Genomic DNA, 57,671 nt, shown 5'->3' with positions numbered 1-57,671 from the left:
TTCCTTAAGTTGTCAGATTTATGATAGCCCCATTTCTCGTCAACGACTCCGGATTATGGCACCCACTTCCAGCCGTTCAGAATTGTCTAACTTACAGACAAATAAGACAAAACGACTTTACCGTCTACCACCCCGCTTTTATGGTTATCAGCTTTTAATACTGATAGCCCTTGCCGTGCTGTTTACCTGGCTATCCCGCGATGAAACGCTCGACAAATGGATCACCGGTTTATGGTATGACGCGGCTGCTCACCGTTTTCCACTGCAGCAAGACCACCTGCTGGACCTGCTGAACCATCGACTGGCGAAGTACATCGCCATCGCCGCAGGTGCTGTTGCGCTCATTTATGGCGCGTTCAGGCGCAATGCGAGACTGGTCACGGCCGCGCTGCTGATGGGGCTTGGCGCGCTGGTGGTTGGCGTACTGAAAAGCATAAGCCATCACAGCTGCCCGTGGGATCTGGTGGAGTATGGCGGTAAGGCCGTTTCTTATCCGCTGTTCAGTGCCGCTCCCGCTGACAGCGGTCCGGGGCGCTGTTTCCCCGGCGGTCATGCCTCCAGCGGCTTTATGGTGATGGGACTGTTCTTTGCCTTCTGGCGCGAGCGTCCGCGTCTTGCCTGGTGCTTCGTCGTGCTGGGCGTCGTTTTAGGTATGGCGATGGGTTACGGCCAGGTCATGCGCGGGGCGCATTTTTTCTCTCACAACCTGTGGGCTGGGTGGTGGGTCTGGTTTTCCCAGTTGGTGGTCTACGGTCTGGTCTCCACCTGGTTTGCAAAAGAGTGACAACGCTATGTTAGAGAATTTGAATTACCAGCTGTTTTATCTCATCAACGCCACTCCGGCCTCGCCAGAGTGGATGATTGATTTCGCCACCTTCCTGGCAAAAGATCTGATCAGTATCGTGCCGGTACTGGCGGCGATCCTCTGGCTGTGGGGGCCGAGAAGCCAGGTGAAGGCGCAGCGCCAGCTGGTAATTAAGATGGCGATGGCCCTCGGGATCAGCGTGCTGGTCAGCTACATTCTGGGCCTGACGTTCCCGCACGACCGCCCCTTCGTCGACCACGCGGGGTATACTTTCCTGCACCATGCTCCGGATGACTCGTTCCCAAGCGATCACGGGACGGTTATCTTTACCTTCGCGCTGGCCTTCCTGTTCTGGCATCGTCTGTGGTCGGGTGCGGTGCTGATGGTGGTGGCCGGGGCTATCGCCTGGTCTCGCGTTTATCTCGGCGTCCACTGGCCGATGGATATGGTGGGGGGGTTGCTGGTCGGTCTCATCGGCTGCGTCAGCGCAGCGCTCCTGTGGAATCTCTTCGGTGAAGCGCTCTACCGCGGCCTGTCTTATCTTTATCGCACCCTTTTTGCTATCCCGATCCGCAAAGGCTGGGTACGTGACTAACCCCAGTCTGACAGGTTACACTTGAACCCCCGCCCTGCGGGGGTTCACTTTTTTATCCCGAGGAACTATGGAAACACGTCGCGATGACCGCATTGCTCAGCTGATACAGGCGCTGAAGCGCAGTGATAAGCTTCATCTTAAGGAAGCCGCCAGCCTCCTCGGGGTCTCTGAGATGACCATTCGCCGGGATCTGAACAGCGAGAGCGCGCCTGTCGTGCTGCTGGGCGGATACATTGTGCTTGAGCCGCGTAGCGCCAGCCATTATCTGATCAGCGACCAAAAGACGCGCCTGGTGGAAGAGAAACGCAAAGCCGCCCGGCTTGCGGCCTCGCTGGTGCAGCCGCATCAGACGCTGTTTTTTGACTGCGGCACCACCACGCCGTGGATAATCGAAGCGATCGACAGCAGCATCCCGTTTACGGCGGTGTGTTACTCGCTGAATACCTTTCTGGCACTGCAGGAGAAACCCGAGTGCCGGGTGATCCTCTGTGGCGGTGAGTTTCACGCCAGCAATGCCATCTTTAAGCCGCTGAATCTGCAGGATACGCTCAGCAACGTATGTCCGGATATCGCGTTTTATTCCGCAGCGGGGGTCACTGTCCGTCAGGGAGCAACCTGCTTTAACCTGGAAGAGTTGCCGGTCAAGCACTGGGCATTAAGCGCCGCGCAGTACCATGTGCTGGTGGTCGATCACAGCAAGTTTGGCAAGGTTCGTCCGGCAAGAATGGGTGAGCTGTCGCTCTTTGACGCCATCGTCAGCGATTGCCGTCCGGATGAAGAGACCGTGGCCTACGCGAAAGCGCAGCAGGTGAAGTTGATGTACTGAGTCAGGTGCAGAGGTCATGCCGGGTGGCGCGATGCCACCCGACAATGGAGGCTTAACTGAACCAGCTGCCAAACCATCCGTGGAATTTCATCATGACGAAGTCCCACATCCGGCTAAAGAAACCGCCCTCTTCTACCGCTTCCATCACAATCAGCGGACGCTGTTCAATCGATTTGCCATTAAGCTGGAAATCAATCGTCCCGACCACCTGGCCTTTTTTCAGCGGCGCGGTGAGCTGGCTGTCGGTGAGGGTGTAGCTGGCTTTCAGGTTTTTCAGCTGACCACGGGGAATGGTCACCGACCCGCCTTCACCCGCCCCCAGGTTCACTTCACTCTTGTCACCAAACCAGACGCGCTGGCTGATGAACGTGGCATCCGGTTTAATGGGCGTGACGGTTTCATAGAAGCGGAAACCCCAGGTCAGCAATTTTTCTGATTCATTAAAACGAATGCGGTCGGTTTTGGTGCCCAGCACGACCGAGATCAGGCGCATATCGCCCTGAGTTGCGGAAGCGACCAGGTTATAACCCGCGCCAGCCGTGGTGCCGGTCTTCATACCGTCGACGTTGACGTTACTGCTCCACAGCAGACGGTTACGGTTCGGCTGGCGGATTTTGTTGAAGGTAAACTCTTTCTCTTTGTGGATGGCATATTCATCCGGCACGTCGTGGATCAACGCTTTGCCTAACAGCGCCATGTCGCGCGCGGTACTGAACTGACCCGGCGCATCCAGGCCGTGCACGGTTTTAAAGGTGGTATTGGTCAGGCCCAGTTTTTGCGCGTAGCCGTTCATCAGGCCAATAAAGGAGTCCTGACTGCCCGCAACGTAATCGGCCAGCGCAATACAGGCATCGTTACCGGACTGGATAATAACCCCTTTATTCAAATCAGACACTGATACCTGATCGCCGGGTTTGAGGAACATCACCGATGACCCACGCAGCGCCGGGTTGCCGGTCGCCCAGGCGTCCTTCCCGATGGTGACCATATCGTCAAGCTTGATTTTGCCCGCTTTCAGCGCCTGACCCACCACATAGCTGGTCATGATTTTCGTCAGGCTTGCCGGGTCAAGTTTCTCATCCGCATTGCCTTCCGCCAGCACTTTACCACTGGAATAATCCATCAGGATCCAGGCGCGCGCATCCACAGGCGGCGCTTCGGGCGCAGCCTGTTCCGCTGCGTAGAGAGTTGGTACAAACAGGAAAAGGAGCGCAGAGCCTGCCGCCAGGCTGCGCAGAGAAGTCATTTTTCGCGTCATAAATGCCACCCGAGTGTCCATTCAAAAATTACGTCACATCACCGTGTCGCAAGAAGCGATGAGTAATAGCGCACTAAAACGGTTAAAGAAACCTAACCAAGGTAAAGTTATTAAAGTTTATGCAATAACATTCAGATACGCTTTGATTCAGGCGATTTTTTTGTCTTCTGTTGCGTAATTGTTAGGTTTATCTCACCATGGCAAAACGCTGGCGTTGATTCACATCTCAGGTTGTTTGACTATTTCGGGAGTTTCTATGATTACGCTGTGGGGCAGGAACAATTCAACCAACGTTAAGAAAGTCCTCTGGACGCTGGAGGAGCTGGATTTACCGTTTAAGCAGGTGATGGCAGGTTTGCAGTTTGGGGTAAATAAAGATGCCGACTATCTGGCCATGAACCCAAACGGTCTGGTGCCCTTGCTGCGCGACGAAGAGACCGACGTGACGCTGTGGGAGTCCAACACCATCGTGCGTTACCTCGCGGCACAGTATGGTCAGAGCCGCCTGTGGGTGGACAGTCCGGCCCAACGCGCTCAGGGTGAAAAGTGGATGGACTGGGCAAACCAGACGCTCTCCCCCGCACACCGTGTGATCCTGATGGGGCTTGTGAGAACCCCCGAAGCTGACCGCGACTATCCTGCCATTCATGCAGCCCAGGACACCTGTGAAAACCTGTTTGCGATGATGGACGACGAACTGGCGAAGCATCCGTGGTTCTCAGGCGAACGCTTCGGCGTAGGCGATATTGCCGTTGCGCCCTTCATCTGGAACCTGACCAACATTGACGTTACCTGGACGCCGCGCCCGCACCTTGAGCGCTGGCTGAAGCAACTGAGCGAGCGCCCGGCATACCGTCACGTGGTGATGATTCCGGTGACCTGATTACGATCCGGACGGGCTGACTTTCAACAGTTGCCCGTCCGTCTCATCGGTCAGGACATACAGATACCCGTCCGGCCCCACCCGCACATCGCGAATGCGCTGGTCTCTGTCACCTAAAATTCGCCCCTTCTCGGTAACCGTGTTGCCCTCCACGCTCAGCACGATAACGTCTTTCTCCTTCAGCGCCCCGACAAACAGCGTATTTTTCCACTGCGGGAATACGTCACTGTTGTAAAACGCCATCCCGCTCACGGCGGGGGACACTTTCCAGACAAACAGCGGCTTTTCCGTTCCCTCAACGTGCTCGCCCTGGGCTTCCGGGATCTTCAGACCGCTGTAGTTAATACCGTGCGTCGCCAGCGGCCAGCCGTAGTTTTTGCCTTTCTCCGGGATATTGATTTCATCCCCGCCGCGCGGACCGTGCTCGTTAAGCCATAGCGTGTCGCTCCAGGGGTTCATCGCCATCCCCTGCGGATTACGAATGCCGTAAGACCAGATTTCGGGCCGTGCGCCGGGAGTGTTCACAAACGGATTATCGGCAGGCACTTTGCCGTCCTCCGTCAGGCGCACAACTTTGCCCTGCAGTTTATCCAGATCCTGCGCCGTCGGACGCTGGTTGTTCTCGCCCAGACCAATAAACAGATGGCCTTTGCCGTCGAAGACCAGTCGACCACCGAAATGGTTACCGGTGGACAGTTTCGGCATCTGACGGAAGACCACCTGGAAACCTTCAATTCGGGAGAGATCATCGCTTAAGCGGCCATAGCCAACCGCCGTTCCCGCTTTGCCGTCATTCCCCGCCTCGGCATAGCTCAGCCAGACGCGGCGCGATTTTTCAAAATCCGGGGCGAGTGCCACGTCCAGCAATCCGCCCTGGCCGTTTGCCCAGACCTTGGGTACGCCGACGATCGGGTCGGAAAGCCCTTTTCCGGCCTGCCAGTGCTTTAACTGGCCTCCCTTAAGGGTCACCAGCAGCCCTTTATTGTCCGGCAGGAACGCCATCGACCAGGGATGATCGAGCCGGTTTTGCACAACGTCGACTTTTACCGCGTTAGGGGCGGCGAGGAGAGAAATCGGGAATAACAACGCAGGCAGGAAAATCAGCGAGGATCGATGCATAACGCGCTCCTTTATCGGTTTATGGCATAAAGGTTAGCCACTGGGTCCGGGCACGTTATCACTTTTACAAAAGCTTAATCAGAAGGGGGAGTTGCCTCCCCCGGTGTCAGTGTTGTTCAAGCGTCTCGTGCTTGTTCAGACACATGATGCATAGAGAGAGCGTGGTCAGGCAGTTTTCAAGCTTCTCCGCGTTAACAGCGATAAAATTCGGGCAGTCGTGGCGTCCGTTCATCAAACATACCCCTGCAATGGAGAGCACCTCGGCGGCGCGGCGCAGCGCAACGAGTTCGCTTTCGGCGTATTCCGCTTTCAGGACGGGTGCTTTTTCACGCATGAAGTTGCAAAGTTCAAAGAGATTATCACGCAGATGTTCGCTTTCGCTGACTGACATATACCCTTTTGCCTTCCTCAACTGCAGGTACGCGGCAAGGTCGATTCGGGCATTGATCAGCTTGTTAAGCAGATCGCGTTTCAGTCTGTCAACGGACATGCTCTTTCCTCCTCTGTCAGCCATTGTGCACATTCAGAATAAGGTTATTTTTTGTACAGTTTAATGCCTGAGATCAATAATTCTTAACTGATTAACATTATTTACAATGTTACAACCTTCTCGTCGGTCATCCGCCTCGCAAAGAGTGTATAAATCCCCCGCGGAACGCTGTAAAATCCCGCCCTGATAACTCCATAATTGATGAATTTTTAACCTATGAGCAATGTTACGCACCAGCCTAAAATCGGCTTCGTCTCCCTGGGCTGCCCAAAAAACCTGGTGGATTCTGAACGCATCCTGACCGAACTGCGCACCGAGGGCTATGACGTGGTGCCAAGCTACGACAACGCCGACATGGTGATCGTTAACACCTGTGGGTTTATCGACAGCGCGGTTCAGGAGTCACTGGAAGCCATCGGTGAAGCCCTGACGGAAAACGGCAAAGTGATTGTGACCGGCTGTCTGGGCGCGAAAGTGGACCAGATCCGCGAAGTGCACCCGAAAGTGCTGGAGATCACCGGCCCGCATAGCTACGAGCAGGTACTGGAGCATGTTCATCACTATGTCCCTAAACCTAAGCACAATCCGTTCCTGAGCCTGGTGCCAGAACAGGGCGTGAAGCTGACCCCGCGTCACTATGCGTACCTGAAAATTTCCGAAGGCTGCAACCATCGCTGCACCTTCTGCATTATCCCGTCCATGCGTGGCGATTTGGTCAGCCGTCCGATTGGTGAAGTGCTGGCAGAAGCCAAACGTCTGGCAGACGCAGGCGTTAAAGAGCTGCTGGTCATTTCTCAGGATACCTCGGCCTATGGCGTCGACGTGAAGCATCGCTCTGGTTTCCACAACGGCGAGCCGGTGAAAACCAGTATGGTTGGCCTGTGCGAACAGCTTGCCAAACTGGGTATCTGGACACGTCTGCATTACGTCTACCCGTATCCGCACGTTGACGATGTCATCCCGCTGATGGCAGAAGGGAAAATTCTTCCGTATCTGGATATCCCGCTGCAGCACGCCAGCCCGCGTATTCTGAAGCTGATGAAGCGTCCTGGCTCCGTCGATCGCCAGCTGTCACGCATCAAACAGTGGCGTGAAATCTGCCCGGACCTGACCCTGCGTTCCACCTTCATCGTGGGCTTCCCGGGCGAAACCGAAGAAGATTTCCAGATGCTGCTCGACTTCCTGAAAGAAGCACGTCTGGACCGCGTAGGCTGCTTCAAATACAGCCCGGTCGAAGGCGCGACCGCCAACGAACTGGCGGATCAGGTTCCGGAAGAGGTGAAAGAAGAGCGCTGGAACCGCTTCATGCAGCTGCAACAGCAGATCTCTGCTGAACGTCTGCAGGAAAAAGTGGGCCGCGAAATTCTGGTCATCATCGATGAAGTGGACGAAGAAGGCGCAATTGGCCGCAGCATGGCGGACGCCCCTGAAATCGACGGCGCGGTCTACCTGAACGGCGAAACCAGCGTTAAGCCGGGCGATATTGTCCGCGTGAAAGTTGAAAACGCCGACGAGTATGATTTGTGGGGAAGCCGGGTTTAACGGCGTTTTACCCTTCCCTTCACCCTCTCCCGCCGGGAGAGGGTTTCCATCCTACCCCTTAATCCTCGGATCCAGCGCGTCGCGTAACCCGTCACCCAGCAGGTTAAACGCCAGCACGGTCAGGAAAATGGCCAGGCTCGGGAAGATGGCCACGTGCGGTGCAATGACCATGTCCGCTCTTGCTTCATTCAGCATCGCGCCCCACTCCGGTGTAGGCGGTTGCGCACCCAGCCCCAGAAACGACAGGCTGGCCGCCGAGATAATCGACACGCCGATACGCATGGTAAAATAGACCACGATAGACGATACCGTTCCCGGCAGAATATGGCTGAACAGGATAGTGGCATCGCTGGCCCCCATGCTGCGCGCAGACTCAATAAAGGTTTGCTGTTTGAGCACCAGCGTGTTGCCTCGTACCAGACGCGCAAACGCCGGTATTGAGAAGACCGCAACCGCAATAATGACGTTAGCCATACCGCTGCCCATTATCGCCACTACCGCAATCGCCAGCAGAATGCCCGGGAAGGCAAACAACACGTCGCAGATACGCATGATAATGCGGTCCCACCAGCCTTCGTAATATCCGGCGACCAGACCCAGCACGGTGCCGATTGCCGCGCCAATCAGTACCGCAAAAACCCCGGCGGCGAGAGAGATCTGCGCCCCCACCAGCACGCGGCTGAAGATGTCGCGCCCAAGCGAGTCCACGCCGAACCAGTGCAGCATCGACGGTCCATCATTGAGACGGTCGTAATCAAAATAGTTTTCCGCATCAAACGGTGCGACCCACGGCGCAATGACCGCCACCACAATCAGCAGCAGGACAAACAGCCCCGCCGTCATGGCGACCGGCTGACGGCGAAAACGCCGCCAGAATTCAGACCAGGGCGTGCGGATATGGTCCGGCTTTAGCCCCGGCATAGCGTTTAACATGGCCTGACGACGCCAGTTCAACAATCGCATTTTACTTATACCTGATGGCCGGGTTAATGGCGGCGTAGAGCACATCCACCACTAAGTTGATAAGAATAAATTCCAGTGAGAAAAGCAGGACTTCGGCCTGAATAACCGGGTAATCACGCATTTCGACTGAATCCACCAAAAGACGTCCCAGCCCCGGCCAGTTAAAGACCTTCTCCACCACAATCGAGCCGCCCAGCAGGAAACCAAACTGGAGCCCCATCATCGTCACCACCGGGATCATCGCGTTACGAAAGCCGTGTTTGAGGATGACCCATTTCTCGCTGACCCCTTTCGCCCGGGCGGTGCGAATATAATCTTCGCTCAGCACGTCAACGAACGAGGCACGGGTAAAGCGGGCCATCACGGCAGCAACAGCCGCGCCCAGCGTCATTGAGGGCAGAATGTAGTGTTTCCAGGTATCGGCCCCGACCGTCGGCAGCCAGCCCAGCTCCACGGAGAATATCTGCATCAGCAGCATCCCCAGTGCAAATGCCGGGAAGGAAATGCCCGTGACGGCCAGAGCCATACCGAGCTTATCCGGCCAGCGGTTGCGCCAGACGGCAGCGACAATTCCTGCGCCAAGACCAAACAGCACCGCCCAGCTCATGCTGGCAATGGTTAACCAGAACGTGGGCATAAAGCGGCTGGCAATCTCTTCCGAAACCGGACGACGTGACACCATAGAGGTGCCAAAGTCACCCTGCAGAACGTTGCCAATATAATGGAGAAACTGCATATACAAAGGCTGGTCGAGGCCCAGTTGTTTTCGCACCAGCGCGATAACCGTTGCATCCGCATCTGACCCTGCAACCAGACGTGCCGGATCGCCCGGCAGCATATGAACAAACAAAAACACCAGCACCGCCACAATCAGCAGCGTCGGGATAAGCCCCAACAGGCGTTTACAAACATAATTCAGCATGCCTTTCCCTCTCATCCCACAGGCGGTGGCCTGCGGGCATGAGTATTATTTTAAATCTGCTTCATCAAAGCTAAAGCCCGTATCCGGCATGATGTAGAACCCGGTCAGCGCTTTGTTATGCGCGGAAACCAGTTTTTCCACCACCAGCGGTACCCACGGTGACTCTTTCCAGATGATATCCTGCGCCTCTTTATACAGGCGCGCTTTCTCTTCCGGTTTGGTCGTTTTCAGGGCATCCGCCAGGTCTTTATCCACCTTCGGGTTGCTGTAGAAGGCCGTATTGAACAGGGTCGGCGGCCAGTTCTGTGAGGCGAACAGCGGCGACAGCGCCCAGTCCGCTTCACCGGTAGAGGCCGACCAGCCGGTGTAGAACATCCGTACGCCGCTCTCTTTCTGCCCTTTCCCTTCCACTTCAGCCGCACGCTGACCGGCATCCATCGCGGTGACCTGCGCCTTGATACCTACCTGCGCCAGCTGCTGCTGGGTAAATTGCAGCACCTTCTGAGCGGTACTGTGATTATGCGACGACCAGAGCGTGGTGCTAAAGCCGTTCGGGAAGCCCGCCTCTTTTAACAGCTCACGCGCTTTGGCCGGATCGTAAGGCCACGGTTGATAGTTTTGCGAATAGGCGATCGCCGGAGGCAGCACGCCGGTAGCCGGCGTGGCATAGCCAGCAAAGGCGACTTTTACCAGCGCCTGGCGGTTAATGGCGTAGTTGATGGCCTCTCGCACCTTTGGATTATCAAACGGCTTTTGCGTCACGTTCATGCTGATATAGCGCTGCATAATGGACGGGCTGGCGACCAGCTCCAGCTTGCTGTTTTTCTGCAGAATGGCGGCTTGCTCATAGGGGATCGGGAACGCGAACTGCGCCTCGCCGGTCTGCAGCATCGCCGCGCGGGTGTTGTTGTCCACCACCGGACGCCAGGTAATGGTGTCCAGCTTCGGCAGACCCGGCTGCCAGTAACCCGCAAACTTCTTAACCTTCACAAAGTCGGTCTGGTTCCAGGTGAGCAGCTCGTAGGGGCCGGTCCCCACCGGATGGAACCCGATCTCTTTGCCGTATTTTTTCAGCGCGGCAGGCGAAATCATCGCCGTGGCAGGGTGCGCCAGAATATTGATAAACGCCGAGAACGGCTCTTTCAGGGTGATCTTCACCGTCGTCGGGTCGACCACCTCGGTGCTGGCGATGTTTTTATACAGGTTGTAGCGCTTGAGGCTATTTTCCGGGTTGCTGGCGCGATCGAGGTTTATCTTCACCGCCTCCGCGTTGAAATCTGTACCGTCCTGGAACTTCACGCCGGTTCTGAGCTTAATGGTATACACCAGCCCGTCGCTGGAAACGGTATACCCTTCCGCCAGCACATTTTTAAGTTTCATCTCGCTATCCAGGCCAAACAGCCCCTGATAGAACGATTTCGCCACCGCCTGGGAGAGCGTGTCGTTGGCATCATACGGATCCAGCGTGGTGAAATTGGAACCGACGGCGACCACCACATCTTTGGCAGCGAACGCCGGCGCGGCGGCCAGGGCTGCCGTCACGCTCGCGGCGAGTAACCATCTGCGCGCTACAAATTTAACCATTGTGTTCTCCTGCCTGTTTTAAGTTATAACCGCGAGAATGCATTGTCCTGACGCGGAGGGGCCACAAAATGCCCCGGGCCAACCTCGCGCAGCGCCACGCGCTCCACCGCCTCGCCCCGTTTACGAATATTGCTCGGCATTTCGTCCTGCAGCAGCACACGCTGGCCGTGGCGATGCTCAGGGTCGGCAACCGGCACTGCGGCGATAAGCTTGCGTGTGTAAGGGTGCTGTGGATTTTCAAATACCGCCCTGCGCGGTCCTATCTCCACAATTTGTCCCATAAACATCACCGCGACACGGTGGCTGATACGCTCAACCACCGCCATGTCGTGGGAGATAAAGAGGAAGGCAATCCCCATATCCCGCTGCAGGTCGAGCAGTAAATTAATGATTTGCGCCCGGATAGAGACATCCAGCGCCGAGACGGATTCATCTGCAATCACCACTTTCGGGTTAAGTGCCAGCGCGCGGGCAATGCAAATACGCTGCCGCTGACCGCCCGAAAACTCGTGCGGATAACGCCAGGCATGTTCCGGCTTCAGCCCCACGCGTTCAAGCAGCCAGGCCACCCGACGCTGCGCGGCTTCACCATCGAGCAGGTTATGCACCCGCAGCGGCTCCATAAGCGAATACCCCACCGTGTGGCGCGGGTCGAGGGAGGCATACGGATCCTGGAAAATAAACTGGATATCTCGTCTTACCGCCTGCAGTTTGCTGTCCGGAAGGGTATCAATGCGTTCCCCGTTAAAGGTTATGCTGCCCTCCTGGGACTCTACCAGCCTGAGCAGCGCCCGCCCGGTGGTGGATTTGCCGCAGCCTGACTCTCCCACCAGCGCCAGCGTTTCGCCTGGCCATAAATCAAAACTGACGTTTTCAACCGCATGCACCTCGCGCTTCACGCGGTTAAACATTCCGCTGCGCAGGGGAAAACGGGTCACCAGATCGCGCACTTCCAGAATCGGCTTTCCGGGTACCACGGTATCCTGCTCGATTTCATCTTCCTGCTGGCCTGCCGCTTCGAGAGAAATCAACGGGAACCGGCGCGGTAAATCGCTGCCGTTCATCGCCCCCAACCGCGGAACCGCCGCCAGCAGCGCTTTGGTGTAAGGATGAACCGGCGCATGGAAAATCTGCTCAACCGTGCCGGTTTCCACGGCGTTGCCCTTATGCATGACCAGCACGCGATCGGCAATATCGGCGACCACGCCCATATCGTGGGTGATGAAAATCACCCCCATCTCCATCTCCTGCTGCAGCACTTTGATAAGCTGCAGAATTTGCGCCTGAATAGTCACATCCAGTGCCGTCGTGGGTTCGTCGGCAATCAGCACCGCGGGACGGCAGGAGAGCGCCATCGCAATCATGACGCGCTGACGCATACCGCCAGAAAGCTGATGCGGGTAGCGCCCCAGAATGGCCTGCGCTTCCGGTATGCGTACCAGGTCGAGCATGCGTTTCGCTTCACGAAGCGCCTCATCACCGCTCAACCCCTGATGCAGGCGGATGGACTCGGCAATCTGTTCCCCGACCGGAAAGACCGGGTTCAGCGAGGTCATCGGCTCCTGGAAGATCATCGCAATATCGGCCCCGCGCACGCTCTGCATCTGTGAGGCGCTCAGCTCATTCAAATCAATGACCTGGTGGTTACGCCGGCGCAGCAGCATTTTTTCGCAGCTGACCTGTCCGCCGGTCTGTTCCAGCAGACGCATCAGCGCCAGTGCGGTGACCGATTTCCCTGAACCGGACTCGCCCACAATCGCCAGCGTTTCGCCGCGGTTGAGCGAGAACGATAAATTCTGTACTGCGGGGATGAACTGCCGCTCTTCCTGAAACGCAATATTCAGTTGATGGACAGCCAGCACTTCACGGTTGTCCAGCTCTTCACTGTGCGGCACGCTTTGCCCCCTTATTCACGATAGATCCCCGTACTGGGTTCATCACCGGCATAACCCCACGCGCGGTACATACCTTCGCTGTTAAACGGCAATGCCACGTTGCCCTCACGATCCACCGCAATTAACCCACCGACACCCCCCAGCGCGGGCAGTTTCTCCATCACCACGCGCTCACAGGCTTCGGCCAGGCTTAACCCGCCGTAATCCATCAGCGCGGTGATGTCATACGCCGCGAGGGCGCGAATAAACACTTCACCGGTTCCGGTGCACGACACTGCCGCCGTGGCGTTATTGGCATAGCACCCTGCCCCCGGTAATGGAGTGTCACCTACCCGGCCCGGCAGTTTGTTGGTCATTCCGCCGGTCGACGTGGCCGCAGCCAGATTCCCGGCTTTATCAAGAGCCACCGCCCCTACCGTGCCCATTTTGCTGCGCTCATCGAGCGGCGCGGTATGGTCAAGCTGCGTCACGTTTGCCGAGCGCGCCTCAAGCAGCTGTTGATAACGCTCCGGCGTTGAAAACAGATCGGGAGAAACTGGCGTCATGCCATGTTCCGCGGCAAACGTCTCCGCCCCGGCCCCGGTCAGAAGAACATGCGGGCTCGCCTCCATCACCAGACGCGCGGCCAGCACCGGATTACGCAGATGGCTCACCCCCGCGACGGCGCCCGCTTTAAGGGTGACACCGTCCATGACGCAGGCATCCAGCTCGTGCGTTTCATCGCGGGTAAAGACTGAACCAATGCCCGCGTTAAACAACGGGCACTCTTCCAGCAGACGTACCGCCTCGGTAACCACATCCAGCGCGCTCTCGCCCGCCTCCAGCATCCGCTGGCCCGTTTCCACAATGGCATACAGCGCATCAATATAACGTTTTTCCTGCTCGGGACTGAGCAGGGCACGGGTGATTGCCCCGGCGCCACCATGAATTGCGATTACCGCATTAACCATTCCCATCACCCGTTAGCCTGATTTGCGGCTTTTTCTATAAATATCATTATCGTCGCTGAAACTTCAGATGATTTTTGAATATAGAAAGACGCAACTGTGATGTAAAGCGTACACCCATCGGGTCATACAGTTAGTGGCACTTTTCTGCCATAATGGACGCTTTCGTCGTTACTCCGCAGGAGCCCACCATGGATTTTACCGCCGGACTGATGCCGCTTGAGGCGGCACTCACGCAGATGCTTGACCGAATTTCCCCCCTGCACGACCACGAGACGCTGCCATTGGTGCGCTGTTTTGGTCGTATTGCCGCGCGCGATATCGTCTCTCCGCTTAACGTGCCTGGGTTCGATAACTCCGCAATGGACGGCTACGCGGTACGCCTGGCGGATATCCGGACGGATACGGCGCTGCCCGTGGCGGGTAAGGCATTTGCCGGTCAGCCATTTAACGGTGAGTGGCCTGCGGGTAGCTGCATACGCATCATGACCGGTGCCCCCGTACCGCCAGGCTGCGAAGCGGTGGTGATGCAGGAAGAGACCGAACAAACGGAAGCGGGCATCCGCTTCACCGCGAGTGTTAAAGCGGGACAGAATATCCGTCGTACCGGTGAAGACATCACGCGTGGCGCAACGGTATTTGCCGCCGGGCAGAAACTGACGGTGGGCGAACTGCCGGTGCTGGCCTCGCTCGGCATCGCAGAAATTGACGTTATCCGCAAGGTACGCGTGGCGGTCTTTTCCACAGGCGATGAACTCCAGCTTCCGGGCCAGCCACTGCAGGACGGCCAGATTTACGACACTAACCGCCTCGCGGTACACCTGATGCTTGAACAGCTGGGGTGTGAGGTCATTAACCTTGGCATCATTCCGGATGATCCGGAAAAACTGCGCGCCGCGTTTATTGAAGCGGACCGGTCGGCGGACGTGGTAATTAGCTCCGGCGGCGTTTCCGTAGGTGAAGCGGATTACACCAAAACCATTCTTGAAGAGCTGGGGGAGATCGGCTTCTGGAAACTGGCCATCAAGCCGGGCAAACCGTTCGCGTTTGGTCAGCTGAAACACAGCTGGTTCTGCGGCCTGCCGGGTAACCCGGTTTCCGCCGCCCTGACCTTCTACCAGCTGGTGATTCCGCTGCTGGCAAAACTGTCTGGTAACCAGGCCCACCCGCTGCCGGTTCGCCAGCGCGTACGAGCGGCGACGCGCCTGAAGAAATCACCGGGCCGTCTTGATTTCCAGCGCGGTATTCTGACGCGCAACGCTGAAGGCGAGCTGGAAGTGAGCACCACCGGACACCAGGGCTCGCACATCTTCAGCTCGTTCAGCCAGGGCAACTGCTTTATCGTTCTCGAGCGTGAACGCGGCAGCGTGGAGCCGGGTGAATGGGTTGAGGTGGAAAGCTTTAACCACCTCTTCGGAGGCTAACATGACGGCTGAACTCAGCGACCAGGAGATGATGCGCTATAACCGCCAGATTGTTCTGCGCGGTTTTGATTTCGACGGCCAGGAAGCGCTTAAGGCAGCACGGGTGCTGGTCGTGGGGCTGGGGGGGCTGGGCTGCGCTGCGGCCCAGTATCTGGCCGCGGCGGGGGTGGGCAATATGACGCTGCTGGATTTTGATACCGTGTCGGTGTCGAACCTTCAGCGCCAGACGCTGCACAGCGACGCGACCCTCGGCCAGCCAAAAGTGGAATCTGCCCGTGCGGCGCTGGCGCGCATCAATCCTCACGTGAAGTTCACCCTGATTGACGCCCTGCTGGATGATGAGGCGCTGTCGGCACAGATAGCACGACACGATCTGGTGCTGGACTGCACCGATAACGTCACCATTCGCAATCAGTTGAATGCAGGATGTTTTGCCCACAAAACGCCGCTGGTCTCCGGTGCCGCCATTCGCATGGAAGGCCAAATCAGCGTCTTTACCTACGCCGGGGGCGAACCGTGCTATCGCTGCCTGAGCCGTCTGTTTGGCGAGAACGCCCTCACCTGCGTGGAGGCGGGCGTCATGGCTCCGTTAGTCGGCGTCATAGGTTCGTTGCAGGCCATGGAAGCGATCAAAGTGCTGGCGCATTACGGGACGCCTGCCGCGGGGAAAATCGTGATGTATGACGCGATGACCTGCCAGTTCCGCGAGATGAAACTGATGCGCAACCCCGGCTGTGAGGTCTGCGGACGCTAAACGGTTGCCGGGCAAGCGTTAGCATAACCCGGCAACCGTATCAGAGCGTCGTTCTGCCAAACGCCCCTTGCCAGTCCTGCTCAAACTTTACTATTGCCGCATCCACCGCAGGCGAAGTAATAAACTGCTGAGCAACATCCAGCGGCAGGGTGATGGATTCACAACCTGCCAGCAGGCAGTCCAGCGCCTGACGCGGCGTTTTGAAGCTCGCGGCCAGCACTTTTGATTGCGGAGCATGCAGCGTCAGAAGCTGCTGCAGTTCAACCACCGTCTGGATCCCGTCCCCGCCCTGCGCGTCCACGCGGTTAACGTAAGGGGCAACATACTCAGCGCCCGCCAGCGCGGACAGCATCCCTTGTGCTGCACCGTACACCGCCGTACCCAGCGTCGGGATCCCTTCCGCTTTCAGCATTTTGATCGCCGCCAGACCTTCCGCCGTTACCGGCACTTTAACCACCAGATCGTTGATAATGGTGCGCAGTTTACGCGCTTCTTCCACCATCCCTTCAGCGGTGGTCGCCATGACCTGCGCGAACAGGCGACCTTTCCCGCCGAGCGCATCCTGCAGCGCCGGTAGCAGCGCCTCGAGCGGCGTTTTCCCTGCCGCCACGATACTGGGGTTCGTGGTCACGCCCGCCAGCGGGAAGATACGCGCCAGCCGTTTCACTGCCGCGACGTCGGAAGTATCGAGATAAAGTTCCATGATGTAACCCTCAAATTTAGCCTGCATTTACCCTATCACGACAAAACCTGCTCAGGAGTTGACCTGCATCAAGATAACTTTCATTCGAAAGTAATTTAATCTTCATATGCAAGATGAGAGGCGAAAACATGATCTTCAATATTCAGCGTTACTCTACCCACGATGGCCCCGGTATTCGTACCGTGGTGTTCCTGAAAGGCTGCTCGCTGGGCTGTCGCTGGTGCCAGAATCCGGAAAGCCGCTCCCGCCACCGGGATGTGCTCTTTGACGCACGGCTGTGCCTGGAAGGCTGCGACCTGTGCCAGAAAGCGGCGCCGGGCATTATCGATCGTGCGCTGAATGGGCTGGTTATCCACCGTGAAAAGCTTAACGAAGAGACTCTCGTCGCCCTCACCGACTGCTGCCCGACACAAGCGCTCACCGTCTGTGGTGAAGAAAAGCAGGTCGAAGAGATTATGTCCACCGTACTGCGCGACAAGCCGTTCTATGACCGCAGCGGCGGCGGGATAACCCTGTCCGGCGGTGAACCGTTTATGAATCCCGAACTGGCTCATGCCCTGTTTAAAGCGAGCCATGAGCAAGGCATACATACCGCCGTGGAAACCTGTCTCCACGTGCCATGGCATTATATTGCACCGTCATTACCGTATGTCGATCTGTTCCTGGCGGACCTGAAACACGTTGATGGCAGGACGTTCAAACAGTGGACCGACGGTTCCGCCAAACGGATCCTTGATAATCTGAAACGCCTGGCCGCCGCCGGTAAACAGGTCACCCTCCGCGTACCGCTGATTCAGGGCTTCAACGCCGATGAAGCATCGATTACCGCCATCACCAATTTTGCCGCAGACGAACTCAACGTCCGCGAGATCCATTTTCTGCCGTACCACACGCTGGGCATGAACAAATATACCCTGCTCGGCCAACCCTACTCTGCCCCTGATAAACCGCTGGATGATCCTGCGCTTCTGGACTTCGCACAGCAGTACGCCTGCCAGAAAGGGTTAACCGCGACCTTACGAGGATAAACTTATGACGACCCTGAATCTCAGCACCCTTAGCGAGCGCATAAAAGCACACAAAACGGCCCTCGTGCATATCGTGAAGCCGCCGGTCTGTACCGAGCGCGCCCTGCATTACACCGAGATGTACCAGCAGCATATGGACAAGCCGATCCCGGTGCGTCGCGCACTGGCGCTGGCGCATCACCTCGCGCAGCGCACCATCTGGATAAAACACGATGAGCTCATCATCGGTAACCAGGCCAGTGAAGTCCGCGCCGCGCCAATTTTCCCGGAATACACCGTCTCGTGGATTGAAAAAGAGATTGACGATCTGGCGGACCGTCCGGGCGCAGGCTTTGCGGTGAGCGAAGAAAACAAGCGCGTATTGCATGAGATCTGCCCATGGTGGCGCGGCCAGACGGTGCAGGATCGCTGCTACGGCATGTTCACCGACGAGCAAAAAGGGCTGCTGGAAACCGGCATTATCAAAGCGGAAGGTAACATGACCTCCGGCGACGCACACCTGGCGGTTAACTTCCCGCTGCTGCTGGAGAAAGGCCTCGATGGTCTGCGCGACAAAGTGGCCGAGCGTCGTTCGCGTATCAACCTGACGGTGCTCGACGACCTTCACGGGGAACAGTTCCTGAAAGCGATCGATATTGTGCTGGAAGCGGTCAGCCTGCACATTGAACGTTTCGCCGCGCTGGCGCGTGAAATGGCGGCAACCGAATCCCGTGAAAGCCGTCGCGACGAGCTGCTGGCGATGGCAGAAAACTGTGATGTAATCGCCCATCAGCCGCCAACAACCTTCTGGCAGGCGCTGCAGCTGTGCTACTTCATCCAGCTTATTCTGCAGATTGAGTCCAATGGCCACTCCGTCTCGTTTGCCCGCATGGACCAGTACCTCTATCCGTACTACCGCCGCGACGTGGAGCTGAACCAGAGCCTCGACCGCGAACATGCCATCGAGCTGCTGCACAGCTGCTGGCTGAAGCTGCTGGAAGTGAACAAAATCCGCTCCGGTTCGCACTCCAAAGCTTCAGCGGGTAGCCCGCTGTATCAGAACGTCACCATCGGTGGACAGACGCTGATCAACGGTGAGCCTATGGACGCAGTCAATCCGCTCAGCTACGCGATTCTGGAATCCTGCGGTCGCCTGCGCTCCACGCAGCCAAACCTGAGCGTGCGTTATCATGCGGGCATGAGCAATGACTTCCTCGACGCCTGCGTGCAGGTGATCCGCTGCGGCTTTGGTATGCCCGCGTTCAACAACGATGAGATTGTCATTCCGGAATTCATCAAGCTCGGCGTCGAAAAAGAGGATGCCTATGACTATGCCGCGATTGGCTGCATCGAAACCGCAGTGGGTGGCAAATGGGGTTATCGCTGCACCGGCATGAGCTTTATCAACTTCGCCCGCGTGATGCTGGCAGCGCTGGAAGGCGGCCGCGATGCCACCAGCGGTAAGGTATTCCTGCCACAGGAGAAAGCACTCTCTGCCGGTAACTTCGATAACTTCGAAGAGGTGATGGCGGCGTGGGATACCCAGATCCGCTACTACACCCGCAAATCTATCGAGATTGAGTATGTGGTGGACACGATGCTGGAAGAGAACGTCCCCGATATTCTCTGCTCAGCGCTGGTGGATGACTGTATAGAACGCGCGAAAAGCATCAAACAAGGCGGCGCGAAGTATGACTGGGTGTCAGGCCTGCAGGTGGGTATTGCTAACCTGGGCAACAGCCTGGCCGCGGTGAAAAAACTGGTCTTCGAACAGGGTACGATAGGTCAGCAACAGCTGGCCGCCGCTCTGGCCGATGATTTCGACGGGCTGACCCACGAGCAGCTGCGTCAGCGGCTGATCAACGGCGCGCCAAAATACGGTAACGATGACGACAGCGTGGATATGCTGCTGACCCGTGCCTACGAAACCTATATCGCCGAGCTGAAGCAGTACCATAACCCGCGCTATGGCCGTGGTCCGATTGGCGGTAACTACTATGCCGGCACGTCATCTATCTCCGCGAACGTGCCATTTGGCGCGGCAACGATGGCAACCCCGGATGGACGTAAGGCGCATACTCCGCTGGCAGAAGGAGCCAGCCCGGCCTCCGGTACTGACCACCTCGGCCCTACGGCGGTGATCGGCTCTGTCGGCAAACTGCCAACCGAAGCGATCCTCGGCGGGGTACTGCTAAACCAGAAGCTCAATCCGTCGACGCTGGAAAATGACAGTGACCGTCAGAAACTGATGGTGCTTCTGCGTACCTTCTTTGAAGTGCACAAGGGCTGGCATATTCAGTACAACATCGTTTCGCGTGAAACGCTGCTGGAAGCGAAAAAACACCCGGACCAGTATCGTGACCTGGTGGTGCGCGTCGCAGGGTACTCCGCGTTCTTTACCGCCCTGTCGCCGGATGCGCAGGACGATATTATTGCGCGTACCGAGCACACGCTTTAACTCTCTTCAGACTTATGCCCTCTCCCATCAAGGAGAGGGAACCTGTCTTTAAGCGGCAATTTCGGTTGCCGCTTTGCTTTGACTTTCGAATGAAATTAAATTTGTGCTCTCCGTCACCTTGTTATTAGAATGTTTCAAACGCAGTGACTCAGGAGCACAGTATGACCGTAAAAGTTATCGTCACCGATATGGACGGAACTTTCCTTGATGATGCCAAGCAGTACGACCGCGACCGCTTTCAGGCACAGTTTGAGCAGCTTAAAGCCCGTGATATTGAATTTGTTGTCGCCAGCGGCAACCAGTATTACCAGCTCATCTCCTTCTTCCCGGAACTGAAAGATCAGATCTCCTTCGTGGCGGAAAATGGCGCGCTGGTGTTCGATCACGGTGAGCAGATTTTTCACGGTGAACTGACCCGCCATGAGTCGCAAATTGTCATTGGCGAGTTGCTGAAAGACAACGCGCTCAACTTTGTGGCCTGTGGGCTGGAGAGCGCCTACGTCAGCGATCGGGCGCCGGACGCGTTTGTGGCGCTCATGTCAAAGCACTACCACCGCTTAAAACGCATCCGTGATTACCGCGAAATTGACGACGTGCTGTTCAAATTCTCCCTGAATTTGCCGGACAGCGATATCCCGAATCTTGTCGACAAACTGCACGTCTCCCTCGACGGGATTATGAAACCCGTCACCAGCGGTTTTGGGTTTGTCGATTTGATTATCCCGGGCCTGCACAAAGCCAACGGTATTAGCCGTCTGCTGAAGCGCTGGAAAATCTCGCCGCAGGCGTGCGTGGCAATCGGGGACAGCGGCAACGATGCGGAAATGCTGAAGCTGGTGAAATACAATTTTGCCATGGGCAACGCGGCGCAGAGCATCAAAACGATCTGCCGCTACAGCACGGATGACAACAACCATCAGGGCGCACTGAATGTGATTCAGGCCGTGCTTGACGACCACTCCCCGTTCGACGCGTAATCTCTCTCTTGCCGGAGCACTGCTCCGGCACCTCACTCTTTTTCCATCCTGTGGCACACGTCAAATATTTAAACTTGCATTAACTAATTTTTAACTTAAAGTATCACTTGTAGATATTTTTACTTTCGAATGAAAGATGCGAGGCAGTTATGACGTTTACCAGTGAAAGTTTGCCTACGGACCATAAAGCAGCGATTCGTCAGTTGAAGCGTGAATTACGTGCGCAGATCGGAGACGTTCAGGCGGTATTCGACACGCTCAGCGATAAAATCGCGACCCGCGTGGCGGAAATTAATGCCCTGAAGAACAAAGGTGAAACCGTCTGGCCGGTTATCCCGTTTGCGGATGTGAAAAACGGGACGATCACCCAGGCACAGCGTGACGCGGTCAAACGCCGTGGCTGCGCGGTGATTAAAGGTCACTTCCCTCGCGAGCAGGCGCTGGCGTGGGATCAATCGATGCTCGACTACCTCGATCTCAACCGGTTTGATGAGGTCTATAAAGGTCCGGGCGATAACTTCTTTGGTACCTTAACCGCCTCACGTCCGGAAATTTACCCTATCTACTGGTCGCAGGCGCAAATGCAGGCCCGACAGAGTGAAGAGATGGCGCAGGTACAGTCGTTCCTGAACCGTTTATGGACATTCGAGAGTAATGGCAAACAGTGGTTCGATCCGGACGTCAGCGTCATTTATCCGGACCGTATTCGTCGTCGCCCACCGGGTACCACCTCTAAAGGGTTGGGCGCGCATACCGATTCCGGCGCGCTGGAGCGCTGGCTGCTGCCGGCCTATCAGCAGGTCTTTGCCCGCGTTTTTGACGGCAACGTGGATAAATACGATCCGTGGAACGCCGCACACCGTACCGAAGTGGAAGAGTACACCGTGGATAACACCACAAAATGTTCTGTATTCCGCACCTTCCAGGGCTGGACGGCGCTGTCAGATATGATCCCGGGTCAGGGGTTGCTGCATGTGGTGCCTATTCCGGAAGCGATGGCCTACATTCTGCTGCGTCCGCTGCTGGATGATGTCCCGGAAGATGAACTCTGCGGCGTCGCGCCGGGACGTGTCCTGCCGGTCTCCGAGAAATGGCATCCGCTGCTAATCGAAGCGCTGAGCAGCATTCCTGCACTGGAAGCAGGCGATTCCGTGTGGTGGCACTGTGACGTGATCCACTCCGTTGCACCGGTGGAAAATCAGCAAGGCTGGGGCAACGTGATGTATATCCCTGCCGCCCCGATGTGCGAGAAAAATCTCGCCTATGCGAAAAAAGTGAAAGCAGCGCTGGAAACCGGTGCATCGCCGGGCGATTTCCCGCGCGAAGATTATGAAAAAAACTGGCAGGACCGCTTTACCGTGAACGATCTGAATATTCACGGCAAGCGTGCACTGGGCATGGCTTAACTGTCGTATAACCCTTCCCGCTCCACGGCGGTGCGTCGTTTCCCCTGACGTATCCGCCGGACAGATCCCCGCACGGCCAGCGTGCCGTTAAGCAATAATGTTCCCACCGGCGCATCCGGGCGCATCAGCCGTTGCTGAAGCATATGCACCGCTTCGGTTCCCAGTTCATCGCGCGGTACGTGCACCGCCGTGAGCGGAACATCCTGAATGGCCGCCAGATTAAACCCGTCAATGCTCATCACCGAGATATCCTGCGGCACGCGCAAGCCCTGTTTTTGCAGCGCACTGATGGTGCCCGCCGCCATAAAATCGCCGCCGACCAAAAATGCGGTGGGCAGATCCTTACCCTGCATTTGACGGAGCCAGGAGGTGACCAGCTCTTCCGTTTCGCGCGCGCTGAAGCTCGGAGCCACCAGCAGATCGCGTTTATCGTTGAATTTCAGGTTGTGAGATTGCCACGCATCGCGGATCCCGGCCAGACGCAGTTCCATGGTGTAACGCCGCAGGCAGAGGACATTCATCACCTCACGGTGTCCCATTTCAAACAGATAGTCCGCGGCCCGCTCACCTATCGAGCGGTGGTCCGGTGCCACTGCAGGCAGGCGCATATGCCGGTCGCGGCAGTTAATCAGCATGCAGGGTTTACCCACATCCACCGCCAGATCGTGAATATGCGGATCGTCGATACCGAGAAGAATAGCGGCCTGTGTCTCCGGCTCGTTCAGCCGTGCCAGAAAAAGCTGTGCGTCGCTGTCATTCTCTTCCAGCGCGCAATAACGCAGACGGACATCGTGGGAAGCAAGGCCTTTACTCACGCTCTGGATCACGCGGTAGTAAAAGATGTCGGACCGCTCGTCAAAGGCGCGCTGTGGCGCAAAAACCACCAGGCTGTTGAGCAGCAGACGCCCCGCCGCCAGACCGTCCATCACCCCCAGCTCCCGCGCGCAGGCCAGCACCCTGGCGCGCGCTTTTTCACTGGTGTTCGCTTTTCCTGCCAGCACCCGCGACACGGTGCTGATGGAGAGCTGCGTGCGGGCGGCAATTTCGGTGATTTTTAGCCTTTTGTCCATTTTGTGATCTGGCTCCATTTGCGAAATGAAAAAATTTTCATAGCGTACTCATCAGGCAGTAACGGGCATGAAAAGCATCATGCCAGATGATTTATGTCATTGATGAGAAATTTTGCACAAAATCCACTATTGCCCGCTCATTTTCTCCCTTAAGGTGAATTTGTCACACCACTTCCATACTAGTTGTATAGCAACTTCTAAATTAAAACGGATAGAAATCAAAGCCATAAAAATCTGTGTGACACCTGAACCTCCGTCCCCTTACCGTCCGTCTTGTGGAGAGTAAAATGAGTCAGGACATCAATAACACCGTTGCGACAAGCAAAACCCGTCGCGTCATTAAGAACCTGCGCTGGTATGTGCTGGTGCTGTTCTTACTGGGCGTCACCGTTAACTACATCACCCGAAACTCGCTGGGTATTCTCGCCCCTGAGTTGAAAGAGAGCCTTGGGATCACCACCGAGCAATACTCCTGGATCGTCGGGGCATTTCAGATTGCCTACACCATTTTCCAGCCTCTGTGCGGCTGGTTGATCGACGTGATTGGTCTGAAGATTGGCTTTATGGTTTGCGCCGGGATCTGGGCGCTGATGTGTATTTTCCACGCCGGGGCGGGCAGCTGGCTGCACCTGGCTATCTTGCGCTTCTTTATGGGTGCATCTGAAGCGGCCGCCACGCCGGCGAATGCGAAAACCATTGGCGAGTGGTTCCCGAAATCGGAACGTCCTGTCGCGGCCGGTTGGGCGGGCGTAGGGTTCTCCATTGGCGCGATGCTGGCACCGCCCATCATCTATTTCGCGCACGCCTCGTTTGGCTGGCAGGGCGCGTTTATGTTTACCGGCGTGCTGGCGCTGCTGTGGGTGATCCTCTGGTGGGCTTTTTACCACAACCCGGAACAGCATCCGAACCTGAGCAAGGACGAGCTGGCGTTTATCAAGCAGGATAACGAACCGCCTGCGGTAAAACTGCCTTTCCTCACCGCGCTGAAAAATGTCTCCAAAAATAAGCGCTTCTACGGTATCGCCCTTCCGGCGTTTATGGCCGAACCGGCCTGGGCCGTGCTGAGCTTCTGGGTTCCGCTGTATCTCGCCAAAGAGCACGGCATGGATTTGAAGCAGATTGCGATGTTTGCCTGGCTGCCGTTCCTTGCCGCGGACCTCGGCAGCGTGGCAAGCGGCTACCTCACCCGTCTGTATGCCCGACTGTTCGGCTGCAGCCGTGTGAACTCGGTGGTGGCCAGCTCCGTCACCGGGGCATTCCTGATGATCTCCCTGGCCGTCGTGGCCATTACCCGCGACCCGTATATCACCATCGTGCTGATCTCCATCGGCGGTTTCGGGCATCAGATCATCTCCTGCATGCTTAGCGCCCTGGTCGTGGAGTCATTTGATAAAGGTCAGATGGCGACCGTTAACGGCATGCGCGGCTCGGCGGCCTGGATCGCCAGCTTCCTGTTCTCCCTGTTAATTGGGGTGACCGCCGACAAAATCGGCTTTAACCCGCTCTTTATTGCCATGGGGTTCTTTGACCTGATTGGCGCTGTTTTCCTGGTGGCATTTATTGCTGAACGTCGCGCCAAGCGCGCCTGATAGTGGATGTATTGCATATGAAAACCCTGAAAAACTGGACCGTTGATAAGCAGTCGGCAAATCATCTGGAACTGCTGGTCGATAACCAGCACCGTCTGTGCCTGTATGTGCTGGAAGAAAATCTGTTCCGCGTGCTGATTAAACGCAAAGGTGAGCTGACGCTGGATCGCACCTGGAGCATCGCCCCGCAACAAGATGTGCCGTGGGAAGGTCGCCGCCGCGACGACCTGAGTGGTTTCACCTGCCCCGCCTGGACGCTAACGCAACAGGACGACGTGCTGACGGTTGCTACCGAACAGCTGCGTGTGACCGTGCATCAGCCGCTGTGGCTGGAGTGGCACTACCGCAATGAGGCGGGTGAGTGGCAGCCGCTGGTCAACGACCGTCCAACCAGTGCCTATCTGCTGAATGCCCATGGCGACGGTGCGGCGCACTACCTGAGCCGCCGCAAGGATGAACGCTTCTACGGTCTGGGTGAGAAAGCCGGCGATCTGCAGCGTAACGGTAAACGCTACGAGATGCGCAACCTCGATGCAATGGGCTACAACGCGGCCAGCACCGATCCTCTGTACAAACATATTCCGTTCACCCTCACCCGTCGCGATGACGTGAGCTACGGTCTCTTCTACGACAACCTGAGTAGCTGCTGGCTGGATCTGGGCAACGAGATTGACAACTATCACACCGCCTATCGTCGCTGGCAGGCGGAAGCGGGCGACATCGATTACTACCTGTTCACGGGAAAACGGGCGCTGGACGTGACCAAAGCTTTCGTGCGTCTGACCGGGAAAACGCTCTTCGGGCCGAAATGGAGCCTGGGTTACAGCGGTTCGACCATGCATTACACCGACGCGCCGGATGCGCAGAATCAGCTGATGAACTTTATTCGTCTGTGCGAAGAACATGCTATTCCCTGCGACTCGTTCCAGCTCTCTTCGGGCTATACCTCGATCAACGGCAAGCGCTACGTCTTTAACTGGAACCACGACAAGGTGCCGCAGCCGAAGGTGATGACCCAGGCTTTCCACGACGCGGGGTTAAAGCTGGCTGCCAACATCAAGCCATGCCTGCTGCAGGATCACCCGCGCTATAACGACGTGGCGGAAAACGGGTTGTTCATCCGCGATTCGGAAACCGACGCGCCAGAACGCTCCAGCTTCTGGGATGACGAAGGTTCTCACCTCGATTTTACCAACCCACAGACGGTGAAATGGTGGCAGGAAGGGGTAACCACGCAGCTGCTTGAGATGGGGATCGACGCCACCTGGAACGACAACAACGAATATGAAGTGTGGGATGGCGAAGCCCGCTGCCACGGCTTTGGCAAGGAAATCGCGATCAAGCACATTCGCCCCGTGATGCCGCTGCTGATGATGCGTGCCTCGCTGGAAGCGCAGCAGCGTTTTGCCCCGGAAAAACGTCCGTATCTCATTTCCCGCTCCGGCTGCGCGGGCATGCAGCGTTACGTCCAGACCTGGAGCGGCGATAACCGTACCAGCTGGAACACCCTGCGCTATAACACCCGCATGGGGCTGGGAATGAGCCTGTCCGGGCTGTTTAATGTGGGTCATGATGTCGGTGGTTTTTCCGGCGACAAACCCGACGCGGAACTGTTTGTACGCTGGGTGCAAAACGGCGTGATGCATCCGCGCTTTACCATTCACTCATGGAATGATGACCACACCGTTAACGAGCCGTGGATGTATCCGGGCGTGACGCCGGCTATTCGTGGTGCCATTGAATTACGTTATCGTCTGCTGCCGTACCTTTATACCCTGCTCTGGCAGGCGCATGCCGACGACGAACCGATGCTACGCCCGACCTTCCTCGACCACGAACACGATGCGCAGACGTTTGAGGAGAACGATGATTTCCTGCTGGGTCGCGACCTGCTGGTGGCCAGCGTGGTGGAGGCCGGGCAGCGCGAGCGACGCGTCTGGCTGCCGGATAACGAAACGGGCTGGTACGATTTTTACACCCACGAGTGGTTCGCTGGCGGGCAGTGGATCGTACGTGATGCGCCGCTGGAGAAATTGCCGCTGCTGGTACGTGCCGGTGCGGGTCTGCCGCTCAGCGAACGCATTACGCATGTCAGCGCGGAAAAAGACAATGCCCGTGAGCTGAAACTGTTCCCGGTGAAAGGCGTCGGTTCAACCGCGGGCCTGCTGTTTGAAGACGATGGTGAAAGCTGGGGCTATCAGAACGGCAATGCGCTGTGGGTGGAATGGGACATGGCATGCGACGGTGCCACCATCAACCTGAAGGTCAGTGCGCGGGGAGATTATCGTCCGGCGTGGAAAGCGCTGAAGATATCGTTACCGGCCGGGGAAAAACGCACGCTGCTGGTGAATGGTATTGAAGGGAGTGAATGGGTGGTCTAGTACGGCCTGATGCCCGCTCCCACAGGGAGAGGGCATCAAACACAGGCCCGGTAGGCGTACCGCCACCGGGCTTTTTTTAACTCTCGATACCTTTACTGCGCAGGTAATCTTCGTAGTTACCGGTGAAGTCCACCACGCGCTCAGGCGTAATTTCGATCACGCGGGTCGCCAGCGAGCTGACGAATTCACGGTCGTGAGAGACGAAGATCAGGGTCCCCTGATACATCTCCAGCGCCATGTTCAGCGATTCGATAGATTCCATATCCAGGTGGTTAGTCGGTTCATCCATCACCAGGATATTAGGTTTTTCCATCATCAGCTTCCCGAACAGCATGCGCCCTTTTTCACCACCGGACAGCACTTTAGCAGGTTTCTTGATGTCGTCCTGGCTGAACAGCAGACGACCCAGAATGCTGCGCACTGCCTGCTCGTCGTCGCCTTCCTGCTTCCACTGGCTCATCCAGTCGAAGACGGTCAGGTCGTTTTCGAACTCGTATTCATGGTCCTGTGCGTAGTAACCAATCTGCGCGTTTTCAGACCACTTCACGGTACCGTTATCCGGCTGCAGTTCGCCGACCAGGGTTTTCAGCAGGGTGGATTTACCCACGCCGTTGGCACCCAGAATGGCGATCTTCTCGCCCACTTCCAGCAGCAGGTTAAAGTTTTTAAACAGCGGACCGTTTTCAAAACCTTTAGCCAGGGCTTCCACTTCCAGCGCATTACGGAACAGTTTCTTGTCCTGCTCGAAGCGGATGAATGGGTTCTGACGGCTGGACGCTTTCACTTCATCAAGCTTGATCTTGTCAATCTGACGCGCACGAGAGGTCGCCTGGCGAGATTTAGAGGCGTTCGCGCTGAAGCGGCTGACGAAAGACTGCAGATCAGCAATTTGGGCTTTCTTCTTGGCGTTATCCGCCAGCAGACGTTCACGCGCCTGCGTGGCTGCCGTCATGTACTCGTCGTAGTTGCCCGGATAAACGCGCAGCTCGCCGTAGTCCAGGTCCGCCATGTGTGTACACACCATGTTCAGGAAGTGACGGTCGTGCGAGATGATGATCATGGTGCTGTCGCGATCGTTCAGCGTCTGCTCCAGCCAGCGGATGGTGTCGATGTCCAGGTTGTTCGTTGGTTCGTCGAGCAGCAGGATATCCGGATTGGAGAACAGCGCCTGCGCCAGCAGAACACGCAGTTTCCAGCCTGGCGCGACTTCGCTCATCGGACCGTAATGTTGTTCTACCGGAATACCCACACCCAGCAGCAGCTCGCCCGCACGCGCTTCCGCAGAGTAGCCATCCATTTCGCCGTACAGCACTTCGAGATCGGCCACTTTGTAGCCATCTTCTTCGCTCATCTCCGCCAGAGCGTAGATGCGATCGCGCTCCTGCTTCACTTCCCACAGCTCAGCGTGTCCCATGATAACGGTGTCAAGCACGGTGAACTCTTCAAAGGCGAACTGATCCTGACGCAGCTTACCGATGCGCTCGTTTGGATCGAGCGAAACGTTGCCCAGCGTCGGCTCTAAATCACCGCCGAGGATTTTCATAAAAGTAGATTTACCGCTACCGTTGGCGCCAATCAGGCCGTAACGGTTGCCGCCGCCAAATTTGACGGAAATGTTTTCGAACAGCGGCTTACTGCCAAACTGCATAGTGACGTTGCTGGTAACTAACACGGGGAGATTCCTGCGAAAAGTGTGATAAACACGGCATTATGCCACAATTCCGAATTGAGATCCCGCGTTGCGGCAATCCGCTAAACTTTAACAAAATCGAAAAAAATGTGATTTCGTACACATCTGAATTCCCTGTTAGCGGGAATGCACATATAATGCGCTCCCATCAAGATTCAGACTTATCAACTCATCGCCGGAATGGCTTAGATACCTCGCACAACATGAACATGAAATTAACAACGCTTTTTGCGGCGGCGTTAGCCGTAGTAGGTTTTTGCAAAACCGCTTCTGCGGTGACTTATCCGCTGCCGACAGACGGTAGCCGTCTGGTTGGTCAAAACCAGGTGGTCACGGTGCCTGAAGGTAACGCTCAGCCACTGGAATATTTCGCGGCGCAGTACCAGTTGGGCCTGTCTAACATGCTGGAAGCGAATCCGGGTGTTGACCCGTATCTGCCTAAAGCCGGTACCGTGCTGAACATTCCTCAGCAGCTGATCCTGCCGGATACCGTCCATGAAGGTATCGTCATCAACAGCGCGGAAATGCGTCTGTATTACTACCCGAAAGGCACCAACACGGTTATCGTGCTGCCAATCGGTATCGGCCAGCTGGGTAAAGACACCCCAATGAACTGGACGACCAAAGTTGAGCGTAAGAAAGCAGGCCCAACCTGGACGCCAACCGCCAAAATGCACGCAGAGTACATCGCTGCGGGTGAACCCCTGCCAGCTGTTGTACCGGCAGGCCCGGATAACCCAATGGGTCTGTACGCGCTGTACATTGGCCGTCTGTACGCGATTCACGGGACCAACGCCAACTTCGGTATCGGCCTGCGCGTAAGCCACGGCTGCGTACGTCTGCGTAACGAAGACATCAAATTCCTGTTCGAAAACGTGCCGGTCGGTACCCGCGTCCAGTTCATCAACGAACCGGTTAAAGCGACGTCTGAGCCGGATGGCAGCCGTTACATTGAAGTACATAACCCGCTGTCCACCAGCGAAGACCAGATCAACAACAACGAAATCGTTCCGGTTACGCTGAACAGCGCGGTGCAGTCCGTGACCTCTCAGCCGGATGTAGAGACAGCGATTGTTGACCAGGCCGTTCAGAACCGTTCTGGTATGCCAGTGCGTCTGAACTGACCCTCTGCCCGGTGGCGCTTTGCTGACCGGGTCTGAGAATAAAAAAGCGGGCTCTGATGCCCGCTTTTTTTTATCCGTTATTGACGATAACTATCCCACCATGGTCGTAACGGTAGTGACAATGGGCATACTCAAGCGGTGTGCCATCCTCCAGATAGATAACCTGCTCCACCTCCAGCACCGGATCGGTCTGCTCGCAGATAAGGTGTTGCATATCCAGCGCGTTCGGTTTTAGCGCCCGCACCACGCGGTACGACCCCATAATTTTCAGCCCCAGCGTCTCCTGCACGTAGCGGAACACAGAGCCTTCAAGATGGCTTTTATTCAGACCGGGCACCAGATTAAGCGGCATTACGGTGGAGTCCAGCGACATCGGCTCACCGTTAAGCAGACGCAGACGAACAAAGTCATAGACTGGCGCATCGGCGTTAATCATCAACGAGGCCTGCTCCTTCTCGTTTGGAAAGCGCAGCTCGAAATGGACCACGACGCTGGAAACGGTGCCCAGATGCTCCCAGGTTTTTGTTGCGCCGAAGTAGTCGCTGCCGGAAAGATCCCACTGCGAGAGTTGCAGGAAATTTTTGCGGATAAACGTCCCCTGCCCCTGACGGGTATAGATCAGCCCTTCCACGATTAACTGGCGTATGGCCTGCTGTATGGTCATCCGGCTGGTGCTGAACTCCGCCGCCAGGGCAAACTGGTCCGGGAGCGGTTCGTTGGCGGCGTATTGCTGGCTAATAATGCGTTTCTTAATTTCCCGCGCTATGGTGATGTACTTCGCCGCCATCGTCCTTCCTTTCTGTTAGTTTTCTGTCCCGCTGTTTTTTAATGCCACTCTCTCGGCAATTTTGAGGAAAGGCAGGTAGAAGAATACACCAAATACAATGATTGCCAACTGCACGACCACGGCCCGCCAGTCCCCTGCCGTTGCCAGCCAGGCGCTCAGAATGGGCGGGGTTGTCCACGGGATCATAACCACACAGCGCGACATTAACCCCAGGGTCGTACAGAACCACGCAAACCAGATACCTATGGCAGGTAGCAGCACAAAGGGGATCATCAGCGGCAGGTTGAACACAATCGGCAGGCCAAAAATGACCGGCTCGTTGATGTTAAACAGGCCCGGCGCCAGCGACAAACGGGCCACCTGTTTCGCCGATTTTTGCCGTGAGAAGATGAAAATGGCAATTAGCAGGGAAATCGTGCTGCCGGTCCCCCCCACCATACCAAAGGTCGGTACAAAGATATTATTGATGATATGTGGGACAGGCTGACCGTTGGCAAAGGCCAGCATATTCTCGTTGGTGTTGATCAGCAGAAACGGCTCCAGCACCACGCTGTTAACCACCGACTGATGGATCCCAAGCGTGAACAGGAAGTTACCAAAGCTATAGATAAAAATCGTGCCCGGCAGGCTGGTATTGATCAGGCGCAGCGGCTGCTGAATAAAAGTGGTGATCAGGTGGATGAGATCCGTGTGCAACACGTTCGCCAGAAGCGCGGCCAGTATAGCAAACAGGGAAAGCGTCAGGATCGTCGGGATCAGCGCGGTAAACGATTTACTGACCGCCGGCGGTACATTTTCACCTAAAGAAATGTGCAGCGCTTTCAGACGAGAAATGGCGATAAACAGTTCCGTTGAGAGCAGACCAATCAGCACCCCGGCAAAAATGCCGGTTGAGCCAATATTGGAGAACGTCAGCACCTGCGTGACGTTCACCGTGGCGTCGCTGCCGACGGGCGTGAGCTGTAAGCGCATCGGCATCATAATGATAAAACTGCTGATGGCGATAACCACTGCCGAGACCGGGTTGTCGAAGTCTTTGTTGCGTGCCAGCGACCAGGCAATCATCGGTGCCAGCAACAGCGCGGCGATATTCAGCGTACCGTTAATAATCGCCTCGCCCCACACCTTAAAATGCACCAGCGTGTCGCCTTCAAAAATCCATGGAAATACCACGTTATTCACCAGCACCGCCAGACCGGCAAGGATGAAAATGGGCATGACCGTGGCGAAGGCATCGCGCAGGGAACGCAGGTGCACCTGGTTTGCCAGGCGCGCCGAGAACTCAACAAATCTGTCGACAAAAGACTGCATATGCGGTGTTATTTTTGTTTCAGACATAGCGGATATTTCCCTTCAATCAGTCACAAAAACGGCCCGGCAGCGTACGGCTTACATCTCGCGTCCGTTGGTATGGATAACCTGTTTCAACCATGCGTAGCTCTTCTTCGGTACGCGCTTTAAGTCTTTCAGGTCGTGGTTTTCACGGTTCACATAGACCACGCCGTAACGCTTACGCATGTCTCCCTGTGAACTCAGAATGTCGATTAAGCCCCAGCCGAGGTAACCGATCACCTCTGCGCCATCCTCAAACATGGCTTGTTTCATCGCCTCGATATGCGCCCGGTGGTAGTCAATACGGTAGGTATCTTCAATCGGATTCACACCGTCCCAGGACTCGATCACCCCAATACCGTTTTCAATCGGGAATACCGGCATACGCCAGTCGTTGTAATAGCGGGTGATGATGGTGCGAAAGCCCAGCGGATCAATCTGCCAGTTCCATTCGGTCGCTTTCAGGTACGGGTTATTTTTATCACCGTGCAGAAGGTAATCGTTGACCGGCGTTCCTTCGGGGATCGCATCACTGTCGAGCGTTTTACTGGCATAGTAGCTGAAGGCCATATAGTCGTTTTTGGTACGCGCCAGCAGCGCAAGATCCTCAGCGCGGTAGATATCCGCAAAACCTTGCTGTTCAACGACCGCCATCACCGCCGGGCTGTAACCCTGGCCGGCAAAGACGCGCAGCAGGTTCTGGTTGAGGAATTCGTCATACTGCTGGGCGCAGAAGATATCACGCGGTTTACAGGTCGCCGGATAGACCAGCTGGTGCGCCAGCATACCGCCCATCAGCTGGCCCGGACGGGTCTGGTGCAGGTATTCGGTCAGGGTCATATGCGCGACCATGGTGTGGTGCTGCAGTTCATACAGCTCGCGCAGGGTTTTCTCGCCTTTCATATAGCCCGAGATCCGGAAGGCTTCCGGCATGTGGAAGATGTTCTGCTCGTTAAACGTCAGCCAGTACTTCACCCGGTCGCCGTAACAGTCGATCATCTTTTTGCCGTAGCGGATAAACGCGTCCATCACACGGCGATCGTTAAAGCCGTTGTACTCCTGCGCCAGCGCCAGCGGCATATCGAAGTGGTAGAGGCAGATCATCGGCTCAATGCCGCGGGCAATTAAATCGTTAATAAAGCGGTCATAAAAGGCGATACCTTCGTCGTTGAAGTCACCGTCGCCCTGTGGACATACGCGGCTCCAGGCGATCTGAAAGCGGTAGCAGTTCATGCCCAGATCCTGCATCAGGTCGAAATCTTCCCGATAGCGGTGGTAGGAATCGGTCGCGACTTTCCAGTCAGAAACGTTCTCCCCGGCTTCGCGAATGTCATATACCGACATTCCCTTTCCTCCCTCATTCCAGGCCCCTTCCGTCTGCATACTGGATACGGAATTGCCCCATAAAAAATTGGCTGGCAGAAATTGATTCATGATCGCTCCCTATATGACTAGTCATTTAAAATTTCATGAATAGTCATATAGGCGAAGACGAAAAATCAATCAAAGAGGAGGATCGTTTTTTGTGAGCAAGGCGGGAAAAAAACCCGGTCAGCGAAGCGAGACCGGGGGGAAGGACCGTTATTGTTGTGCGAGCTGATGACGACGATATTCACCCTGCCGCTCCAGCATCCAGCCCGGGTATTCGCGCGGCAGCGCGCTGACGGCATCAAGCTGTTTAAGCTCGTCTTCGCTTAAACGGATCCCGGTGGCGGCAATGTTGTCGTCCAGCTGGTCGACACGTTTGGCACCAATAATGACGCTGGTTACGGCCTTCTGATGCAGCAACCACGCCAGCGCGATTTGCGCCACAGAGACACCTTTGCGCTCGGCCAGGGTGCGCATCACATCCACGCAATCGAAAGCACGCTCTTTATTCACCGGCGGGAAGTCAAATTCCAGGCGGCGGCCGCCAGATTCACTCTGCCCGTCACGGCCATATTTTCCGCTAAGCAGACCACCTGCCAGTGGGCTCCAGACCATCAACCCGACTCCTTCACTCTGCATCATCGGTATCAGTTCACGCTCAAGATCGCGCCCGGCGATGGTGTAATACGCCTGCAGCGAAGCAAAACGCGCCAGTCCAAGGCGTTCGGAAATGCCCAGCGCTTTGGCAATCTGCCACGCCGCCCAGTTAGAGACGCCGATATAACGCACGTGCCCATGCTGTACCAGGTTATCCAGCGCGTAGAGCATCTCTTCGACAGGGGTTGCCGGGTCAAAACCGTGGAGCTGATACAGATCGATATGATCGAGCTGCAGACGGCGCAGGCTCTCTTTGACGCTACTGATGATGTGATAGCGCGAACTGCCGCGGGAGTTCACCCCGGCCGTGCCCGTTTCGCCAAACACTTTGGTGGCAACCACCACATTTTCACGCGGAATTTTCAGGTTCTTCAGCGCCTGGCCGGTGATCTCCTCCGAGCGCCCTTCCGAATACACATCCGCGGTATCGATGAAATTAATTCCGGCATCCAGTGCACGGCCCACCAGCTGCTCGGCTTCACTTTGCTGCAGCTGACCAATCTTGCCCCACATGCCGCCTTCTCCGCCGAAGGTCATGGTGCCAAGGCACAGTTCAGACACAAACAGACCGGTATTGCCCAGTTTTTGATAACGCATAAGATAATCCTCGCATGTCGTTCGATGGGTACCCGATAGTTATACCCGCCCCATAGCCATCGCGAATGTGGTGTTCCTGTCCGTTTCTTGCCCAATCCTCTGAATCTTATCCGCGCGGAGCCTCACCAAAGACCTTGTAATCCGGTAATTGCACCTGCTGATACGGCTCCCAGCCGCCGCCCAGCGCTTTGTAGAGCGCAACCAGATCGAGAGCGCTTTGTACCTGCGCCTGCGCGCGTTGCTGCTGCGCCTGCGCCAGCTGCCGCTGGGCATCCAGCACGTCAATAAAGCTGGCGATCCCCTGCCGGTAGCTGTCGCTTGCCAAATCAAACGCGTTTTGCAACGCATCGATGGTTTTAGCAAGGCCGGCTTCACGCTGCTGATCGGTGCGGTAGCTCACCAGCGCATTCTCTACGTCCCCGAGCGCGGTGAGCACCGTCTGGCGGTAGTCGAGCACTGCCGCGCCCTGCTGCGCACGCGCCACCTTCACGCTCGAGACCAGTCTTCCGCCCTGGAAAATCGGTATCGAGACCTGCGGGCCGAAGCTGTAGAAGTGGCTGCTCCAGTCCGTCAGCCAGTTGGTTTCGCTGTTTCGCAGGCCGAACTGCCCGGAGAGGGTAAAGCTCGGGAACAGCTGCGCCACGGAAACGCCAATTTGCGCCGTGGCGGCGTGGAGATTGGCTTCCGCCTCGCGCACGTCAGGACGACGACGGGCCAGCGTAGAGGGGATACCCGTTTGTACGATATCCGGCAGGGCGGGCATCGGCTGCGCCGACTGCAGCTCCGCATCCAGCGCCCCCGGCGGCTTGCCGAGTAAAATCGCGAGGCCATTCATTGCCTGCCGTGCCTGGGCCTGATACTGAGGAAGCTGCGCTTCGAGGTTCCCCAACTGGGCACGCGCGTTTTCAACGTCCATCTGCGGCGACAGCCCGCCCCGCTGGCGGCTTTCGGTGAGTTCCAGGGTTTGTTGCGCGCTCTTAATCTGGGTGTTCAGCGTGGCAATGATGCTCTGCGCCCCCCGCAGCTGCAGCCATGCGCGCGCCACTTCCGCCTCCAGCGACACCAGCGCGTCGTTACGCTGCTCTATCGCCGCTTTCTGCTGCGCTTCGGCAGCCTCTACCTGTCGGCGCACCTTGCCCCACAGGTCGATTTCCCACTGTGCGTCGAAGCTCCCCTGGTAAAGATTGATCGGCTGCGTCAGCGGTCCTAGCGCGCCCCTGAGTTCAGGATCCACGTTATCAAGCTGGTCGTACACGCCGTGGGATTTCAGCTCTCCCTCCAGCCCAAGCTGCTGGCGCGTGGCCTGCAGATTACCGTTTACGGAAGGGTAAAACGCCCCACCCGCCTGGTTAATCTGTTCGCGCGCCCCGGCAATACGCAATACCGTCTGCTGCAGGGATAAATTTCCCGCGATCGCGCGCTCTATCAGGCTGTCCAGCTGCGGTGAACCGAAGGTTTTCCACCAGCGTGGGTTGGTTGCCGTCGAGGCCGTTTTTGACTTCACGCCGCTGTCACCCGGGTCGTTCCAGTGTGTCGGGGTCTGCGACGCCGGCGGCTGGTAATCCGGCCCCACGGCACAGCCTGCCAGCAGCATGATCATCAGGGGGGTTAAACGTCTGTGTATCATCAATGTGCTCCTGCACTCCCCTCGCTCTTAACCGGCGAGAGCAACAAACAAAACGGAATCAGTAACATGGCTACCACGCTCAGAATGGTGAACACGTCGATATACGCCAGGAAGCGCGACTGCTCGATCATGGTCTGGTACATGCGCCCGGTGGCGATACCGGTAGGGTCCCCGACCTGAGTGGTGAAGTTCTGGATCGCCTGTGCGCTTTCGCGTATCGCCAGCTGGAACTGTTCATTAAACGGTGACGCGTGATAGGCCAGATGCGCGCTGTGCGCCTGGGAACGTTCGGTAATGGCCGCCGTAGAAAGCGAGATGCCAATTGAGCCCGCCACGTTGCGGAACATGGTGAACAGCGCCGCCGCATCGGCGTTCAGCCGCCTCGGTATCGAAATAAAAGCAATGGTGGTGAGAGGAACAAACAGGAACCCAAGCCCTATCGACTGGGCGCTGCGGAACAACACCAGCGTTTCGAAATCGATATCCGGGGTCAGCGTACGTGACCAGAAGAACGACACCGCCAGGCAGGTAAAACCAAAAGCGATAATCCAGCGCGTCTGCACCACCGGCATCAGCTTCAGCACCAGCGGGATAGTCAATACGATCAACACGGCGCCCGGCGAAAGGACCAGCCCGGACCAGGTGGCGGTGTAGCCTAGATCCTGCTGTGCAAGCTGCGGAATCACCACCGAACTGCCGTACAGAATCATCGCCATGCCCGCCATCAACAGGCTGGAGATGGCGAAGTTGCGATCTTTCATGCAGTGCAGATCTACCACCGGTTTTTTGGCATACACCAGCCAGTAAATCGCTCCAATAATGCCGATGAGCGTCAGTACGGCGAAGGTGCGAATAAAGTTCGAATAAAACCAGTCCTCATCTTCTCCCCGGTCGAGCATCACCTGCAGGCAGCCCAGCCCCAGCGCGATCAGGCCGATCCCCGTCCAGTCGATAGACAGCTTCTCTTTCGATTTGCTTTCCCATGGCGGGTCTTCCAGCAGCTGGTAGATCGCCAGCACCGTTACAATCCCCACCGGAATGTTGATGAAGAAAACCCAGCGCCAGGAGTAGTTATCGGTGATCCAGCCGCCCAGCGTCGGGCCAAGTACCGGCGCAACGATAATGGCGATTGACGACAGACCAAACGCTTTACCCCGGTCCTCGGGTTTAAAGTAGTCGAGCAGCACCGACTGCTGCGTGGGCTGCAGCCCCCCGCCGAAAAAGCCCTGCATTACGCGAAAGAGAATGATTTGCCACAGCTCGGTGGCGATCCCGCACAGGAACGAACAGACGGTGAACATCACGATGCAGATCAGGAAGAACTGCTTGCGGCCAAAAACCCGACTCAGGAAAGCCGATATCGGCAGCACTATGCCGTTTGCCACCAGGTAGCTGGTCAATACCCAGGTGGATTCGTCGTAGCTGGACGAGAGCGACCCGGCCACATGCGGGAGCGCCACGTTAACGATAGTGGTGTCGAGGATCTCCATAAACACCGCCAGCGTGACCACAATCGCCACCGCCCACGGATTACTGGCAGGTCGCCAGTTGTCGTGGCTGTGATCCGTCATTCCACTGTCACCTTCGGTGCCACCGACAGCCCAAGCGGCAGCGGTTTGTTGGGATCCAGCCCTTTATCAATCACGATCTTCACCGGCACGCGCTGAACGATTTTGACAAAGTTACCGGTAGCGTTTTCCGACGGGAAGGCGGAGAAGCGCGAGCCGCTGCCCTGTTGAATACTGTCAACATGGCCTTCGAGCGCCATATCCGGCCAGGCATCTACGGACACCTCGACCTTATCGCCCGGCTTCATGCGTTCGAGCTGCGACTCTTTAAAGTTCGCCACCACCCACACATTCGGAGAGACCAGTGAAAACAGCGCGGTACCCGCCTGCACCAGGGTGCCGGGCTGGACGTTGCGTTTAGTGACAAAACCGTCAAACGGGGCGCGGACTTCGGTGTAAGAAAGGTTCAGCGTCGCGGTTTCCAGCTGCGCTTTGGCCTGATCGACCTGGCGCTGACGCGCTTCCACATTGGTTTCCTGCTGGCGGATCTGTAGCTGTACCTGCTCCGCCACTTCAAGCTGCGCCTGCGCACTTGCCAGGCCCGCCTGGGCACTGCGCAGCTGGGCATTGGCGGTATCAATACTTTGCTGGGTGGTCGCTCGCGGGTCAACGCCTCGCTGGCGGCGATACTCCGCCTGCGCATTGGCCAGATCGGCCTGCGCTTTAATCACCTGCGCTTTAGCTTCATCACGCTGAGCGGGATACTGGACTTTTGACAGCGCCAGCTGCGCCTGAGCCTGATGCAGCTGGGCGATCGCCAGCCCAAGCTGGGCCTGCGCCTGATCGCGCTGGGCGGTGGTATCACGCGGATCGATAACCACCAGCAGGTCGCCCTTTTTCACCCGCTGGTTATCGCGCACGCGCAACTCGGTGACATAGCCTGCCGTTTTCGGGGCAATCGTCACCACATCACCGTCGGTAAAGGCGTCGTCAGTGGTCTCTTCGTTACGGGTTAAAAACCACCAGACCAGCGCCACGATAACCATCACCACCACGACAATGCCAAGGATGATTAACGGTTTTTTGCCCGGGCGCTTACGCTGTTTAGTGTTGTTTTCCTGCTCGTCAGCAGGCAGGTTTTGATCTTCAGCCATAGGTCAGCAACAGTCCTGTCAGTGAGCGGCATCACACTATGCCGTTCACTAAAGCTAGGACGTTGCTATACGTTTGCCAGGAAAAACTGACAAATTGCGCACTATATGAGAAGGAAAATTCCGAAACCGATCGCCGCGGCCCAAATCAGCATCGGGATCGACCAGACATGGAAACGCCACCAGATACGACGATCGTTAGCCATACGCAGGGCAATCAGGTTAGCAAGCGAACCGGGCAGCAGCCCAAACCCGCCGATATTTACCGCCCACGCCAGCAGCGTGTCAGGGGGAACGTAGTTGAGGAGTAAAATGGTGGAAGGCACGTTGCTGATGAACTGTGACAGGCCAATCGCCGTGAGCCACAATCCCGGCTGCGACAGGCCGCTGACGCTGTGCAGAACGTGTTGCAGTACCGGAAGCTGGATAAGCAGATGCACATCAATAAACATCACCATAAAGACTAGCAATAACGTCCAGTCCACGCTGACCAGCACGCGCCGCGCCAGGAATAAAAAACCGGCGGCGACGAGCAGTACGCCCGCCAGTTCATACTTCAGTTCCAGCGCGAACAGGAAAACGATGTACAGCGCCAGACAACTCCACACCAGACGCGGCTGCCACTGCGGGCCCGTGGTACCGCTGTGGTACTGCAGTTTTTTAACCGGGAACGCGAACCAGCAGACCGCCAGCAGCGACACCATCATCACCAGCGCCAGCGGAGCCATCTGCCAGGTAAAAGCGGCAAACGACAGCCCGGAGCGTCCCCACAAGAGAATATTTTGTGGGTTGCCGATAGGGGTCAGAAGCGAACCGGCATTAACGGCCAGTGCCTCGAAAATGATCAGCCGGCTAACCGGGATCTCGCAGAGCTTACGCAACGTGAGCGTGAGTGGCACGATGATAAACAGCGCCACGTCGTTGGTCAGAAACGTCGACAGCACCGCAGCAGAGAACACCATAAACAGCGCCAGACGGCGTTCAGTGGCAAAGCGGCGCACCATTTTACGTCCCAGGACGTCAAAATAGCCGCTCAACTCTACCCCTTTGGTGAGCATCATCAGGCCACTGAGGGTAATGATGGTGCGCCAGTCAATCACCGCAGGCCAGGTGTGTGGCGCAAACGGCACAAAGATGCTTAATACGGCGCCAATGATGAATAAGAGATGGAAGAAACGATCGCGTGCCAGGGCCTGCAGTCCGGGGATGTTCATTCAGCGGAGGGACCATATTTAAGGGTAAATTCGCGAAACTTAACCAGCGTCTCTTCGCTGACGTGGTGTTCCATTCCTTCCGCGTCCCGGCGGGCAATTTCCGGGCTTACGCCCAGCACCAGTAAGAAGTTTTCGACGAGCTGGTGGCGCTCGCGACTCTCCTGGGCGAGTTTCTCCCCTTCCGGCGTCAGAAAGACGCCGCGCCAGGGGATCATTTCAATCAGGCCCACGGAGGCCAGACGTTTTAACATTTTTGCCACTGTCGGTTGGGAAACGCCCAGCCGTGCAGCCATATCCACCTGGCGCGCCTCCCCGACCTCGCGAATCAAATCGGAAATCAGTTCAACATAGTCATCAATCAACTCACGACGGTGCGCTTCACGTACCTGGCGAAAACCTTCGACATGTTCTTCAACATTCACCAGTTGCGTCGTTTTTCTGATTGTTGGCTTACCTGCGCGACGGTTCATTGTACTTCCTCAGTGGGGTGACGCTTCCAGCGCCCGGTATCGAGAGCGCACATTGTAAACCATCCCTCTACAAGCACAAAAAATTAACGAAATAGCCATAGCTATACAATATAGCCTGTGCTATATCTGTATGTAATGCAGTCACCCTTCACGGATCGAAGGGATCAAAAATCAGGAGGTCTCATGAACGAATTCAAGAGGTGTATGAACGTGTTTACCCACTCTCCCTTTAAAGTACGCCTGATGCTGTTGAACATGCTGTGCGATATGTTTAACAACAAACCCCCGCATCAGGACGACAAACCTTCCCACTAAGCGGCGTTGCGGTACGCCGCTTCATTTTTCCGTCACAAACCCTCTGTACACTGGCTTTCAGCCGCCCTATTCCCGATCTTTTTTACGGATTTGCAATCCCCTTCGCAAAACATCTGCTTAGCAACTGTTGCTATTATTTAGCGCTCGCACTATCTTCTTGCAGCCCTGCACAATTTGCGGCTCGCTGAAGCGGACCCTCATTCCCTCTCCACGCACTGTCAGGCAGGTTATGACCCTTGACGCCAGGGTGAGCACATGGCGTTTTTATCCATGATAGTGACCTATGAATTTAACCCTGATAGACACCGTTGTTACCCGTAGCCGGGCCTTAAGCCCGTGGACGGGATTTTACTTTTTGCAGTCATTACTGATTAACTTTGCGCTGGGCTATCCCTTTAGCCTGCTCTATGCCGTGGCCTTTACCTGCATATTGCATGTGCTGTGGCGAACGGCTCCGCGCGCGCAAAAAACGTTAGTCGGAATCTGTTCTCTGGTCGCTGCACTCTATTTCCCGTTTGGTCAGGCTTACGGCTCGCCGAACTTTAATACCCTGCTGGCGTTGCACTCGACCAATATGGAAGAGTCGACAGAGATCCTGACGATCTTCCCCTGGTACAGCTACGTGGTCGGCCTTTTTATCTTTGCCCTTGGCGTGATAGCCGTTCGCCGTAAAGCGGAAGAGAAAAAAACGTGGGGAAAAATTGAGCACCTGTGTCTGGCGTTCAGCGTGGTGGCGTTCTTTGTCGCACCAGTACAAAACCTGGCCTGGGGTGGGGTGTTCAAGCTGAAGGATACCGGCTATCCGGTGTTCCGATTTGTGAAAGACGTCGTCGTTAACAATAAAGAGGTGCTCGACGAACAGGCACGTATGGCTGAGCTTTCAAATATGAAAGACACCTGGAACGTGCTGGCCGTGAAGCCCAAATATCACACCTATGTGGTGGTGATTGGTGAAAGTGCACGTCGCGACGCCATGGGAGCCTTTGGCGGACACTGGGACAACACGCCGTTCGCCAGTTCGGTCAAAGGCACCCTGTTTACCGATTATGTTGCTGCCAGCGGCTCAACGCAGAAATCTCTCGGCCTGACGCTGAACCGGGTGGTCGACGACAAACCCCAGTTTCAGGATAACTTTGTTACCCTGGCGAACCGCGCAGGTTTCCAGACCTGGTGGTTCTCCAATCAGGGGCAAATTGGCGAATACGATACGGCCATTGCCAGTATCGCCAGACGCGCCGACGAAGTGCAGTTCCTGAAGAACGGTGATTTTGAAGCGGACAAGAATACGAAAGATGAAGCGTTGCTGAAAATGACGGCGCAGGTCTTTGCCTCTCCGCGTACCCAGCCGCAGCTGATTGTTCTGCACCTGATGGGGTCTCACCCGCAGGCCTGCGATCGGACCGGCGGTAAATACGCAGAGTTTGTGCAGTCCAAAGAGACCTCATGCTATCTCTACACCATGACGCAAACCGACGACCTGCTGAGCAAGCTGTACGATCAGTTGCGCAATACGGGTGACAGTTTCTCGATGGTCTACTTCTCGGATCACGGGCTCGCGTTTAAAGAGCGCGGTAAAGAGGTGCAGTATCTGGCGCACGACGATAAGTTCCAGCAGAACTTCCAGGTACCGTTTATGGTTGTGTCGAGTGATGATAAAACGCATCGCATTATTAAAGCGCGGCGTTCGGCCAATGATTTCCTGACCTTCTTCTCGCAGTGGACGGGGATTTCGGCACAGCAGATAAAAAATGCGTACCCGTTTGTCTCTAACAAGAAGGCTCCCCCAGTTTACATTACCAACTTCAAGTTACAGAAAGTTGACTATAACCATCTGGGAACCGATATCTTCGATATTAAGAGTAAATAATCCGGGCAATCTGCTACCCTCTCCTGCAAGGCGAGGGATTAACGTAAAAAAAAATCCGCCACATTGGGCGGATTTTTTACTGGCTCACCGAAGTGATTAGAAGCGGTAACCTACGCCCGCGATCCAGGTGCCAACGTCAACGTTGCGGATACGGCTCTGCTCATAAGAGAAGTCCAGAGCGACGTCCTGGATTGGGTTGAACTGCAGACCCGCGCCATAGGAGAAGCCGTAGTCGCTGTTGCTTGCAGTGCGGTTCAGACCCTGGTTTTCGGTCTGCTGGAATTTACCGTAGCCAACACCTACAACACCGTAGATGCTTGCCCAGTCGTTCAGACGGTAAGCTGGACCAGCGGTGATGCCGTAGTACTGGCCTTTGTTGTATGCGCCGTTTTCAGAACGATCTTTCTCGGTGTAGGTGAAAGAACCGATCACGCCCAGTGGGTTGTTATCCTGCTCGTAACGATACTTCAGGTTGAAACCGTTAGCTTTGTTCATCACGCCCTGCATATCGCTCTGAGCGTAACCACCAGTTACAGTAGAAGTAGCAGCTACAGCGGTACCTGCGGAAACAGCCAGTACAGCGGCCAGTGCTGAAAGACATGCAATTTTTTTCATAACCACCTCAAATGTGCTTCAAGTAAGTCCGTAAGTTTTAAATATATCAAAAAAATTTGCGAAACTCTTTGTGATTCGTGATGTCTAACTGAACCTTTCCTGTAACAGAACGTTTCCAGCGTCAGCTATCTCATTCAAATCACATGCAATTTTCGCTATAAAACGCTCATACTGCGCGTCTGCGCCGTTACATTCATCCAGATTATTCCTAATCTGACAGGCGATAAATCCACCAGCGCTTAACCATTTTACGGAATTTACACGTTTTTTTTTCAACGGTCTCTCAACCGTTGCAGCTTATTTCCTTTACACTGCAACCTTTACTTCATTTGACATAAGTTGACAGGAGAAAGGATGCCTGGGTTATCCCGCTCGTCGTCGGTCTGGTTGCCGGTTGTCGTCATACTCATCGCCATGTTGTCCATTCAAAGCGGTGCCTCGCTGGCCAAATCCCTCTTTCCGCTGGTCGGTGCGCCTGGGGTCACGGCCCTGCGTATTGCCCTCGGAACCGCGATCCTGGTGGTGATTTTCAAACCCTGGCGTTTACGCTTTAAAAAAGAACAACGCTTACCGCTGCTTTTTTACGGGCTGTCCCTGGGAGCGATGAACTACATGTTCTATCTCTCCATCCAGACAATTCCGTTGGGGATTGCCGTGGCACTGGAGTTTACTGGCCCGCTGGCGGTAGCGCTTTTCTCGTCCCGTCGTCCCGTTGACTTTATCTGGGTAATTTTAGCCGTTCTTGGCCTGTGGTTCCTGCTGCCGCTGGGCCAGAGCGTCTCAGAGATCGATCTCACGGGCGCGGCGCTGGCTCTGGGGGCGGGTGCCTGCTGGGCTATCTATATATTGACCGGACAGCGCGCCGGGGAAGAGCATGGCCCGGCGACGGTGGCAATCGGTTCATTGATTGCCGCTATCATCTTTGTGCCGGTGGGTATGGCTCAGGCCACCGAGTCCATCTGGCAATGGTCAGTCATGCCCATCGGGCTGGCGGTCGCCATTCTTTCCACAGCACTCCCCTACTCTTTAGAGATGATAGCCCTTACGCGCCTGCCGACGCGCATTTTCGGCACGCTGATGAGCATGGAGCCCGCGCTCGCCGCCCTGTCAGGGATGGTTTTCCTCGGGGAAACCCTGACCTTCACCCAGACGCTGGCCCTGTGTTCGATTATCGCCGCCTCAATGGGCTCAACGCTAACGATGCGCCCGGAACCTAAAGTTGAGAAAATTGACCTCAATTAGCGCCCTATATTCTGCGTGGCTTTATAGCCATGCAGAATAAAGGCCAGTTTCCCGTTTAAAATATTTTTTTACATACTTTGCACTCTTCGTGAAATATTTCCCCCGCTGTTGATAACGTTTTCCTGAATTAGGATTGATCTGCATCAATTTTAAATAATCCCTTTAATTTCATACCATTGTAAACACAACGTCCTTCTCACTATTAAACTGATAGGCAGAGCCTCCCCGCAGGGAAAAAATCCGGTGCTATACTTAATCCCGCAATTACCTGGGACACAAACATCAAGAGGATATGAGATTATGAGTACCGCTAAACTGGTGAAAACGAAAGCGTCTAATCTGCTTTATACCCGTAACGATGTATCGGATAGCGACAAAAAAGCGACCATTGAGTTGCTGAATCGCCAGGTGATCCAGTTCATCGATCTTTCGCTGATCACCAAACAGGCCCACTGGAATATGCGCGGTGCAAACTTTATTGCCGTTCATGAAATGCTGGATGGCTTCCGCACAGCACTGGTTACCCACCTCGATACCATGGCCGAACGTGCCGTACAGTTAGGCGGTGTGGCACTGGGTACCACGCAGGTGATTAACAGCAAGACGCCACTGAAAAGTTATCCGCTCGATATCCATACCGTTCAGGATCACCTGAAAGAACTGGCAGACCGCTACGCGATAGTGGCTAATGATGTGCGTAAAGCTATCGGTGAAGCGAAAGACGAAGATACAGCCGATATCTTCACCGCCGCTTCCCGCGACCTGGACCAGTTCCTGTGGTTCATTGAGTCCAACATCGAATAATTCATAAGAATTTCCTATACAACCCTCGCCCTCCGGTGAGGGTTTTGCACATCTATGGTGCACGTTTTTGGCCTGAGACGCTGCAAAAGTGAAAAAATTGTAATAATCACCTCACACAACCGTTAACGGAAGATTGTTTTTTCGTCAGAATTTACGCTAAATAACGCTTCGTCTGTTGAGCCAAATGACGCGCACCAAAACGGTGCTCCACTTTGGTGCAATAAAAGTTCATTGCCCCGTTTTCTGTGCAATGCATGACATCATCCCCTTTGTAAAACAACAGCTTGTAAAGTTGGCACGATTTTTTCATTGTGCCACTCGTTCTCGCAGGGGATCGCCCCGTGGATATAAAAGGAAATGCTATGAAGTCTGTATTAAAAGTTTCACTGGCTGCACTTACCCTGGCTTTTGCGGTCTCTTCCCAGGCTGCCGACAAATTGGTTGTGGCGACCGACACGGCGTTCGTTCCGTTTGAATTCAAACAGGGTGATAAGTACGTTGGCTTTGATGTTGATTTGTGGGCTGCTATCGCAAAAGAACTCAAACTGGATTACACCCTGAAGCCAATGGACTTCAGCGGCATCATCCCGGCACTGCAAACGAAAAACGTTGATCTGGCCCTGGCCGGTATCACCATTACTGAAGAACGTAAAAAAGCGATCGACTTCTCTGACGGCTACTACAAAAGCGGCCTGCTGGTGATGGTGAAAGCCGATAATAACGACGTAAAAAGCGTGAAAGACCTCGACGGTAAAGTCGTCGCGGTGAAAGGCGGTACCGGTTCTGTTGATTACGCGAAAGCAAACATCAAAACCAAAGACCTGCGTCAGTTCCCGAACATCGATAACGCCTACATGGAGCTGGGTACCAACCGTGCTGACGCGGTGCTGCACGATACCCCTAACATCCTGTACTTCATCAAAACGGCGGGCAACGGCAAGTTCAAAGCCGTCGGTGATTCTCTGGAAGCTCAGCAGTACGGTATTGCGTTCCCGAAAGGCAGCGACGACCTGCGTACGAAAGTTAACGGCGCGCTGAAAACCCTGAAAGAGAACGGCACCTACAACGAAATCTATAAAAAATGGTTCGGTACCGAGCCTAAATAATAATTCTTAAAAATGACGTTCACTCGGGGGCGAACTTTCGCCCCTGCTATTTTAGAAACACGGTAACAGTAACAGGAAACTATCATGCAGTTTGACTGGAGCGCCATCTGGCCTGCCATTCCTATCTTGCTTGAAGGCGCTAAAATGACCCTGTGGATTTCGGTCCTCGGTCTGGTTGGTGGGTTGATTATCGGTCTTGTCGCCGGTTTCGCCCGCACCTACGGCGGCTGGATTGCAAACCACATCGCACTGGTTTTCATCGAAGTGATCCGCGGCACCCCAATTGTCGTTCAGGTCATGTTCATCTACTTCGCCCTGCCAATGGCTTTCACCGACCTGCGCATTGACCCGTTCAGCGCCGCTGTCGTGACCATTATGATCAACTCAGGTGCCTATATCGCGGAAATTACCCGTGGTGCGGTCCTGTCGATTCATAAAGGTTTCAGTGAAGCGGGTCTGGCGTTAGGCCTTTCTCGTCGCGAAACGATCCGCCACGTCATTCTGCCGTTGGCCCTGCGCCGCATGCTGCCACCGCTGGGGAACCAGTGGATCATCAGTATTAAGGATACGTCGCTGTTCATCGTTATCGGCGTTGCTGAGCTGACCCGTCAGGGCCAGGAGATCATTGCGGGCAACTTCCGTGCGCTGGAAATCTGGAGTGCGGTAGCCGTTGTCTACCTGATCATCACTCTGGTTCTGAGTTTCGTTCTGCGTCGTCTTGAAAGAAGGATGAAAATCCTGTGATTGAATTTAAAAACGTTTCCAAGCACTTTGGCCCAACCCAGGTGCTGCACAATATCGATCTGAACATCAAACAGGGTGAAGTGGTGGTAATTATCGGGCCATCCGGTTCCGGTAAATCGACCCTGCTGCGCTGCATCAACAAGCTGGAAGAGATCACCAGCGGCGATCTGATTGTCGATGGCCTGAAGGTGAATGACCCGAAAGTCGACGACCGTCTGATTCGCCAGGAAGCCGGCATGGTGTTCCAGCAGTTCTACCTGTTCCCGCACCTGACGGCGCTGGAAAACGTAATGTTTGGTCCACTGCGCGTACGTGGCGCCAGCAAAGCGGCGGCGGAAACGCTGGCAAAAGATCTGCTGGCTAAAGTCGGCCTCGCGGAACGTGCTCATCACTACCCTTCTGAGTTGTCCGGTGGACAGCAGCAGCGTGTGGCTATCGCCCGCGCACTGGCGGTAAAACCGAAGATGATGCTGTTTGATGAGCCAACCTCGGCGCTTGACCCGGAACTGCGTCACGAAGTGCTGAAAGTCATGCAGGATCTGGCTGAAGAAGGGATGACAATGGTCATCGTGACCCACGAAATCGGCTTTGCTGAGAAAGTGGCTTCCCGCCTGATCTTTATTGATAAGGGCCGTATCGCTGAAGACGGTAACCCACAAGCGCTGATCGCTAATCCACCGAGCCAGCGCCTGCAGGAGTTCCTGCAGCACGTCTCCTGATAGCGCTTCAGTTACGCCATTCTGAGCCGGGCATGCCCGGCTTTTTTACGCCAGATTGTTCCCAAAAATCCTCCCGCGCGCCTCGCCCTCTATACTTATCTTTTTGTTCATTATTTTCACCGGAGGATGCCGTGCCGTGGATCTTGCTGTTGCTTAGCCTGTTTTGTGCGCCATCGTTCGCCGTTTCCATCCCCGGCGTCACCACCGGCACGACCGCCACACAGCAAACGACACCGCCCCCAGAGCCGGATGTTGAACAGAAAAAAGCCGCCTACAGTGCCCTTGCCGATGTGCTTGAAAACGATACCTCCCGGCAGGAGTTAATCGGACAATTGCGAAAAGTCGCCGCCACGCCACCGCAGGAACCGGTGCCGACAATTACTCCTCCGCAAGTGGAAGAACAAAAAACGGTGCTGGAAAATGTCACCGACGTGAGCCGTCACTATGGAAGCGAGCTCTCCTCGCGCTTTGCCCAGCTCTATCGCAACCTGATTGGTTCGCCCCATAAACCGTTTAATCCCCATACGTTTACGACAGCCGCCACGCAGTTTTTGATGCTGGCGGGCGCTGTATTTCTGTTTTACTGGCTGGTACGCCTGTGCGCATGGCCGCTCTACCGTAAGATGGGGCAATGGGGGCGCAAGAAGAACCAGCAGAAAAGCAGCTGGTTACACCTGCCGCTGATGATAGCGTCGGCGTTTATCATCGATTTACTGCTGCTGGCGCTGACGCTGTTTATGGGCCAGGTCCTGGCCGACAGGCTTAACGCCGGCAATAAAACCATCGCTTTCCAGCAGGCGCTCTTCCTTAACGCCTTTGCGCTGATCGAGTTCTTTAAGGCGCTGCTGCGTTTGATATTTTGCCCGCACGTACCGGATCTTCGCCCCTTCTCAATTCGGGATGAGAGCGCCAGATACTGGGCGCTGCGCCTCAGCGTGCTCAGTGGATTGATTGGTTACGGTCTGCTGGTTGCCGTGCCGATCATCTCCAACCAGGTCAACGTGCAGTTTGGCGCCCTGGCGAATGTGCTGATTATGATCTGCATTACCGTCTGGGCGTTGTACCTTATCTTCCATAACAAAAAGACCATTACCCAAAGCTTGCTGCATCTGGCCGATCGTTCCCTGTCGTTTTTCAGTCTCTTTATCCGCGCCTTCGCGCTGGTGTGGCACTGGCTGGCGAGCGCCTACTTTATCGTGTTGTGCTTCTTCTCGCTGTTCGACCCGGGCAACAGCCTGAAATTTATGATGGGGGCGACGTTCAAGAGCCTGGCCATCATTGGCATTGCGGCATTTGTCTCTGGCCTGCTGTCGCGCTGGCTATCGAAAACCTTCACCCTCTCGCCACAGGTGCAGCGCAGTTATCCGGAACTGCAAAAAAGGGTCAACGGCTGGATCTCGGTATCACTGAAAGTGGCGCGCATTCTCACCGTCTGCGTGGCGATTATGCTGTTGCTTAACGCATGGGGATTGTTTGACTTCTGGAACTGGCTGCACAACGGCGCGGGCGAAAAGACCGTCGATATTTTAATTCGCATCGCGCTGATCCTCTTCTTCTCTGCGGTTGGCTGGACGTTGCTGGCGAGCCTTATCGAGAACCGTCTGGTGTCCGACATTCATGGGCGTCCCCTGCCCAGCGCCCGTGCCCGCACCCTGCTGACGCTGTTTCGCAATGCGCTGGCGGTTATTATCAGCACCATTACCATCATGATTGTGCTCTCGGAAATCGGCGTGAACATCGCGCCGCTGCTGGCAGGTGCTGGCGCGCTGGGGCTGGCTATCTCCTTTGGTTCACAAACCCTGGTGAAGGATATAATCACCGGCGTCTTTATCCAGTTTGAGAACGGGATGAACACCGGGGATCTGGTCACGATTGGGCCGTTAACCGGCACGGTAGAGCGCATGTCCATTCGTTCCGTCGGCGTGCGCCAGGACACCGGGGCGTACCACATAATTCCATGGTCATCGATAACCACCTTCGCTAACTTTGTCCGAGGCATTGGCTCGGTTGTGGCCAACTACGACGTTGACCGTCATGAAGATGCAGATAAAGCGAAACAGGCGCTACGGGACGCCGTGGAAGAGATGATGGCGATGGAGGATATTCGCGGGCTGGTGATTGGAGAGCCGTCGTTTGCCGGTATTGTCGGCCTGACGAACACGGCATTTACCCTGCGCGTGTCGTTCACCACGCAGCCACTGAAGCAGTGGACGGTGCGCTTTGCGCTCGACAGTATGGTGAAAAAACACTTTGACCTGGCCGCGGTGCGGATGCCGGTGCAGACCTATCAGGTATTACCCTCACCGGCGTCCCCCACACCGCCACAGGAGCCCACCTTATAGCGTGGGGACCGGGTAACGGCGTCGCCTTACCCGGCCTGCCTGTGGGTTATTTACTGCGCTTGTTAGCATCCATAAATGACCAGGCGATAAAGCGGCTCTGCTTCTGGCCTTGCGCCATCTCTTTTTTCACCACGTTAACGGCACCCACATCGGTCAGTGCACGGTAGAGGGGTGGCAGGTTATCCCCACGGGATACCAGCGTCGTGAACCATTTAACCTGACGGCCAAATACTTTACTTTCCTCAATCATTCGCAGGATGAATGCCACTTCTCCCCCCTCGCACCACAGTTCCTGTTGCTGCCCCCCAAAGTTCAGCGCGGCATCTTCCGCCTGACCGAGATTGCGGCGTTTGCGCTCACTGCCCGCACGGGCGGTGGCCGCGGAGTCATGGAACGGTGGGTTACACAGGGTGGCATCGTAGCTTTCGTTCTTGTGGATAATCCCGTTGAAGATCGATGCGGCATCTTTCTGCCGACGCAAGCGGACAGACCGGCTTAACCCAGGGTTGGCGTTGATAATCGCCTGTGCGCTGGAAAACGCCTCATTACCGATTTCACTGCCGGTAAAGCGCCAGTGATATTCATGAACGCCAATCAACGGATAAACCAGGTTCGCCCCGGTACCGATATCAAGCACGGATGCTTGCTCAGGGATGACACCGTTGCGATCGTCTGCGAGAAGATCGGCAAGATGGTGGAGATAATCGGCCCGCCCCGGCACGGGTGGGCAGAGAAAGCCTTCCGGAATATCCCAGTGCGCCACACCGTAATAGTGTGCCAGCAGGGCTTTATTGAGCATTTTAACCGCCTGCGGATCGGCAAAGTTGACCGAAGGTTCACCGGCAGGTGTCTGCACAATGTAGTCCTGCAGCGAAGGACAGCTCTGACACAACGCATTCATGTCATAGCGGTTACGATGGCGATTTCGTGGGTGCAATCCCGGCTTTTGGGAAGTCATGGCTTTCTCCTTTAAACAGCGGCGTAAGATACCCTTTGCAGGCTCAACGGTAAATATTTCTCTGCGACGCTCAAAAACCCGTCATAAATCAAACACCTTTATGTCTATGATCTGTCAGTAAAACGTCAGTTTTTATCGTTCAAAAAATAAGCAGATCATCATCAAATTTTTGCGCTAAATCACACTCGCCAGGCTTCTAAACTTAAAGGGAATCACCTGTTGTTTCCTCATGAGGATGTGATTATGAAAAAATACCTGACCCTTGTTGTTCTCGCGGGTGCACTGGCTACCGCGTCATTCTCTGCCATGGCGGTACAGTCATTGACCGACAATACAGACACCAGCCAGCTTAAGCCTGCGGGCACCGTCTCGGTAAGCCGCGCAAGTAACCTTGACGATCTCCAGAATAAACTCGCCGAAAAAGCCCGCCAGGAAGGGGCTAAAGGTTTCGTGGTTAACGCCGCGGGCGGGGATAACCATATGTATGGCACGGCGACCATTTATAAATAACGTCTCTTTCTATAAACAAACTGCATCTGCCTGACAGATGCAGTTCCTCTCTGCCTTGACTGCACGTTTTTTCACCCCATATTAAAAACAGGGTTTAACAGATTCCAGGAGTAAACCATGGCTTCCGGCTGGGCGAATGATGACGCCGTTAACGAACAAATCAACAGTACAATTGAAGATGCGGTTGCACGCGCTCGCGGTCAAATTCCGCGCGGTGAAAGTCTCTATGAATGTGAAGAGTGCGGAGAAGTGATCCCGGAAGCGCGGCGCAAAGCCATACCGGGCGTACGGTTATGTATCGCCTGCCAGCAGGAGAAAGATTCGAAAAATAGCGCTCACTCAGGATATAATCGCAGGGGATCGAAAGACAGCCAGCTACGTTGACTTTCCTTTACCGAAGTTAACGGCGCAAGCGGTTACCTTTACGCTCACGGTTTTTTGCGAACCGCGTAGCAAAATGTGCCCTTCTCGTCGCTTCTGTAAAGCGCAGCTACAAGAAGTGTAAAGTCGTCCTCTGAATTTATTAATATTCAATAAGTTATTTGTCATTCAATTTTTTTGAGCAACCACGTCAATTCTCTTCGATTTTCTCTCGCATAAAAAAACGTGATACTTATCACATCGACGGAACATCGTCCCCTTAACAGAATCACCTGCGAGAGATTAATTATGAAAACCATCAAATATGCTGTTGCTGCTGTTGCCCTGTCCGCTCTGTCTTTCGGCGCTTTTGCTGCAGAACCTGTTTCTCCATCTCAGGCGCAGAGCATGAACAAACTCGGTGTGGTAAGTGCTGAAGGCGCGACCACTCTGGACGGTCTGGAAGCGAAACTGGCTGAGAAAGCTGCTGCTGCCGGTGCAAGCGGATACACCATCACCTCCGCGAACACCAATAACAAACTGAGCGGTACTGCGGTTATCTATAAGTAATTGACTGAATGCTCCACCCTCGCCATACCCTATGGTGAGCTGCTCCAACCCTCATTGACCCTGTTGTTGTTACCCTTGCTTGCCCGTCCGCCACTGGACGGGCTTTTTTTTGGGCTTAAAACGTCTTCCCGACGCGTTCCATCCCTGCCTCTACGGATTCAACTTCACCGGTCGCCAGCAGGCAACAGGCCATCTGCAACTTGATCGCGTGCGGTACCGGAACCTTTCCGGCCAGGCACTGCTCAATCCAGTGGGCGGTGGTATGCGGATCTTTTGCGTCAGGCAGGATCGCGTCGGAACGCTCTTCCCCTCGCTCGAGAATGGCGCGCGTGCCAGCGGAATCAATCAGCATCATCTGTGGGCAGCGCTGCGGGTTAGCATACACCTCGCCTTCCGTGCCATGCATCAACAAGGCCCTGCCGCCTATGTCTTCAAAGAATTTCCCCACGCGCGTCACGTACTCCGGGTGAGAGACGCTGGAAAGACGCAGCGCCGCGTCTTCGCCAAACGGCGTAGCCAGTTTCGCCAGCGTATGCGCGCTGTTACGCACGCCCATGCGCCAGCGCATATCAAGCTGCTTCTCCAGCGGGGGGCAGAGTGCTCCGACAGGGATATAAACCGGCTGATGGCCATCAAGCTTCGCCTGTGCCTGGCCGGCATGCCGTGTGGGTTCGATACCCAGCATGCCGAAAATCGTTTCGGTCAGCACGCGGGTTGGATCTTCGCTTACGCCATGCACCACCACCGGGAAGCCCAGCTTGTGCAATAAAATAGCGAGCAGCGGCGTCAGGTTGGCCTGCTTGCGTGCCCCGTTATAGCTCGGGATCACAATCGGCATCGGTTTTGCCACTGGCGCATTTAAGCGCAGGGTCTGCGCCTGCATTGCTTCGTAGAAGCCACGCATCTCCGCTTCGCCTTCTCCTTTGATACGCAGCGCTATCAGGATACCGCCCATTTCAAGGTCGGGTACGTCACCGTTGAGCATATGCGTATAGAGCGCACGAGCGGTTTCATGGTCCAGATCGCGGGCATGATTTTTCCCTCGTCCTACCTCTTTGATAATTTTGCGATAATCCACGACATCTCTCCTGACAGCTTCATCTTGTTAACAATATAGCCCTGAAGAACGTCTGGCCGTTAGTGTTTTTGAACCGGATCATCCTGCTGTTTTTATGACGAAAAAAGAAACTCAAGCACTATTTCAATTATTTGTGATTGCCGTTGAAGATTCTTACCCCACCCGTTTCTGATTAAATAACCAACGGAAAATCATTTAAGGTCAACGGTGAAAACGTCCAGGCAACGTTCTCACCAGAAACATACCAGGATTTGTTATGAACAAGGTTGCTATAAGTTTATTTATCGCCGCAACGGCAGGATGTTCTGCATCCGCATTTGCGGCAACAAACGGTGAAGGTCAGATTAACTTCACCGGTGAAATTATTGATTCTGCTTGTCAGGTAGTGAACGGGTTAAGTAATCCATTAAATGTTCAGTTAGGCAAAGTGTCTAAAACGGTATTTACCGGGGCTGGATCTACCAGCACATTAACGAAGTTTGATATTCAATTAAAGAATTGTCCGGAGACCGTGACTTCCGCCGCCATTAACTTCGGTGGCACGCCGGATCCGGATAACAACACTACGCTTGCATTAACGCCGGATGTAGATGCTGCAACAGGTGTCGCTATTCAGCTGGTGGACGCGTCTGAGCAACCAGTGAGTTTGTATACGCCCTCTCAGCAATATCCGTTAGCCTCCGGTACGGCGGTCAATAACCTGGAGTTTGGAGCCCGTTATATTCAGACCCAGGCCGCAATCACCGCAGGCCTGGCAAATGCCGTGTCGACCTTCACCGTTATTTATAACTGATATTATCCATCCTGAGATATTAGCTCTGTTCTGAGAGTTAATATCTCTTCTTTTATTGAGATACCTTTATGCGCCACGGTTATTTACTGAGTGCTCTTTTACTGGTAGCCGCCACTTCCCATGCCGGTGTCGTTATTAATGGCACACGCCTGGTCTATCAGGGCGACAAAAAGGAGTCGTCTCTGGGTCTTTCAAACCCAGATGCCACGGATTATCTGGTACAGTCCTGGGTTGATTCTGGCGGTAAAAACCCGGCTAAAGCCCCCTTCCTGATCACCCCACCGCTGTTTCGTCTCGATGCAAAAGAGGATAACGTCCTGCGTGTCGTGCGTACCGGCGGAAATTTGCCCGAGGATCGTGAGTCTCTCTACTGGCTTAATATCAAAGCTATTCCCTCGTCAAAGCACGTCGAAGGGGTAAATACCCTGCAGATTGCCATTAATACACGCATTAAATTGTTGTATCGCCCGTCAGCAATAACTGGCAAACCCGAGGCTGTGGCGGACAAGCTTCAGTGGCATCGTGAAGGTCACGACCTGGTTGTGAATAACCCGACGCCTTTCTATATGAATTTCCAGACGGTGATGCTTAACGGCCATAAAGTGGATAAAGCCACCTGGGCAGTCCCCAAAACGGAAACGCACTTTGCCTTACCCGATAATGCCAGCGGGTCGACCGTCACCTACTCCGTTATTACTGATTACGGCAGCATCAGTCAGACCTGGTCGGCATCCGTTCATTAACACCCACTCAGGCTATTAATATCATCATGTACAGCCATAAAAAGCCGTTCATCCATCGCCTTTCTTCAATGCTGGTCATTTTATGTGGCCTGGCACTGGCGATCTTTGCGCAGCAGGTTATGGCTGATGATTATTTCAACCCGGCATTACTGGATATTGATAATCCTCAACAGGGGAAAACCGACCTGTCTGTTTATGAAAAAGGACCGGGACAAGCCCCCGGGAAATATCAGGTCAATATTTTCATCAACAATAATAAAATTGATACCCGTGATGTCACGTTCAAATTAATAAAAGACGCGCAGGGCAATCATTCTCTTCAACCCTGCTTTAGCCTGGATGAGCTAAAAAACCTTGGGATCAAAACCCGGCAGTATCCCGCGCTGATGGCTAAAGGCCAGTGCGCCGATATAAACGCCATTCCCGCGGCATCCGCAACGTTTCAGGTTCGTCATCAGCAACTGTTGCTCAGTATTCCACAAACGGCGCTGGGCCAGGTCCCGCGCGGGTATATCGACCCGAAAACGTTCGACGAAGGGATCACCGCAGGTCTGCTGAACTACAGCGCCACCGCCAGCCAGAGCCATGCCCGTGTACAGGGAGAGCAGGATAACAGCAGCCAGTACGTTAACCTGCGCCCGGGCCTCAATGTGGGCGCCTGGCGCATACGCAATTATTCCACGTGGAATCGCAGCACAACGGGCAACGAGGAAGAGCACAGGTTCTCCTCCGTCTACACCTATGCTCAACGCGATATCGTGGCGATGAAAAGCGATATGACCGTCGGGCAAAGCACCTCCCCGTCGGACGTTTTCGACAGCGTGCCCTATACCGGGGTTGAGCTGAAATCCGATACCGACATGCTCCCGGACAGTGAAAAAGGCTATGCGCCGATTATTCGCGGCACTGCCCACAGCAATGCGCTGGTGATGGTTCGTCAGAACGGTTACGTCATTTATCAGAACACGGTTGCACCCGGTGCGTTTGAAATTAACGATCTCTATCCCACCGGCAGCAGCGGCGATCTGCAGGTCACCGTGAAAGAGACCGACGGCAGCGAAAGTCACTTTGTCGTGCCTTACGCCTCGGTCCCGGTCCTGCAGCGTGAAAAGAATCTCCGCTACAGCGTGACCGCCGGGCGTTACCGGTCTTACGACAAGGACGTCGAACAAACCCCGTTTGCCGAGGGCAGCGCCATCTACGGCATGCCATTGGGTTTCACCGCCTACGGTGGTGCGCAGCAGAGTCGCCATTATCAGTCCCGGGCGCTGGGCGTCGGGAAAAACCTGGGCGATTTGGGTGCTTTCTCCCTTGATGTCACCCGCGCCAAAGCGCTGCTGAAAAAACAGCAGACCAGCAAAGGCCGATCCTGGCGCGTTCGCTACAGCAAAGATTTTGTCGCCTCGGGCACTCACTTCTCCCTGGCGGGCTATCGCTACAACAGCAAAGGGTTTTACACCCTGGAAGACACGATGGAGTCTTACACCCGTTCAGACGACGGGTCTGCGCCGCAACAGCGACGTGCCCGAACGGAAGCCACCGTCGACCAGACGCTGCCCGCGGGCTGGGGCTCTGTCACCCTGAGCCTGGTCAAAGAGACCTACTGGAGCCAGAGCCAGGATATGACCTCCATGAGCGTCAGCTACAACAACAGCTGGCACGGCGTCAGCTACAGCCTGAGCTACAGCATGAACAAAAACACCCAGGACAGCGATGCGAACGGTGACGATGTGATGAACGACAACCAGTTCTCGTTAAACGTCTCCGTTCCACTGGATCGCT

At 55.4% G+C, this 57,671-nt stretch carries 51 protein-coding genes (1 of these 51 cut by a window edge); 28 read left to right on the top strand and 23 right to left on the bottom strand.

All coding sequences use genetic code 11. The features are described 5' to 3' along the window. Positions 1–55 precede the first annotated feature (55 nt). From AM379_RS15205 to deoR, 3 genes are all read left to right on the top strand, one after another. Positions 56–784 (top strand): phosphatase PAP2 family protein, encoded by a 729-nt coding sequence (locus tag AM379_RS15205; RefSeq protein ID WP_106503864.1) that lies wholly within the window; start codon positions 56–58, stop codon positions 782–784. A 7-nt stretch (positions 785–791) separates the two neighbouring features. After that, positions 792–1,400, top strand: coding sequence for an undecaprenyl-diphosphate phosphatase (gene ybjG / locus AM379_RS15200; protein ID WP_041162514.1), 609 nt, complete (start codon positions 792–794; stop codon positions 1,398–1,400). A gap of 67 nt (positions 1,401–1,467) precedes the next feature. Next, a complete protein-coding gene (gene deoR / locus AM379_RS15195) occupies positions 1,468–2,226 on the top strand; it encodes a DNA-binding transcriptional repressor DeoR (RefSeq protein WP_032677752.1) in 759 nt (252 codons plus the stop codon). 52 nt (positions 2,227–2,278) lie between these two features. Here deoR and dacC read toward each other — a convergent pair whose 3' ends face one another. Next, the gene (gene dacC, locus AM379_RS15190; protein WP_020884884.1) at positions 2,279–3,484 is read right to left on the bottom strand and encodes a serine-type D-Ala-D-Ala carboxypeptidase; all 1,206 of its coding nucleotides are present in this window, start codon (positions 3,482–3,484) and stop codon (positions 2,279–2,281) included. 256 nt (positions 3,485–3,740) lie between these two features. Between dacC and AM379_RS15185 the strand changes: the two genes are divergently transcribed. After that, positions 3,741–4,367 (top strand): glutathione S-transferase family protein, encoded by a 627-nt coding sequence (locus AM379_RS15185; protein ID WP_032681369.1) that lies wholly within the window; start codon positions 3,741–3,743, stop codon positions 4,365–4,367. Here AM379_RS15185 and AM379_RS15180 read toward each other — a convergent pair whose 3' ends face one another. After that, positions 4,368–5,486: a PQQ-dependent sugar dehydrogenase gene (locus AM379_RS15180; protein WP_106503863.1), complete on the bottom strand. Its 1,119-nt coding sequence runs from the start codon at positions 5,484–5,486 to the stop codon at positions 4,368–4,370. It lies immediately after the preceding gene. 106 nt (positions 5,487–5,592) lie between these two features. Beyond that, the gene (gene bssR / locus AM379_RS15175) at positions 5,593–5,976 is read right to left on the bottom strand and encodes a biofilm formation regulator BssR (RefSeq protein ID WP_020884887.1); all 384 of its coding nucleotides are present in this window, start codon (positions 5,974–5,976) and stop codon (positions 5,593–5,595) included. Positions 5,977–6,192: 216 nt separating this feature from the next. Here bssR and rimO point away from each other — a divergent pair, with 216 nt between their 5' ends. Further along, positions 6,193–7,518, top strand: coding sequence for a 30S ribosomal protein S12 methylthiotransferase RimO (gene rimO, locus AM379_RS15170; protein WP_106503862.1), 1,326 nt, complete (start codon positions 6,193–6,195; stop codon positions 7,516–7,518). A gap of 51 nt (positions 7,519–7,569) precedes the next feature. On the opposite strand, the gene gsiD is transcribed toward rimO, so the two are convergent. From gsiD to iaaA, 5 genes are read right to left on the bottom strand one after another with little or no spacing between them, the layout of a single operon-like run. Beyond that, the gene (gene gsiD, locus AM379_RS15165) at positions 7,570–8,481 is read right to left on the bottom strand and encodes a glutathione ABC transporter permease GsiD (RefSeq protein ID WP_020884888.1); all 912 of its coding nucleotides are present in this window, start codon (positions 8,479–8,481) and stop codon (positions 7,570–7,572) included. 1 nt (position 8,482) lies between these two features. After that, positions 8,483–9,403, bottom strand: a complete 921-nt coding sequence (gsiC, locus tag AM379_RS15160) for a glutathione ABC transporter permease GsiC (protein ID WP_020884889.1) — start codon at positions 9,401–9,403, stop codon at positions 8,483–8,485. A gap of 45 nt (positions 9,404–9,448) precedes the next feature. Continuing rightward, positions 9,449–10,987, bottom strand: a complete 1,539-nt coding sequence (gene gsiB, locus AM379_RS15155) for a glutathione ABC transporter substrate-binding protein GsiB (RefSeq protein WP_020884890.1) — start codon at positions 10,985–10,987, stop codon at positions 9,449–9,451. A 23-nt stretch (positions 10,988–11,010) separates the two neighbouring features. Further along, positions 11,011–12,882, bottom strand: a complete 1,872-nt coding sequence (gene gsiA / locus AM379_RS15150; protein ID WP_014169283.1) for a glutathione ABC transporter ATP-binding protein GsiA — start codon at positions 12,880–12,882, stop codon at positions 11,011–11,013. Between the two features lie 11 nt (positions 12,883–12,893). After that, positions 12,894–13,832 (bottom strand): beta-aspartyl-peptidase, encoded by a 939-nt coding sequence (iaaA, locus tag AM379_RS15145; protein WP_106504361.1) that lies wholly within the window; start codon positions 13,830–13,832, stop codon positions 12,894–12,896. A gap of 188 nt (positions 13,833–14,020) precedes the next feature. Between iaaA and moeA the strand changes: the two genes are divergently transcribed. Beyond that, positions 14,021–15,253: a molybdopterin molybdotransferase MoeA gene (gene moeA / locus AM379_RS15140; RefSeq protein ID WP_106503861.1), complete on the top strand. Its 1,233-nt coding sequence runs from the start codon at positions 14,021–14,023 to the stop codon at positions 15,251–15,253. A gap of 1 nt (position 15,254) precedes the next feature. After that, the gene (gene moeB / locus AM379_RS15135; RefSeq protein ID WP_040017000.1) at positions 15,255–16,007 is read left to right on the top strand and encodes a molybdopterin-synthase adenylyltransferase MoeB; all 753 of its coding nucleotides are present in this window, start codon (positions 15,255–15,257) and stop codon (positions 16,005–16,007) included. Between the two features lie 40 nt (positions 16,008–16,047). Here the strand turns inward: moeB and fsa are convergent, their stop codons facing one another. Further along, on the bottom strand, positions 16,048–16,710 hold the full coding sequence (fsa, locus tag AM379_RS15130) for a fructose-6-phosphate aldolase (protein ID WP_020884894.1): 663 nt from the start codon (positions 16,708–16,710) through the stop codon (positions 16,048–16,050). 128 nt (positions 16,711–16,838) lie between these two features. On the opposite strand from fsa, the gene AM379_RS15125 reads away from it, so the two are divergent. From AM379_RS15125 to AM379_RS15110, 4 genes are all read left to right on the top strand, one after another. Then, positions 16,839–17,738 carry a glycyl-radical enzyme activating protein gene (locus AM379_RS15125; protein ID WP_106503860.1) on the top strand — a complete coding sequence of 300 codons (900 nt, stop codon included), beginning with the start codon at positions 16,839–16,841 and terminating at the stop codon, positions 17,736–17,738. 4 nt (positions 17,739–17,742) lie between these two features. Next, entirely contained in the window at positions 17,743–20,175 is a 2,433-nt protein-coding gene (locus tag AM379_RS15120) for a formate C-acetyltransferase/glycerol dehydratase family glycyl radical enzyme (protein WP_025204613.1), read from the top strand. Positions 20,176–20,336: 161 nt separating this feature from the next. Next, positions 20,337–21,152 carry a Cof-type HAD-IIB family hydrolase gene (locus tag AM379_RS15115; RefSeq protein ID WP_106503859.1) on the top strand — a complete coding sequence of 272 codons (816 nt, stop codon included), beginning with the start codon at positions 20,337–20,339 and terminating at the stop codon, positions 21,150–21,152. 149 nt (positions 21,153–21,301) lie between these two features. Beyond that, the gene (locus AM379_RS15110; RefSeq protein WP_106503858.1) at positions 21,302–22,558 is read left to right on the top strand and encodes a DUF1479 domain-containing protein; all 1,257 of its coding nucleotides are present in this window, start codon (positions 21,302–21,304) and stop codon (positions 22,556–22,558) included. On the opposite strand, the gene AM379_RS15105 is transcribed toward AM379_RS15110, so the two are convergent. Further along, positions 22,555–23,628: a LacI family DNA-binding transcriptional regulator gene (locus AM379_RS15105; RefSeq protein ID WP_106503857.1), complete on the bottom strand. Its 1,074-nt coding sequence runs from the start codon at positions 23,626–23,628 to the stop codon at positions 22,555–22,557. The genes AM379_RS15110 and AM379_RS15105 overlap by 4 nt on opposite strands. A gap of 287 nt (positions 23,629–23,915) precedes the next feature. Between AM379_RS15105 and AM379_RS15100 the strand changes: the two genes are divergently transcribed. Together AM379_RS15100 and AM379_RS15095 are read left to right on the top strand one after the other, a co-directional pair. Then, positions 23,916–25,217 carry an MFS transporter gene (locus tag AM379_RS15100; RefSeq protein WP_020884899.1) on the top strand — a complete coding sequence of 434 codons (1,302 nt, stop codon included), beginning with the start codon at positions 23,916–23,918 and terminating at the stop codon, positions 25,215–25,217. Between the two features lie 17 nt (positions 25,218–25,234). Beyond that, complete coding sequence (locus AM379_RS15095) at positions 25,235–27,598, top strand: glycoside hydrolase family 31 protein (protein ID WP_158701856.1); 2,364 nt, start codon at positions 25,235–25,237, stop codon at positions 27,596–27,598. A 76-nt stretch (positions 27,599–27,674) separates the two neighbouring features. Here AM379_RS15095 and AM379_RS15090 read toward each other — a convergent pair whose 3' ends face one another. Continuing rightward, positions 27,675–29,270, bottom strand: coding sequence for an ABC-F family ATPase (locus AM379_RS15090; RefSeq protein WP_014169271.1), 1,596 nt, complete (start codon positions 29,268–29,270; stop codon positions 27,675–27,677). A 221-nt stretch (positions 29,271–29,491) separates the two neighbouring features. Here AM379_RS15090 and ldtB point away from each other — a divergent pair, with 221 nt between their 5' ends. Then, complete coding sequence (gene ldtB / locus AM379_RS15085; RefSeq protein WP_025204618.1) at positions 29,492–30,412, top strand: L,D-transpeptidase; 921 nt, start codon at positions 29,492–29,494, stop codon at positions 30,410–30,412. A 70-nt stretch (positions 30,413–30,482) separates the two neighbouring features. Here the strand turns inward: ldtB and AM379_RS15080 are convergent, their stop codons facing one another. The 9 genes from AM379_RS15080 to mntR all read right to left on the bottom strand — a co-directional run bounded on the left by AM379_RS15080 (position 30,483) and on the right by mntR (position 41,123). Further along, positions 30,483–31,199, bottom strand: coding sequence for a GntR family transcriptional regulator (locus AM379_RS15080; RefSeq protein ID WP_014169269.1), 717 nt, complete (start codon positions 31,197–31,199; stop codon positions 30,483–30,485). Positions 31,200–31,214: 15 nt separating this feature from the next. Then, positions 31,215–32,537 (bottom strand): PTS sugar transporter subunit IIC, encoded by a 1,323-nt coding sequence (locus AM379_RS15075; RefSeq protein ID WP_063934404.1) that lies wholly within the window; start codon positions 32,535–32,537, stop codon positions 31,215–31,217. A 51-nt stretch (positions 32,538–32,588) separates the two neighbouring features. Further along, positions 32,589–33,965, bottom strand: coding sequence for a glycoside hydrolase family 1 protein (locus AM379_RS15070; RefSeq protein ID WP_032681380.1), 1,377 nt, complete (start codon positions 33,963–33,965; stop codon positions 32,589–32,591). A 147-nt stretch (positions 33,966–34,112) separates the two neighbouring features. Further along, the gene (locus AM379_RS15065) at positions 34,113–35,153 is read right to left on the bottom strand and encodes an aldo/keto reductase (protein ID WP_014169266.1); all 1,041 of its coding nucleotides are present in this window, start codon (positions 35,151–35,153) and stop codon (positions 34,113–34,115) included. Positions 35,154–35,259: 106 nt separating this feature from the next. After that, positions 35,260–36,780, bottom strand: a complete 1,521-nt coding sequence (locus tag AM379_RS15060) for an efflux transporter outer membrane subunit (protein ID WP_025204620.1) — start codon at positions 36,778–36,780, stop codon at positions 35,260–35,262. Next, on the bottom strand, positions 36,780–38,351 hold the full coding sequence (locus AM379_RS15055) for a DHA2 family efflux MFS transporter permease subunit (RefSeq protein ID WP_014169264.1): 1,572 nt from the start codon (positions 38,349–38,351) through the stop codon (positions 36,780–36,782). Before AM379_RS15055 ends, AM379_RS15060 begins: the two co-directional genes overlap by 1 nt. After that, positions 38,348–39,442: an HlyD family secretion protein gene (locus AM379_RS15050; RefSeq protein ID WP_020884906.1), complete on the bottom strand. Its 1,095-nt coding sequence runs from the start codon at positions 39,440–39,442 to the stop codon at positions 38,348–38,350. Before AM379_RS15050 ends, AM379_RS15055 begins: the two co-directional genes overlap by 4 nt. 101 nt (positions 39,443–39,543) lie before the next feature. After that, on the bottom strand, positions 39,544–40,653 hold the full coding sequence (locus tag AM379_RS15045) for an anion transporter (RefSeq protein ID WP_040016987.1): 1,110 nt from the start codon (positions 40,651–40,653) through the stop codon (positions 39,544–39,546). Further along, the gene (gene mntR, locus AM379_RS15040) at positions 40,650–41,123 is read right to left on the bottom strand and encodes a manganese-binding transcriptional regulator MntR (RefSeq protein ID WP_014169260.1); all 474 of its coding nucleotides are present in this window, start codon (positions 41,121–41,123) and stop codon (positions 40,650–40,652) included. The genes AM379_RS15045 and mntR overlap by 4 nt, the downstream gene beginning before the upstream one ends. Positions 41,124–41,306: 183 nt before the next feature. Between mntR and mntS the strand changes: the two genes are divergently transcribed. Continuing rightward, entirely contained in the window at positions 41,307–41,438 is a 132-nt protein-coding gene (gene mntS / locus AM379_RS15035; protein WP_020884908.1) for a manganase accumulation protein MntS, read from the top strand. 283 nt (positions 41,439–41,721) lie between these two features. Next, positions 41,722–43,305 carry a phosphoethanolamine transferase gene (locus AM379_RS15030; protein WP_025204621.1) on the top strand — a complete coding sequence of 528 codons (1,584 nt, stop codon included), beginning with the start codon at positions 41,722–41,724 and terminating at the stop codon, positions 43,303–43,305. A gap of 96 nt (positions 43,306–43,401) precedes the next feature. On the opposite strand, the gene ompX is transcribed toward AM379_RS15030, so the two are convergent. Continuing rightward, complete coding sequence (ompX, locus tag AM379_RS15025; RefSeq protein ID WP_020884910.1) at positions 43,402–43,920, bottom strand: outer membrane protein OmpX; 519 nt, start codon at positions 43,918–43,920, stop codon at positions 43,402–43,404. Positions 43,921–44,274: 354 nt separating this feature from the next. Between ompX and rhtA the strand changes: the two genes are divergently transcribed. The 6 genes from rhtA to ybiO all read left to right on the top strand — a co-directional run bounded on the left by rhtA (position 44,275) and on the right by ybiO (position 50,877). Further along, the gene (gene rhtA, locus AM379_RS15020) at positions 44,275–45,162 is read left to right on the top strand and encodes a threonine/homoserine exporter RhtA (protein ID WP_086463042.1); all 888 of its coding nucleotides are present in this window, start codon (positions 44,275–44,277) and stop codon (positions 45,160–45,162) included. Between the two features lie 300 nt (positions 45,163–45,462). Further along, positions 45,463–45,966, top strand: a complete 504-nt coding sequence (dps, locus tag AM379_RS15015) for a DNA starvation/stationary phase protection protein Dps (protein WP_010428924.1) — start codon at positions 45,463–45,465, stop codon at positions 45,964–45,966. A 362-nt stretch (positions 45,967–46,328) separates the two neighbouring features. Continuing rightward, positions 46,329–47,072, top strand: coding sequence for a glutamine ABC transporter substrate-binding protein GlnH (gene glnH / locus AM379_RS15010; protein WP_014883108.1), 744 nt, complete (start codon positions 46,329–46,331; stop codon positions 47,070–47,072). Between the two features lie 84 nt (positions 47,073–47,156). Then, positions 47,157–47,816: a glutamine ABC transporter permease GlnP gene (gene glnP / locus AM379_RS15005; RefSeq protein WP_014169254.1), complete on the top strand. Its 660-nt coding sequence runs from the start codon at positions 47,157–47,159 to the stop codon at positions 47,814–47,816. Then, positions 47,813–48,535 carry a glutamine ABC transporter ATP-binding protein GlnQ gene (gene glnQ / locus AM379_RS15000; RefSeq protein WP_014169252.1) on the top strand — a complete coding sequence of 241 codons (723 nt, stop codon included), beginning with the start codon at positions 47,813–47,815 and terminating at the stop codon, positions 48,533–48,535. The genes glnP and glnQ overlap by 4 nt, the downstream gene beginning before the upstream one ends. Positions 48,536–48,666: 131 nt before the next feature. Further along, positions 48,667–50,877 (top strand): mechanosensitive channel protein, encoded by a 2,211-nt coding sequence (gene ybiO / locus AM379_RS14995; RefSeq protein WP_047366371.1) that lies wholly within the window; start codon positions 48,667–48,669, stop codon positions 50,875–50,877. Positions 50,878–50,923: 46 nt separating this feature from the next. On the opposite strand, the gene rlmF is transcribed toward ybiO, so the two are convergent. Continuing rightward, positions 50,924–51,835, bottom strand: coding sequence for a 23S rRNA (adenine(1618)-N(6))-methyltransferase RlmF (gene rlmF / locus AM379_RS14990; protein WP_158701855.1), 912 nt, complete (start codon positions 51,833–51,835; stop codon positions 50,924–50,926). Between the two features lie 243 nt (positions 51,836–52,078). On the opposite strand from rlmF, the gene mcbA reads away from it, so the two are divergent. The 3 genes from mcbA (at position 52,079) to ybiJ (ending at position 53,275) form a co-directional block, all read left to right on the top strand. Then, a complete protein-coding gene (mcbA, locus tag AM379_RS14985; RefSeq protein WP_032677729.1) occupies positions 52,079–52,345 on the top strand; it encodes a DUF1471 family periplasmic protein McbA in 267 nt (88 codons plus the stop codon). Between the two features lie 117 nt (positions 52,346–52,462). Then, positions 52,463–52,729, top strand: coding sequence for a DksA/TraR family C4-type zinc finger protein (locus tag AM379_RS14980; RefSeq protein ID WP_106503854.1), 267 nt, complete (start codon positions 52,463–52,465; stop codon positions 52,727–52,729). Positions 52,730–53,014: 285 nt separating this feature from the next. Next, a complete protein-coding gene (ybiJ, locus tag AM379_RS14975; protein ID WP_020884917.1) occupies positions 53,015–53,275 on the top strand; it encodes a DUF1471 family protein YbiJ in 261 nt (86 codons plus the stop codon). Positions 53,276–53,390: 115 nt separating this feature from the next. Here ybiJ and ybiB read toward each other — a convergent pair whose 3' ends face one another. Beyond that, positions 53,391–54,353 carry a DNA-binding protein YbiB gene (gene ybiB / locus AM379_RS14970; RefSeq protein WP_032677728.1) on the bottom strand — a complete coding sequence of 321 codons (963 nt, stop codon included), beginning with the start codon at positions 54,351–54,353 and terminating at the stop codon, positions 53,391–53,393. A 256-nt stretch (positions 54,354–54,609) separates the two neighbouring features. On the opposite strand from ybiB, the gene AM379_RS14965 reads away from it, so the two are divergent. From AM379_RS14965 to AM379_RS14955, 3 genes are all read left to right on the top strand, one after another. Continuing rightward, positions 54,610–55,146: a fimbrial protein gene (locus AM379_RS14965; protein ID WP_063925238.1), complete on the top strand. Its 537-nt coding sequence runs from the start codon at positions 54,610–54,612 to the stop codon at positions 55,144–55,146. Positions 55,147–55,214: 68 nt separating this feature from the next. Next, the gene (locus AM379_RS14960; protein ID WP_059305587.1) at positions 55,215–55,889 is read left to right on the top strand and encodes a fimbrial biogenesis chaperone; all 675 of its coding nucleotides are present in this window, start codon (positions 55,215–55,217) and stop codon (positions 55,887–55,889) included. Between the two features lie 26 nt (positions 55,890–55,915). Continuing rightward, positions 55,916–57,671, top strand: partial view of a fimbria/pilus outer membrane usher protein gene (locus AM379_RS14955; protein ID WP_158701854.1) — the 5' portion only. 788 nt of this gene lie beyond the right edge of the window; the window shows 1,756 of its 2,544 coding nt (coding positions 1–1,756); its start codon is at positions 55,916–55,918; its stop codon lies off the right edge, out of view.

This window comes from Enterobacter cloacae complex sp. FDA-CDC-AR_0132 (genome assembly GCF_003010695.1).
Taxonomy (GTDB): domain Bacteria; phylum Pseudomonadota; class Gammaproteobacteria; order Enterobacterales; family Enterobacteriaceae; genus Enterobacter; species Enterobacter ludwigii.
This window is presented reverse-complemented; position numbering and strand designations above follow the sequence as displayed.

Bases quoted from the DNA above. Each gene is read 5' to 3' on its own strand.
- AM379_RS15205 (WP_106503864.1), top strand. From the start codon at position 56: ATGGCACCCACTTCCAGCCGTTCAGAATTGTCTAACTTACAGACAAAT.
- ybjG (WP_041162514.1), top strand. From the start codon at position 792: ATGTTAGAGAATTTGAATTACCAGCTGTTTTATCTCATCAACGCCACT.
- deoR (WP_032677752.1), top strand. From the start codon at position 1,468: ATGGAAACACGTCGCGATGACCGCATTGCTCAGCTGATACAGGCGCTG.
- dacC (WP_020884884.1), bottom strand. From the start codon at position 3,484: ATGACGCGAAAAATGACTTCTCTGCGCAGCCTGGCGGCAGGCTCTGCG.
- AM379_RS15185 (WP_032681369.1), top strand. From the start codon at position 3,741: ATGATTACGCTGTGGGGCAGGAACAATTCAACCAACGTTAAGAAAGTC.
- AM379_RS15180 (WP_106503863.1), bottom strand. From the start codon at position 5,486: ATGCATCGATCCTCGCTGATTTTCCTGCCTGCGTTGTTATTCCCGATT.
- bssR (WP_020884887.1), bottom strand. From the start codon at position 5,976: ATGTCCGTTGACAGACTGAAACGCGATCTGCTTAACAAGCTGATCAAT.
- rimO (WP_106503862.1), top strand. From the start codon at position 6,193: ATGAGCAATGTTACGCACCAGCCTAAAATCGGCTTCGTCTCCCTGGGC.
- gsiD (WP_020884888.1), bottom strand. From the start codon at position 8,481: ATGCGATTGTTGAACTGGCGTCGTCAGGCCATGTTAAACGCTATGCCG.
- gsiC (WP_020884889.1), bottom strand. From the start codon at position 9,403: ATGCTGAATTATGTTTGTAAACGCCTGTTGGGGCTTATCCCGACGCTG.
- gsiB (WP_020884890.1), bottom strand. From the start codon at position 10,987: ATGGTTAAATTTGTAGCGCGCAGATGGTTACTCGCCGCGAGCGTGACG.
- iaaA (WP_106504361.1), bottom strand. From the start codon at position 13,832: ATGGTTAATGCGGTAATCGCAATTCATGGTGGCGCCGGGGCAATCACC.
- moeA (WP_106503861.1), top strand. From the start codon at position 14,021: ATGGATTTTACCGCCGGACTGATGCCGCTTGAGGCGGCACTCACGCAG.
- moeB (WP_040017000.1), top strand. From the start codon at position 15,255: ATGACGGCTGAACTCAGCGACCAGGAGATGATGCGCTATAACCGCCAG.
- fsa (WP_020884894.1), bottom strand. From the start codon at position 16,710: ATGGAACTTTATCTCGATACTTCCGACGTCGCGGCAGTGAAACGGCTG.
- AM379_RS15125 (WP_106503860.1), top strand. From the start codon at position 16,839: ATGATCTTCAATATTCAGCGTTACTCTACCCACGATGGCCCCGGTATT.
- AM379_RS15120 (WP_025204613.1), top strand. From the start codon at position 17,743: ATGACGACCCTGAATCTCAGCACCCTTAGCGAGCGCATAAAAGCACAC.
- AM379_RS15115 (WP_106503859.1), top strand. From the start codon at position 20,337: ATGACCGTAAAAGTTATCGTCACCGATATGGACGGAACTTTCCTTGAT.
- AM379_RS15110 (WP_106503858.1), top strand. From the start codon at position 21,302: ATGACGTTTACCAGTGAAAGTTTGCCTACGGACCATAAAGCAGCGATT.
- AM379_RS15105 (WP_106503857.1), bottom strand. From the start codon at position 23,628: ATGGACAAAAGGCTAAAAATCACCGAAATTGCCGCCCGCACGCAGCTC.
- AM379_RS15100 (WP_020884899.1), top strand. From the start codon at position 23,916: ATGAGTCAGGACATCAATAACACCGTTGCGACAAGCAAAACCCGTCGC.
- AM379_RS15095 (WP_158701856.1), top strand. From the start codon at position 25,235: ATGAAAACCCTGAAAAACTGGACCGTTGATAAGCAGTCGGCAAATCAT.
- ldtB (WP_025204618.1), top strand. From the start codon at position 29,492: ATGAACATGAAATTAACAACGCTTTTTGCGGCGGCGTTAGCCGTAGTA.
- AM379_RS15080 (WP_014169269.1), bottom strand. From the start codon at position 31,199: ATGGCGGCGAAGTACATCACCATAGCGCGGGAAATTAAGAAACGCATT.
- AM379_RS15075 (WP_063934404.1), bottom strand. From the start codon at position 32,537: ATGTCTGAAACAAAAATAACACCGCATATGCAGTCTTTTGTCGACAGA.
- AM379_RS15070 (WP_032681380.1), bottom strand. From the start codon at position 33,965: ATGAATCAATTTCTGCCAGCCAATTTTTTATGGGGCAATTCCGTATCC.
- AM379_RS15065 (WP_014169266.1), bottom strand. From the start codon at position 35,153: ATGCGTTATCAAAAACTGGGCAATACCGGTCTGTTTGTGTCTGAACTG.
- AM379_RS15060 (WP_025204620.1), bottom strand. From the start codon at position 36,780: ATGATACACAGACGTTTAACCCCCCTGATGATCATGCTGCTGGCAGGC.
- AM379_RS15055 (WP_014169264.1), bottom strand. From the start codon at position 38,351: ATGACGGATCACAGCCACGACAACTGGCGACCTGCCAGTAATCCGTGG.
- AM379_RS15050 (WP_020884906.1), bottom strand. From the start codon at position 39,442: ATGGCTGAAGATCAAAACCTGCCTGCTGACGAGCAGGAAAACAACACT.
- AM379_RS15045 (WP_040016987.1), bottom strand. From the start codon at position 40,653: ATGAACATCCCCGGACTGCAGGCCCTGGCACGCGATCGTTTCTTCCAT.
- mntR (WP_014169260.1), bottom strand. From the start codon at position 41,123: ATGAACCGTCGCGCAGGTAAGCCAACAATCAGAAAAACGACGCAACTG.
- mntS (WP_020884908.1), top strand. From the start codon at position 41,307: ATGAACGAATTCAAGAGGTGTATGAACGTGTTTACCCACTCTCCCTTT.
- AM379_RS15030 (WP_025204621.1), top strand. From the start codon at position 41,722: ATGAATTTAACCCTGATAGACACCGTTGTTACCCGTAGCCGGGCCTTA.
- ompX (WP_020884910.1), bottom strand. From the start codon at position 43,920: ATGAAAAAAATTGCATGTCTTTCAGCACTGGCCGCTGTACTGGCTGTT.
- rhtA (WP_086463042.1), top strand. From the start codon at position 44,275: ATGCCTGGGTTATCCCGCTCGTCGTCGGTCTGGTTGCCGGTTGTCGTC.
- dps (WP_010428924.1), top strand. From the start codon at position 45,463: ATGAGTACCGCTAAACTGGTGAAAACGAAAGCGTCTAATCTGCTTTAT.
- glnH (WP_014883108.1), top strand. From the start codon at position 46,329: ATGAAGTCTGTATTAAAAGTTTCACTGGCTGCACTTACCCTGGCTTTT.
- glnP (WP_014169254.1), top strand. From the start codon at position 47,157: ATGCAGTTTGACTGGAGCGCCATCTGGCCTGCCATTCCTATCTTGCTT.
- rlmF (WP_158701855.1), bottom strand. From the start codon at position 51,835: ATGACTTCCCAAAAGCCGGGATTGCACCCACGAAATCGCCATCGTAAC.
- mcbA (WP_032677729.1), top strand. From the start codon at position 52,079: ATGAAAAAATACCTGACCCTTGTTGTTCTCGCGGGTGCACTGGCTACC.
- AM379_RS14980 (WP_106503854.1), top strand. From the start codon at position 52,463: ATGGCTTCCGGCTGGGCGAATGATGACGCCGTTAACGAACAAATCAAC.
- ybiJ (WP_020884917.1), top strand. From the start codon at position 53,015: ATGAAAACCATCAAATATGCTGTTGCTGCTGTTGCCCTGTCCGCTCTG.
- AM379_RS14965 (WP_063925238.1), top strand. From the start codon at position 54,610: ATGAACAAGGTTGCTATAAGTTTATTTATCGCCGCAACGGCAGGATGT.
- AM379_RS14960 (WP_059305587.1), top strand. From the start codon at position 55,215: ATGCGCCACGGTTATTTACTGAGTGCTCTTTTACTGGTAGCCGCCACT.